The sequence below is a fragment of the Pseudomonas sp. NBRC 111119 genome (assembly GCF_001320125.1).
GTDB classification, from domain to species: Bacteria; Pseudomonadota; Gammaproteobacteria; order Pseudomonadales; family Pseudomonadaceae; genus Aquipseudomonas; species Aquipseudomonas parafulva.
On the sequence record NZ_BCAV01000034.1, the window covers coordinates 1 to 57671 of the forward strand.

At 61.3% G+C, this 57671-nt stretch carries 42 protein-coding genes, 1 tRNA gene and 3 pseudogenes (1 of these 46 running past the window's edge); 33 read left to right on the plus strand and 13 right to left on the minus strand.

The genetic code is table 11. The annotated features are described in order from the left end of the window. Positions 1–340, minus strand: a 340-nt coding sequence (locus APH25_RS14405; protein ID WP_177331183.1) for a prepilin peptidase, incomplete at its 3' end; no start/stop codon positions are given. 2 nt (positions 341–342) lie between these two features. Continuing rightward, on the minus strand, positions 343–1551 hold the full coding sequence (locus tag APH25_RS14410) for a type II secretion system F family protein (protein ID WP_060482385.1): 1209 nt from the start codon (positions 1549–1551) through the stop codon (positions 343–345). Positions 1552–1763: 212 nt separating this feature from the next. Here APH25_RS14410 and APH25_RS14415 point away from each other — a divergent pair, with 212 nt between their 5' ends. From APH25_RS14415 to APH25_RS14465, 12 genes and pseudogenes are all read left to right on the plus strand, one after another. After that, positions 1764–2174: a pilin gene (locus tag APH25_RS14415; RefSeq protein ID WP_060482386.1), complete on the plus strand. Its 411-nt coding sequence runs from the start codon at positions 1764–1766 to the stop codon at positions 2172–2174. A 70-nt stretch (positions 2175–2244) separates the two neighbouring features. Continuing rightward, positions 2245–2320, plus strand: a tRNA-Thr gene (locus APH25_RS14420). Between the two features lie 161 nt (positions 2321–2481). Continuing rightward, positions 2482–3516, plus strand: a pseudogene (locus tag APH25_RS14425) (tyrosine-type recombinase/integrase). A 716-nt stretch (positions 3517–4232) separates the two neighbouring features. Continuing rightward, positions 4233–4769, plus strand: a complete 537-nt coding sequence (locus tag APH25_RS14430) for a sigma-70 family RNA polymerase sigma factor (protein WP_060482387.1) — start codon at positions 4233–4235, stop codon at positions 4767–4769. Further along, positions 4766–5731 carry a FecR domain-containing protein gene (locus APH25_RS14435; RefSeq protein WP_060482388.1) on the plus strand — a complete coding sequence of 322 codons (966 nt, stop codon included), beginning with the start codon at positions 4766–4768 and terminating at the stop codon, positions 5729–5731. The genes APH25_RS14430 and APH25_RS14435 overlap by 4 nt, the downstream gene beginning before the upstream one ends. An 89-nt stretch (positions 5732–5820) precedes the next feature. Then, positions 5821–8259 carry a TonB-dependent receptor gene (locus tag APH25_RS14440; protein WP_060482389.1) on the plus strand — a complete coding sequence of 813 codons (2439 nt, stop codon included), beginning with the start codon at positions 5821–5823 and terminating at the stop codon, positions 8257–8259. A 1159-nt stretch (positions 8260–9418) separates the two neighbouring features. Beyond that, entirely contained in the window at positions 9419–11143 is a 1725-nt protein-coding gene (gene poxB, locus APH25_RS14445) for a ubiquinone-dependent pyruvate dehydrogenase (protein ID WP_060482390.1), read from the plus strand. Between the two features lie 100 nt (positions 11144–11243). Further along, positions 11244–11705: a GFA family protein gene (locus tag APH25_RS24990; protein ID WP_082428309.1), complete on the plus strand. Its 462-nt coding sequence runs from the start codon at positions 11244–11246 to the stop codon at positions 11703–11705. Positions 11706–11929: 224 nt separating this feature from the next. Then, positions 11930–13513, plus strand: coding sequence for a hypothetical protein (locus APH25_RS14450; protein WP_060482391.1), 1584 nt, complete (start codon positions 11930–11932; stop codon positions 13511–13513). Positions 13514–13591: 78 nt separating this feature from the next. Beyond that, the gene (locus tag APH25_RS14455) at positions 13592–14632 is read left to right on the plus strand and encodes a DMT family transporter (protein WP_060482392.1); all 1041 of its coding nucleotides are present in this window, start codon (positions 13592–13594) and stop codon (positions 14630–14632) included. Between the two features lie 394 nt (positions 14633–15026). Beyond that, positions 15027–15551 (plus strand): AAA family ATPase, encoded by a 525-nt coding sequence (locus tag APH25_RS14460; RefSeq protein ID WP_060482393.1) that lies wholly within the window; start codon positions 15027–15029, stop codon positions 15549–15551. Between the two features lie 180 nt (positions 15552–15731). Further along, on the plus strand, positions 15732–16262 hold the full coding sequence (locus tag APH25_RS14465) for a glyoxalase superfamily protein (RefSeq protein ID WP_028631756.1): 531 nt from the start codon (positions 15732–15734) through the stop codon (positions 16260–16262). Between the two features lie 41 nt (positions 16263–16303). Here the strand turns inward: APH25_RS14465 and APH25_RS14470 are convergent, their stop codons facing one another. Then, entirely contained in the window at positions 16304–18232 is a 1929-nt protein-coding gene (locus APH25_RS14470; protein WP_060482394.1) for an ATP-binding protein, read from the minus strand. A gap of 213 nt (positions 18233–18445) precedes the next feature. Between APH25_RS14470 and APH25_RS14475 the strand changes: the two genes are divergently transcribed. The 5 genes and pseudogenes from APH25_RS14475 (at position 18446) to APH25_RS14490 (ending at position 22636) form a co-directional block, all read left to right on the plus strand. Next, positions 18446–20221 carry a sensor domain-containing phosphodiesterase gene (locus tag APH25_RS14475; protein ID WP_060482395.1) on the plus strand — a complete coding sequence of 592 codons (1776 nt, stop codon included), beginning with the start codon at positions 18446–18448 and terminating at the stop codon, positions 20219–20221. A gap of 76 nt (positions 20222–20297) precedes the next feature. Then, positions 20298–21074: pseudogene (locus APH25_RS26280) on the plus strand (PAS domain-containing protein); the annotation flags it as partial. Positions 21075–21176: 102 nt separating this feature from the next. Then, a pseudogene (locus APH25_RS26285) lies at positions 21177–21626 on the plus strand (methyl-accepting chemotaxis protein); the annotation flags it as partial. A gap of 114 nt (positions 21627–21740) precedes the next feature. After that, positions 21741–22223: an ImmA/IrrE family metallo-endopeptidase gene (locus APH25_RS14485; protein WP_060482397.1), complete on the plus strand. Its 483-nt coding sequence runs from the start codon at positions 21741–21743 to the stop codon at positions 22221–22223. Next, a complete protein-coding gene (locus APH25_RS14490) occupies positions 22220–22636 on the plus strand; it encodes a hypothetical protein (RefSeq protein WP_060482398.1) in 417 nt (138 codons plus the stop codon). The genes APH25_RS14485 and APH25_RS14490 overlap by 4 nt, the downstream gene beginning before the upstream one ends. Here the strand turns inward: APH25_RS14490 and APH25_RS14495 are convergent. Together APH25_RS14495 and APH25_RS14500 are read right to left on the minus strand one after the other, a co-directional pair. Beyond that, the gene (locus tag APH25_RS14495; protein WP_060482399.1) at positions 22633–23442 is read right to left on the minus strand and encodes an amino acid ABC transporter permease; all 810 of its coding nucleotides are present in this window, start codon (positions 23440–23442) and stop codon (positions 22633–22635) included. The two genes, APH25_RS14490 and APH25_RS14495, sit on opposite strands and share 4 nt — an antisense overlap. Then, positions 23439–24260, minus strand: coding sequence for an ABC transporter substrate-binding protein (locus APH25_RS14500; RefSeq protein ID WP_060482400.1), 822 nt, complete (start codon positions 24258–24260; stop codon positions 23439–23441). Before APH25_RS14500 ends, APH25_RS14495 begins: the two co-directional genes overlap by 4 nt. Positions 24261–24378: 118 nt before the next feature. Between APH25_RS14500 and APH25_RS14505 the strand changes: the two genes are divergently transcribed. Together APH25_RS14505 and APH25_RS14510 are read left to right on the plus strand one after the other, a co-directional pair. Next, positions 24379–25263 (plus strand): homocysteine S-methyltransferase family protein, encoded by an 885-nt coding sequence (locus APH25_RS14505; RefSeq protein ID WP_177331185.1) that lies wholly within the window; start codon positions 24379–24381, stop codon positions 25261–25263. Between the two features lie 164 nt (positions 25264–25427). Next, positions 25428–27401, plus strand: coding sequence for a choline BCCT transporter BetT (locus tag APH25_RS14510; protein ID WP_060482402.1), 1974 nt, complete (start codon positions 25428–25430; stop codon positions 27399–27401). Positions 27402–27406: 5 nt separating this feature from the next. On the opposite strand, the gene APH25_RS14515 is transcribed toward APH25_RS14510, so the two are convergent. Continuing rightward, positions 27407–28363 carry an arsenic resistance protein gene (locus tag APH25_RS14515; RefSeq protein WP_060482403.1) on the minus strand — a complete coding sequence of 319 codons (957 nt, stop codon included), beginning with the start codon at positions 28361–28363 and terminating at the stop codon, positions 27407–27409. A gap of 132 nt (positions 28364–28495) precedes the next feature. Here APH25_RS14515 and APH25_RS14520 point away from each other — a divergent pair, with 132 nt between their 5' ends. From APH25_RS14520 to APH25_RS14550, 7 genes are all read left to right on the plus strand, one after another. Continuing rightward, positions 28496–29044, plus strand: coding sequence for a fimbrial protein (locus APH25_RS14520; protein WP_082428311.1), 549 nt, complete (start codon positions 28496–28498; stop codon positions 29042–29044). Between the two features lie 59 nt (positions 29045–29103). Beyond that, positions 29104–29877 carry a molecular chaperone gene (locus APH25_RS14525; RefSeq protein WP_371262510.1) on the plus strand — a complete coding sequence of 258 codons (774 nt, stop codon included), beginning with the start codon at positions 29104–29106 and terminating at the stop codon, positions 29875–29877. Further along, positions 29861–32449, plus strand: coding sequence for a fimbria/pilus outer membrane usher protein (locus APH25_RS14530; RefSeq protein WP_060482404.1), 2589 nt, complete (start codon positions 29861–29863; stop codon positions 32447–32449). Before APH25_RS14525 ends, APH25_RS14530 begins: the two co-directional genes overlap by 17 nt. Further along, positions 32446–33795 (plus strand): fimbrial protein, encoded by a 1350-nt coding sequence (locus APH25_RS14535; protein ID WP_060482405.1) that lies wholly within the window; start codon positions 32446–32448, stop codon positions 33793–33795. The genes APH25_RS14530 and APH25_RS14535 overlap by 4 nt, the downstream gene beginning before the upstream one ends. A gap of 19 nt (positions 33796–33814) precedes the next feature. Further along, positions 33815–34498, plus strand: coding sequence for a molecular chaperone (locus APH25_RS14540; RefSeq protein WP_060482420.1), 684 nt, complete (start codon positions 33815–33817; stop codon positions 34496–34498). Positions 34499–34572: 74 nt separating this feature from the next. Next, positions 34573–37470, plus strand: a complete 2898-nt coding sequence (locus APH25_RS14545; RefSeq protein WP_060482406.1) for an ATP-binding protein — start codon at positions 34573–34575, stop codon at positions 37468–37470. A 26-nt stretch (positions 37471–37496) separates the two neighbouring features. Continuing rightward, positions 37497–38144: a response regulator gene (locus APH25_RS14550; protein WP_060482407.1), complete on the plus strand. Its 648-nt coding sequence runs from the start codon at positions 37497–37499 to the stop codon at positions 38142–38144. A gap of 24 nt (positions 38145–38168) precedes the next feature. Here the strand turns inward: APH25_RS14550 and APH25_RS14555 are convergent, their stop codons facing one another. Then, positions 38169–38702 carry a hypothetical protein gene (locus tag APH25_RS14555; protein WP_060482408.1) on the minus strand — a complete coding sequence of 178 codons (534 nt, stop codon included), beginning with the start codon at positions 38700–38702 and terminating at the stop codon, positions 38169–38171. Between the two features lie 235 nt (positions 38703–38937). Here APH25_RS14555 and APH25_RS14560 point away from each other — a divergent pair, with 235 nt between their 5' ends. Both APH25_RS14560 and APH25_RS14565 read left to right on the plus strand, forming a co-directional pair. Further along, the gene (locus APH25_RS14560; RefSeq protein ID WP_218186309.1) at positions 38938–39477 is read left to right on the plus strand and encodes a MarR family winged helix-turn-helix transcriptional regulator; all 540 of its coding nucleotides are present in this window, start codon (positions 38938–38940) and stop codon (positions 39475–39477) included. Beyond that, positions 39474–41759 carry an excinuclease ABC subunit UvrA gene (locus tag APH25_RS14565; protein ID WP_060482410.1) on the plus strand — a complete coding sequence of 762 codons (2286 nt, stop codon included), beginning with the start codon at positions 39474–39476 and terminating at the stop codon, positions 41757–41759. The genes APH25_RS14560 and APH25_RS14565 overlap by 4 nt, the downstream gene beginning before the upstream one ends. Before the next feature lie 56 nt (positions 41760–41815). On the opposite strand, the gene glyA is transcribed toward APH25_RS14565, so the two are convergent. Together glyA and APH25_RS14575 are read right to left on the minus strand one after the other, a co-directional pair. After that, a complete protein-coding gene (gene glyA, locus APH25_RS14570) occupies positions 41816–43069 on the minus strand; it encodes a serine hydroxymethyltransferase (protein WP_028631737.1) in 1254 nt (417 codons plus the stop codon). 201 nt (positions 43070–43270) lie between these two features. Continuing rightward, the gene (locus APH25_RS14575) at positions 43271–47041 is read right to left on the minus strand and encodes a bifunctional diguanylate cyclase/phosphodiesterase (RefSeq protein ID WP_156333172.1); all 3771 of its coding nucleotides are present in this window, start codon (positions 47039–47041) and stop codon (positions 43271–43273) included. A 305-nt stretch (positions 47042–47346) separates the two neighbouring features. Here APH25_RS14575 and APH25_RS24995 point away from each other — a divergent pair, with 305 nt between their 5' ends. The 3 genes from APH25_RS24995 to gdhA all read left to right on the plus strand — a co-directional run bounded on the left by APH25_RS24995 (position 47347) and on the right by gdhA (position 51136). Then, positions 47347–47736 carry a hypothetical protein gene (locus tag APH25_RS24995; protein WP_082428313.1) on the plus strand — a complete coding sequence of 130 codons (390 nt, stop codon included), beginning with the start codon at positions 47347–47349 and terminating at the stop codon, positions 47734–47736. A gap of 184 nt (positions 47737–47920) precedes the next feature. Beyond that, complete coding sequence (ettA, locus tag APH25_RS14585) at positions 47921–49588, plus strand: energy-dependent translational throttle protein EttA (RefSeq protein ID WP_060482421.1); 1668 nt, start codon at positions 47921–47923, stop codon at positions 49586–49588. A gap of 207 nt (positions 49589–49795) precedes the next feature. Further along, positions 49796–51136 carry an NADP-specific glutamate dehydrogenase gene (gdhA, locus tag APH25_RS14590; RefSeq protein ID WP_028631733.1) on the plus strand — a complete coding sequence of 447 codons (1341 nt, stop codon included), beginning with the start codon at positions 49796–49798 and terminating at the stop codon, positions 51134–51136. A gap of 30 nt (positions 51137–51166) precedes the next feature. Here gdhA and APH25_RS14595 read toward each other — a convergent pair whose 3' ends face one another. The 4 genes from APH25_RS14595 to APH25_RS14610 all read right to left on the minus strand — a co-directional run bounded on the left by APH25_RS14595 (position 51167) and on the right by APH25_RS14610 (position 54609). After that, on the minus strand, positions 51167–51667 hold the full coding sequence (locus APH25_RS14595) for a GreA/GreB family elongation factor (RefSeq protein WP_028631732.1): 501 nt from the start codon (positions 51665–51667) through the stop codon (positions 51167–51169). 66 nt (positions 51668–51733) lie between these two features. After that, complete coding sequence (locus APH25_RS14600) at positions 51734–52090, minus strand: hypothetical protein (RefSeq protein ID WP_060482413.1); 357 nt, start codon at positions 52088–52090, stop codon at positions 51734–51736. Positions 52091–52191: 101 nt separating this feature from the next. Then, complete coding sequence (locus APH25_RS14605) at positions 52192–54045, minus strand: DUF4105 domain-containing protein (protein WP_060482414.1); 1854 nt, start codon at positions 54043–54045, stop codon at positions 52192–52194. A gap of 75 nt (positions 54046–54120) precedes the next feature. Next, on the minus strand, positions 54121–54609 hold the full coding sequence (locus APH25_RS14610) for a DUF3015 domain-containing protein (protein WP_028631729.1): 489 nt from the start codon (positions 54607–54609) through the stop codon (positions 54121–54123). A gap of 251 nt (positions 54610–54860) precedes the next feature. Here APH25_RS14610 and APH25_RS14615 point away from each other — a divergent pair, with 251 nt between their 5' ends. Both APH25_RS14615 and APH25_RS14620 read left to right on the plus strand, forming a co-directional pair. After that, complete coding sequence (locus tag APH25_RS14615; RefSeq protein WP_060482415.1) at positions 54861–57299, plus strand: Lon protease family protein; 2439 nt, start codon at positions 54861–54863, stop codon at positions 57297–57299. A gap of 158 nt (positions 57300–57457) precedes the next feature. Then, a protein-coding gene (locus APH25_RS14620; RefSeq protein WP_060482416.1) for a hypothetical protein crosses the window boundary here: on the plus strand, positions 57458–57671 show its 5' portion. Its footprint extends 125 nt past the window's final position; the window shows 214 of its 339 coding nt (coding positions 1–214); the start codon lies at positions 57458–57460; its stop codon lies off the right edge, out of view.

Below are 57671 nucleotides of genomic sequence, written 5' to 3' on the forward strand. Positions count from 1 at the left end.
AGGCCGCTTCAACCAACGGGTACCGCAGGCTGATGCTGGCCTTGCAGGCCCCGCAGCGCCCACCCAAGGCCAGGTAACTGAGCAGCGGAATGTTCTGCCACGCCCGAATACGCTGCCCGCACCCCGGGCAGTGCGAGGCCGGCAGGCACAGGTCGAAACGCTGGTAGAGCGTAACGGGCAGGTTCAACACCGCTTGCGCTTCACGCCGCCACTGCCGCTCCAGCATGATCGGCAGACGGTGCACCAGAACGTTCAGAAAGCTACCCGCCAACAAGCCAAGCAGGGCCACCAGGGAAATGAAGTACGCCGGCTGTACCGCCAGCAAGTTCCACACAGTCATCGTCAGATCAAACTACCCAGCTGGAAAATCGGCAGGTACATGGCCACCACCAGGCCACCGACCAGCACCCCCAGCACCAGCACGATGGCGGGTTCCAGCAGGCTGGTCATCTGGTCCAGCGTCTGGCTGACCTGTTCTTCATAATGGCTGGCGGCCTTGTCCAGCATCTGGTCCAGCGTGCCGCTGGACTCGCCGATAGCCGTCAACTGCACCAGCAACGGCGGGAACAACACCTCCCCAGCCATCGCCCGATGCAGCCCCAGCCCATTGGCCATGCCCTGGCGCAGCTGCAGCACCGCCTGCTCATGCAGCTCACCGCCGCACACTTTGGCCACCGTGCCCAGCGCATCCAGCAGTGGCACGCCCGCCGTGTACGATGTCGCCAGGCTACGCGCAAACCGCGCCAGGGCCGCCTGCCCCAGCAGCGCCCCGAACACCGGCACCTGCAGCACCCTGTGCGCCCACCATAAACGTACCGGCAGATGCCGCCGATACAGCTGCCGTAAACCCACACCCAGCCCCACTGCCACCAACAGCAGCCAGGGTGCATGCCGCCCAAACCCCGCCGCCAGGTCGATCACAAATTGCGTGAACGCAGGCAACGCGGTATTCATGCCTGCGAACAAAGACTCGAACTGCGGAATCACCTCCAGCAACAACACCGCCGACACCCCCAGCCCCGTCAGCAACAGCATCAACGGGTAGATCATCGCCTTACGCACCTTCTTCTGCAGCGCCCGCCGCTGCTCCAGCATGCCGGCAAGCTGTTCCAGTTGCCGGTCGAGCGTGCCCGACTGCTCACCCACCCGCACCAGGTTGCAGTACAGCGCATCGAACCACCCCGGGTGGCGCTGCAGTGCATCCGCCAGCCCAAGCCCCGCGTGCAAATCCTGTTTCAATTTACCCAGCAACTGCGCCTGCCCCGCCTCGCAACCACTGCGGCCCATCACCTCCAGCGCCTGCAACAGCGGCACGCCGGCCTTGAGCAGCGTCGCCAATTGCCGGCTGAAACCCGCCGGGTCCGCCTTCGCCTGCCGCTTGGGCAACCCCAGCGCCAGCCCGCCAGCAGGCCGCAAACTCACCACGTTGATGCCTTGGCGTATAAGCCCCGCCCGCACATAGGCAGGGCTGCGCCCCGCCGTTTGCCCAGTGACCGGCGTGCCGTGGGCATCCGTGCCACGCCAGGTGTAGCGCTGTGTTGTCGCGTTCATAAAAAGGCCTTTTCTGCCCGTGGGACAAGCCTGGAAACAGCTTGCCCCGTCCATGGAAGGGCGCGCGTCCGTGATGCTCACTAGAGTAGATCAGCGATGGCGAAGCCCACGCAGGCAGGGGTGACAAAAGGTGTCTGTTCAGGCCTACTGCGCCGCTGCCGGTTGGGCGCGCCGGCTTTCTAAGTGCATGCGTATCGAAAAGGAAACTGTTCATGAAAGGGCAACGCGGTATCACCCTGATCGAACTGATGATCGTCGTCGCGATCATCGGCATTCTGGCGACCATCGCCTTACCGATGTACACCAACCACCAGGCCCGCTCCAAGGCCGCCGCCGGCCTGCTGGAAATCAGCGCGCTCAAAACCCCGATGGACCTGCGGCTGAACGACGGCCGTGACGTCACCGACGTCGCCAGCCTGGGCGGCCAGCCCACCACTGCACACTGCGCCATCACCGCCAGCGGCAACGCCGCAGACGCCAGCGCCAGCATCGTCTGCACCCTGGTCGATGCCCCGGCCAATGTGCTGGGCAAGGCCCTGACGCTGACCCGTTCTGCCAGTGGTTGGGCGTGCAGTACCGACATCGAAGAAGGACTGGCGCCCAAGGGGTGCAAGGCGCCGTAAGGGCAGGGGAATAAGCCAGCGGAAACAGAGGTTTGCGTAACGGGTGCGGCAGTGGTACGTTGCGCTACACGCCGGTGTAGCTCAGTCGGTAGAGCAGCGCACTCGTAACGCGAAGGTCGCAGGTTCGATTCCTGTCTCCGGCACCAGTTCAGGTTCCAGCGAAGGCTACCAAAATCTCTGGCCCCCCCGTAAAACCCGCCTTCTGGCGGGTTTTTTCGTTATGGCGTTCCGTCTGAGTCCGACAGCTGCCAGCCGATTTAGGGGTAACGTTTGGGATAAAGTCGATTCGATAAAGGGGTTTACCCTTATGGCTCTTACTACTGCTCCCCTGACCGACACTGCATGCCGCTCGGCCAAACCAACTGACCGCCCCTACAAGCTTTGACGGTGATGGTCTTAACCTCCTCGTTTACCCCAATGGCCGCAAAGGCTGGCGCCTCCGGTATGTAAAGCCGGATGGGCGCGAGGGGCTGACCTCGTTTGGCAACTATCCCGTCATCGGTCTCGCAGATGCTCGACAGAAGCGTCTGTAGACTAAGCGGATGCTGGCGGAAAGCATTGATCCGCTCGCGTCCAAGCAGCAGGCCAAGGCCGAAGCGGTTGTCAGAGGACACACATTCGAACGCGTTGCCCTGAACTGGCATAAGGAAATGTCCGTGAAGTGGGCGCCTGGCCATTTCAGGACCGCATCGAGAACTACAAGGGGCGCATGCTCACTCGGCTGACAGTCATGCTGTCACTGCATCTGTTTGTTCGGTCCAGCGAATTGCGCTTCGCACGTTGGAGTGAGTTCGGCCTGAAGCGCGGCATATGGGGGATACCGGATACGCGACCCGGGTTGGACGGCGTTCCGTATTCGACCAGAGGGACGAAGATGGCGGGCGATATCCATGTGGTCCCTCTGTCACCGCAAGCGGTGGCGTTACTCAAACAGATTCATGCGATCAAGGGGTACTTCGATCTGGTGTTTACCAGTGACGCTCGCTCGTGGAAGCCTATGTCTGAGAACACGGTCAACAGCGCTTTGCGGAACATAGGCTACGACACTAAGACCGAACTTTGCGGGCATGGCTTCCGGTCTATGGCGTGCAGTGCCTTGGTCGAATCCGGGCTGTGGTCAGAGACGGCTATTGAGCGGCAGATGAGCCACAGGGAGCGCAACAACGTTCGAGCGGCGTATATCCACAAGGCTGAGTTTCTGGAGGACCGGCGAATGATCATGAGTTGGTGGAGCCGTTACCTGGAAGCGAACCGGCAGGAGCATATCTCGCCGCATGAGTTCCCGAATCAGGCCGGGGCAAACGTTTCTAGCCTAAGAGCAAGGCGTGGCGCAGTCGAGTGAGCGCACGGCTTTGAAGCTTCGGTGATCCGCTTTTCCATGCGGGTCCATCCAAACAGGGCTGCGAAGCCGCCCTGTTTGGATGGACCTCACCTAAAAAATCAAAAGCACCCAATCGGTCACTGGAAACCACCGGATTCCGTACACGCCTAATGCCATTTTAAACCGCAAAATCCCGCGGGCGAGTCGCTTGACCCACTCGGATTGCGGGCGTAGAAAAAACAGTGCAAAGGCTGTCGTTGACAGCACCCCAGGTGACCCGAGCCTTCAAAGTCACGCCGCTCTCGCGGTGGCTCTACCCAAGGGCGATTCTCATCCGGCAGCTCGCCCGGTCACTACCCATGTGATGGATGCTCTTACACATATAGCGATCGTGCGCCAGATAAGCCGTACCTCGCTGCCCTGCAGCAACCTATCCGCTTGGCCGAAATATTGCGCCAACCTGTGCCCGTCTCTTTCTGCTGGAAAAAGACGGGCACTTCTACCAGTGCTGCAGCCCTGATCGCACAAGGCTTTGCGGCATTCCCCCTCGTGACAATCGGCGTGTGACACGATCGGCGCGAAGACTACGACGCGGTGTATGGCGCTAGTCTGACCGGTGAACCCTCTTGAAAAATGCAAGACAAATACCTAGACCGCAACCCTCCGCCCGATTGCCCACGACCATTCATCCAAGCTACCATTGCTAATAATTCCTATTAGCACAATGGCGTCCTCCCATGAATGCCCCTCCCCGTGCTCCAGCCCCGGGTTTCGAACTGGAGGCACTCTACCGTGCCCACCACGGCTGGATCCGCCAGTGGCTACAGCGCAAGCTCGGTAATGCCCATGATGCAGCGGAGCTGGCGCAGGATGTGTTCGTGCGGTTGCTGACCAAACCCCGCGCCTTCAATGACCACGACCATGCCCGTGCGTACTTGGGGCGCATGTCGCGCAATGCCTGTGTGGATTTCTGGCGGCGGCGGCGGGTGGAAGAGGCCTACCTGGAAGTGTTGGCAGCCCAGCCAGAGCACCTGGTGCCTTCGCTGGAGCATCAGGCCGTAATTCTCGAAACGCTGGGGCAATTGCAGGCGATGTTTGAACGCATGCCCAAGCGGGTGGTCGAGGCGTTTTGCATGGCGCAGTTGCAGGGCATGAAGCAACGCGAGATCGCCGAGCAACTGGGCGTGAGCGAGCGTAGCGTGAACACATACCTGGCTCAGGCGATGTACCAGTGCTTGCTGCTGGAAGTGCAGCTGGATGACGCGCTGACATGAGCAGGGCACACCTGGACCATGCCGTGCTGCAAGCGGCTGCCGGATGGTTTGCGCGGCTGTACGCAGCCCAGCATGATCCAGCTGCCAACGCGCAATGGCGTGCCTGGCTGAACGAAGATGCGCGCCACCGCCTGGCCTGGTCCTATGTAGAAAACATCAACCAGCGTTTCGGTACCCTCGACGGCCAAGCAGAGCAGGCGCGGCAGGTATTCGACAGCGTCCGCCGAGGCCAGCAATCGCGCCGTGCCGTGCTTGGCAGCATCTGCGTGGCGGGTGCAGCAGGGCTGTTGGGGTGGGGCGGCTGGCAGCGGGGTTGGGTGGACTCGCCACGGGCGTGGTTTGCCACATACCGCACCGGCTTGGGCGAGGTGCGGTCGCTCACCTTGGCCGATGGCAGCCAGCTGTGGCTGAACGGCGAAACGGCGCTGGATGTGCAGTTTGATGAGGGCGCGCGGCAGATGCGCCTGTATCACGGTGAAGTCCTGATTGAAACCGGCAAGGACCCTCGGCCCCTGGCCGTGGTGACGCGGGCAGGCCGCATGCAACCGCTTGGCACGCGCTTCAGCGTGCGGGATCAGGGCTTGCAAACGACCTTGAGCGTGTTCGAGGGCAGCGTGCAGGCAACCTGTTCAGACAGTGGTTTGCAAACCACACTGGGCGCCGGGCAAATGCTGGTGTTCGATGCGCAGCAGGCCAGCACATCCACGGCTGCACAAGCCCTGCGCGAGGACTGGAGCCGTGGAGTGCTGGTTGCAGAAGACATGCCGTTGGGCCGAGTGATCGACGTTCTGCGCGACTACCGCCATGGTCACCTGGGCATCGATCCTTCGCTGAACAGCTTGCGCGCGGTAGGTACCTTCCCGTTGCTGGACACGGACCGAACCCTGGCAATGCTTGAGCGTGCGTTGCCCATTCGGGTAGTGCGCACCTTGCCTTGGTGGGTCTCCGTCGAGGCGAACTGAAATAAAACAAAATTCTTTTTCTGGTTTTGAGGTGCTCATGCGCTTGGTGGGATGAGGCTATTTCATTCTACTTCCGCAAGGACCCCTTCATGCTGCTTCGCGACTCTGATTCCTCGCGCCATCACCCGCTGGCGCTGGCCATTTTCCTTGCCCTTGGCTGCCACACTGCTGCCGCCCAGGCCGACAGCAACGGCGCAGCGGCACAAGGGGTAATGTATGACATGCCGGCCGGGCCGCTGGCGCGGCAACTGAATCTGCTGGCCAGCCAGGCCGGGTTGTTGATTGGCGGTGATGCCACGCTCACCGCCAACAAGCAGAGCCAGGCGGTGCACGCTACCAGCGTGGAGCAGGCGCTTGCGCAGATACTGGCAGGCAGTGGTGTGCAAGCGGTGCGCACCGGCGAGCGGGAATTCCAGTTGACGCGTCAGGCCGAGGACCCAGCGGGTGTAGTGACCCTGGGCAGCACCACCATCTCCAGTCAGGGCCTGGGCGATGTGACTGAGGGCACCGGGGCTTACGCCACGGGCCGTTCGTCCACCGCCACGAAGCTACCTATGAGCCTGCGCGAGACGCCGCAGTCGGTCACCGTGGTCACCCGCCAGCGCATTGACGACCAGAACATGCAGAACCTCGACGACGTCATGCGCAACGCTACCGGCATCACCATCGTCAAGAACGGCGGCGAGCGTTCGGTGTACCAGGCGCGCGGTCAGTCGGTGGACAACCTGCAGATCGACGGGGTGCCGACCAATATCAGCAACCCTTACTCGATGGATGCCATCTCCAAGCCCAATACCGATATCTACGACCGCGTGGAAATCGTCCGGGGCGCCACCGGCCTGATGGAAGGCGCAGGCAACCCTTCGGCATCGATCAACCTGATCCGCAAGCGCCCAACTTCCGAGCGTCAGGCATTGATCGAGACCTCGGTCGGTTCGTGGGACGACTACAAGACCATGGTCGATCTGTCCTCTCCGCTCAACGAAGCCGGTACCCTGCGCGGCCGCTCGGTGATCTCCTACAACAACGCCAACAGCTACCTGGATACCGCCCAGAAGGAAAACCAGCTGTTCTACGGCATTCTCGAAGCCGACCTGAACGACTCGACCATGGCGACCTTCGGTTTAACCTACCAGAAAGAGCGCAACTCGGGCTACGACTGGTCCGGCCTGCCGACCCAGGAGAACGGCGAGTTCTACCCGATCTCGCGCTCGACCTCGCTGACCGGTGACTGGAACAAGCTGGACAAACGCAACACGACGATCTTCGCCGACCTGCAGCACATCTTCGACAATGGCTGGAAGTCGGTGATCGCGGTCAACCAGATGTGGGCCAAGTCCGACTTCCTAGGCAACTACACCTTCCCGGGCGGTGCCACCGACCTGTTCACCCTCAATCCCCGGCACTTTCGCTACGACGACACCCAGACCAGCATCGACGGCTACCTGACCGGCCCGTTTCAGCTGCTCGGTCGCCAGCACGACCTGATCATCGGCGGCAACTGGCGCAAGGATGACTTCGACTATCACGGTGGTCGCGATGTGTCCTACCGCTACATCGTCGACATGAACAACCTAGGCGCCTTCGACCCGCCCAAGCCTACCGGCCTCAATGTCAACCAGTGGCAGTACAACCGCACCCAGGAACAGAAAGGTATGTATGTGGCCAGCCGCTTCAGCCTGACCGACAGCACCAAGTTTATCCTCGGCAGCCGTATCAGCTGGTTCACCTACGACACCCTGAACGACACCAACGGCATCCGTACCGCTGATGACTACGATCACTTCTCTAAGAGCGGCGAAGTCACGCCGTACGCAGGCCTGGTGCAGGACCTCAACGAGAACTTGACCGCCTACGCCAGCTACACCGAAGTGTTCAAACCGCAGGACGTCGAAGCCGAGGACGGTGGCATTCTCAAGCCGATGACCGGAAGCAACTACGAGATTGGCCTCAAGGGCGAATTCTTCGACAAACGCCTGCAGACCTCGATGGCCATTTTCCAGGCCGACCAGACCGGTCGTGCCGAGCTGGTCACCTCCAACACCTGCGCCGGCGGCTGCTACCGCTCTTCCGAAAAGGTTCGCAACAAGGGTATCGAGCTGGAAATGAACGGCGAGATCCTGCCGGACTGGAACCTGTCCGCCGGCTACACCTACACCCAGTCTAAGTACATCAGCGGCGAACAGAAGGGCGACGACTTCAACGGCGCCTCGCCACGCCATCTGTTCAAACTGGCCACCGACTACCGTCTGCCGGGTGAGCTCAACCACCTGCGAGTGGGCGGCAGCTTCTATGCCCAGAGCAAGATGACCCAGACCGAGGTCGGCGAAGACTACAAGATCCAGCAGGACGCCTACCACTTGACCAACTTGCATGCGATCTACGAGATCAACAAGAACCTCGAAGTGCAGTACAACCTGGATAACGTGTTCAACAAGAAGTATTACCAGACCTTGGGCAACCCCAACTACTGGAACTTCTATGGCGAGCCACGCAATTTTAACGTGGCGCTGCGGGCAAGGTTCTAACTCGCTAATGCGCCGGCAAACTCATTGGCGGCGCTTTGGGAGAGCGGGCTCAGTCGCAAAGCATTCAACGCGGCGGATGGCGCCGGCTTGGCCGGTGTTCGCGGCTGAAGGCGCATCTACGAGGGGCAGCTACAGGTCCAGCCTGTGTGAAAACGCAAGTATGTACGTCAAGTAGCGAAAGAAGTTGAGGCAGCTTGAAATTCGCAGCTGTAAGTGGAGATCGATCCCAGTTGGGCACCAGCCGCGGCCTGTGCTATCTGAGCCGAGGCAGCGGCGAGGATAGCCGCATCCGGGCGCAAAAAACGATTGGACTCATGTCCTGATCGCTTCAATCAGCCCAGCGATGCCAAAGATGCTCATCATTCGTTTGGGATTGTAGGCAGCACGTGAAGGCATCATTTCGATGCTAACTCTCGGTAGGGTTATGGTCAGGCCTCACCTTCAATAAACCGTTTCGTGAACGTCCCCGCCACGATCTCGACGATCAGAAGGTTAGACAATCGCAGTTGTTTTCATAGAGTCTGGGTCGCTAGCTGCCATCTTCGCACGGATTCTGTCGTTCCTCACCTAGCATTTGAGGCGGGGGGGGGGGGCGCTCTTGCTCCCACTAGAGTTCAAAAATCCGGACTCGATTCCACGGAAAGCCATTACTAGCTGATTTATTTATAGATACCCTATGAGATACATCAAAAAATCTACTAAATTCCAACCCCACGGAAACCGGGCGCTCACGGCCAGTAACCGTCCGTCTGTCTCCGTACCAGTTCAGGTTCCAGCGAAGGCTATCAAAATCTCTGCCCCCCCGGAAAACCTGTCTTCTGGGGGGGCTTTTTCGTTATGGCGTTCCGTCTGAGTCCAGATTTAATGGTCTTGTCATTCACACGCATTTGAGATTCGCCTCCTGCGATTTTCCAATACTAGTGACCCTTCCTTTTTCTCGCCACGGGTCGGTGTCCTAGCGTGACTGCTCCATAACCCCATATTCAAGGCGCCATACATGATTCCCATGCTCTGCTCCCGATATCTTTCTGCAGCCCATCCCGCCCCAACACCATCACCCCACATGACGATTCCTTCACAGACCTAACCGAACACCCCCCACCCCACGCCTGTCTCTATTCCCATCGATCACTTCTTCCCGTTCCCACCAGGAGTTCTCATGGCAAAGATCAACATGGCCCAGCAACTGGCTTCAACCCTCGAACAGGCCGGTATCAAACGGATCTGGGGTCTCACCGGCGACAGCCTCAACGGCCTGACCGATGCCCTGCGCAGCATGGACAGCATTGAGTGGATGCATGTGCGCCATGAGGAAGTCGCAGCCTTCGCCGCCGGTGCAGAGGCGGCAGTGACCGGCGAGCTGACGGTATGCGCAGGCAGTTGCGGGCCGGGTAACCTGCACTTGATCAATGGCCTGTTCGACTGCCACCGCAACCGAGTGCCGGTGCTGGCCATCGCCGCGCAAATCCCGTCCTCGGAGATTGGCCTGAACTACTTCCAGGAAACCCACCCGCAGGAGCTGTTCAAGGAATGCAGCCATTTCATCGAGTTGGTCAGCAACCCGGCGCAGATGCCGCAGGTGCTGCACCGGGCAATGCGCTCGGCCATTCTCAATCGCGGTGTAGCAGTGGTGGTGATACCCGGTGATGTATCGCTGCTGGAGGTGGAGGAAAAGCCGGCAGCCTGGCCTGCGTTGCAGCAGCCGCGCATCCTGCCAGCCGAAGCCGACTTGCAGCGCCTGGCCGAGTTGCTGGAAGACAGCCACAAGGTGACCCTGCTGTGCGGCAGTGGCTGCGCGGGGGCTCATGACCAGGTGGTGGCGCTGGCCGATGCGCTTGGTGCGCCGGTGGTCCATGCGCTGCGGGGTAAGGAGCACGTGGAGTGGGACAACCCCTTCGACGTGGGCATGACGGGGTTGATTGGCTTCAGCTCCGGTTACCACGCGATGTTGGGCTGCGACACGCTGGTGATGCTGGGCACCGACTTCCCTTACCGGCAGTTCTACCCGAGCGATGCCAAGATCGTACAGGTTGACCGTGACCCGCAAGCGCTGGGGCGCCGTGCCACCCTGTCGCTTGGCATCGCTGCCGATGTCGGCGAAACGCTCAACGCGCTGCTGCCGCGCCTGACGCGCAAAACAGATCGCCGTTTCCTGGAGGACTCACTGAAAGCCTATGGCAAGGCGCGCCAGGGCCTGGACGACCTGGCCGAGCCATCCAAGGGAGACCGGCCGATCCATCCGCAATACGTCACGCGTCTGCTCAGCGAACTGGCCACCGAAGACGCGATATTTACCGCTGATGTGGGTTCGCCCACTGTCTGGGCAGCGCGTTACCTGAAGATGAATGGGCAGCGTCGCCTGGTCGGCTCGTTCAACCACGGCTCGATGGCCAATGCCATGCCCCAGGCCATGGGCGCGCAGGCAGCCTTCCCGGGTCGCCAGGTCATCTCGATGAGTGGCGACGGTGGTTTCAGCATGTTGATGGGGGACTTCATCTCGCTCTCGCAGCTGAAATTGCCCGTGAAGGTGGTGGTGTTCAACAACGCCTCACTGGGTTTCGTCGCCATGGAAATGAAAGCGGCTGGCTACCTTGACACCGGCACCGACCTGCACAACCCCGATTTTGCCGCCATGTCCAATGCCATGGGCATCCTAGGGATTCGCGTAGAGCGCTCGGAAGACCTGGAAGACGCCCTGCGCCGTGCACTGGCGCACGATGGCCCGGTGCTGGTCGACGTGGTCACCGCTACTCAGGAGTTGGTCATGCCGCCGGCGATCAAGCTGGAGCAGGCCAAGGGCTTCAGCCTGTACATGCTAAAAGCGGTAATGAGCGGGCGTGGTGACGAGGTGTTGGACTTGGCGAAGACCAACCTGCTGCGTTAGCGGCTGCGCGTGGGAGAGATTCACGGTTCAGGCCGATGGGTATACATTCAGAGCCTGTGCCGTGAGTCTTCAAGTTAGTTTCCTAGACTAGAGAAACGCCATGACTAATGAAAAAAGCGATGATCGCCCTGTTTACCAAGCAGCCTGCCATTGCGGGACCGTGCGGTTTTCGCTGCGCCTGACCGACGGCCTGCGAACCACACGCCGGTGTAACTGCTCGCTCTGCCGTATGCGAGGCGCTGTGGCGGTATCGGCCAATCTGGGGGATATCACTGTCACTCAAGGGCAAGAGGCGCTGACCCTTTATCAGTTCAACACTCGTGAAGCCAAGCACTACTTCTGTTCGAAATGCGGCATCTATACCTTTCACCAGCGCCGCTCTTCGCCCGACCAGTACGGGGTCAATGTTGCGTGCATTGAGGGGATGAGCCCGTTTGATTTTGCAGAGGTGCCTGTTAATGAAGGGCGTGTTCATCCCAAGGATCGTGCAGCGGGAAGCTCAACTGTTGCGGGATGGTTGCGGTACGAAAGCAATCCAGATTCTGTTCAGGACAACGGCTAAAAAGGGAGGGCTTTTGGGTAGGAAGTTTTCGAACACGAATCATAACGAACAAGCCGCCGGTGTTTCAGGTTTCCGATTTCGCTGAAAGGCAGGCTGATTATGACTTCGTTGGGTTGAGAGCGATCGCTAGAGTGCGTGTAAACCTAAAGGCTGTGTCGTTCCCCTAATGAAACATGATGGCCTGCCGATATCATTGCAACACCCACGCCCGGCAGGACGCCCCCATGGTTTCGATAACAGCAACCTATCACCTGGACCAACGCGCCACCCTTTCGCATTCATCTCCAGCGATCGCGAGCAAGCAGGCCGCTACCCCAATCGCCGATACGCCATCCTCGCCGAGCAGCCACGTCGCTCTCGGCCAGACCCCTACTGGCAATGATCCAGACATCTATTCCCGCCATAGCCTGCTCTCAGCCCGCACCCGCTATGCCTGGGAAAGTGACAGCCAGAATACGTTATCCACAACCCTGCAAACTGCGTTCGAGTCGTCCAGAACCGCCAGCCGCTTCAAGGGTATCGGCGGCGCGCTCATGCAGCAGCTGGCGCTAAATGGCGGCAACAGCATTTCCCAGTCGCTATTCACCTACACAGATAACGCGCCGCTAACTGCGGATGAACTCAAGCTCCAGCAACAGAACCTGCGCAATCACCCGGACAACGGCGTTACGTTCAACCTCACCACCGCCTCCGGGGCTACTGTAAAGCTGTTGTTGGCCAGCAGCGAAAAGGGCTTGGCTGCCAGCGCCGAAGTTGAAGGTGCTGAACTCACTGCGGATGAGCTGAAGGGGCTAGGCGAACTGGCTGATTCATTCCAGTCCGCTATCGATGGCTTGTATGAAGTACCGCCGCAACTGAAATTGGGCAGCCTGGTAAAGCTTGATCCAGCGGTGTTTACGTCACTGCAAATGACGGCAAAGCTCGAAACCCCGAGCGGCGAGCAGGCATTTGATCTGGCAATCAATGACAAGGCGCGAAGCCTCAGCCTCGAGGGCCCATCCGGCCAGGTAAAACTTAGCCTGGACACACAGGATGCCGAATTACTGGGTAACCGCGCCCAACGCAAAGCAGCAATCGACAATTACCTGAACCAGTTCGACGCTGCGCAAAGCCGTGGGCATGGCGACAGGCACCTGGTGGGCCTGCTCAAGGATGCATTCACCGCGCTCAACAGCATGGATGACAACCGCCAGCCAGTTACTCAGCGGCCATTGCCGCTGACTGACAACGACCGTGCCCTGTTGAGTGGCTTGGCAGACTTCAAAGCATCGATCAGCGAGAACGCACGCAGTTCAAACCCGATGCGGCCAGATGAAGTGGACAGTTTCAGCTTCAACCTGTCGCAGACCACGTCTATCAAAGGGCGGGCCTTGCAGAACTTGTCTGTTGAGCAGCATCAGCAGAGCAAGCTGCAGGCTTCGTTCCATCGCGCCATTGGCCAGCAGGGAGCCCTTAACCTGGATAACGACCGCAAGTCGCAGAACTACACCTATCACCTGATCGATGACCAGGCGAGCAGCAGCACGCGCCTGGCCTACGATGAGGGGATTCTGGTAGAGGCCAGCGCCACTCAGCAGGCAAGCCAGAAAGAGCGAGTGCTTACTTACATTCAGGGCGATCTCAAGGACGATGTGACCACGCCCAAAGCTGTTACTCAGTCGCGCAACTTGCTGAAGGTTTTGAGCGATACATTTGAGCGGAGCCGCCATGCCCAGAACGGGTGGGAAGCCTCGGTGCTTGAAGAAGCGCTTCAGTCCCAGCGGAGCCGCTGGATGCTACAAGTGGAACCCGCGAAGATTGCTCCCTGATAAGGATAGCTAGTGCGTGCGGGCAGGGCATGGGAGGGGTATCGTTCATACCAAGCCCACTGCACTACGGACCGCACCATGACCAACAGCATAGTCTACGCGCTGGGCGCCGCATTACTGTTCGGTGCAAGTACCCCACTGGCCAAGTTCCTGGGGCTGGGCATGTCTCCGGTCCTGCTGGGCGGCCTGCTCTACCTGGGTAGCGGCGTAGGGCTGACCATCACCCGGCTAGTTCGCGACCGTGGCTGGACGCCTACCGGCCTGGCCGCAGCAGAGTGGCCATGGTTTTTGGGCGCAATCGCCTTTGGTGGCGTGCTGGGGCCGGTCGCATTGATGTTTGGCTTGGCCCTCACCTCAGGGACTACGGCGTCGCTGCTGCTCAACCTTGAGGCCGTGCTGACGGCGGTACTGGCCTGGATCGTGTTCAAGGAAAACGCCGACCGCCGGATTGTCGCTGGCATGGTGGCCATTGTCGCGGGGGGCGTGTTGCTGGCCTGGCCGCAGGGCCCCGCTGGCGTCCAGGGCTGGTTGGGGCCATTTGCAGTGGCGATCGCGTGCATGTGCTGGGCTGTGGATAACAACCTGACGCGCAAGATCTCGGCGTCCGACGCGTTGTTCATTGCGGGCACCAAAGGCGTGGTAGCGGGTGTGGTGAACACAGTGCTGGCCATTGCGCTTGGCGCGCATCTACCAGAGCTGGCGCGGCTTGGGCCGATCCTGATCGTGGGCTTTTTGGGCTATGGCTTCAGCCTGGTGCTGTTTGTGCTGGCATTGAGAGGGCTCGGGACTGCACGTACGGGGGCGTACTTCTCGATTGCGCCGTTCCTTGGGGCTGCCATCTCGATTCTGTTTATGGGCGAGGCTGTGACCGGGTTGTTCTGGGTAGCTGCCGCGCTGATGGCGCTCGGCGTCTGGATACACCTGACCGAAAGCCATGCCCATGAACATCAGCACCTGCGCCAGCTACATGATCACCGGCATGTGCATGATGAACATCATCAGCACGACCATGACTTCGAATGGGATGGGGCGGAGCCTCACAGCCATCGGCATGAGCACCTGCCGATGCGCCACAGCCATGCGCACTTTCCGGATATTCATCATCGGCATCAGCATTGATGGGGTGATGAGTTCTTGCACTGCATTCTTGGCTCCTACGCCAAGCGAGCTTTATCCGACCTTTGGGATGTTGCCTCCACAGCCGCGCCCCAATAGAGTCTTCAGTCGCCATCGCAGGCGCTCCTGTGTGCAGGTTGTCACTTTAATGGCGGCTGTGTGTGGGCAGGCCTCGGCCTGGCCGGGTTTCCAAGCTTCCCGGTATTCCTACCCTGAACACAGCTGTCACCCAATCTCGTAGGAAGGATCGTGGCAGTTCCAACCTGAACTTGGGGCCTCATGGATGCTTGTTTCAAGTGCACCTGCGGCAAGCTCATGTGCTGGCGAAGCGTAGCAACGAAGGGTTGCCGTTCCCGCACCGACATCAACAACACCCCTTATTCGAAAAGGAGTTCATGTGCAAAGGGTCATGATCGTCGGCCAACCCGGCGCCGGCAAAAGCACATTGGCCCGCCAACTGGGCGAGCGCACGGGCCTGCCGGTTATCCACATCGATACCATCCATTGGCAACCTGGCTGGGTAGAGCGCAGCCGGGACGAGAAAACCCGCCTGTGCCATGAAGTAGAGGCCGGTGATCGATGGATCTTCGAAGGCGGTCATTCGCAAACCTGGGATACCCGCCTGGCCCGTGCCGACGTTCTCATCTGGGTCGACCGCTCCCTGGCGCTCAGGTGCTGGCGCGTGGTTTTCAGAACCTTGTCGAACCGGGGCCACACGCGCCCAGACTTGCCGGAGAATTGCCCGGAATTACTCGGCAACCTTCCCGAGTTCTTCAAGTACATCTGGTCATCGAGAAACACTGCGCGTGCCAAGATGGAACAGTTGGCGGCCACCGCGCCTGCGGGCTGCCGGGTGGTGCGCCTGCGTTCCAACCGGGAAACCACAGAGTTTCTAGCGTCAGTAGGGCCAGTGCTCACTTAACACCGCCCCGCCTTCCGGCCTAACCTCACACCCTGTACTATCGCTCCCAGGCCAATGCTGCCTGCCGCTCGCTCCGTCCCGGAAAGGTGAAAGCATTTCAACACCTCATTCCTGCACATCCTCTCTTCAGCCGAGGTTTGGCAATGCGAGCACCGGTCTGCTTCGGCTTCAGGAGGCAAGATGTCGACTATTGATACCGCCAAGCGCATGGCCAAGGCACTGCGTGCATCCCTGGCAACCCGGGACCAGAACCTGCCCCATTCCGCGGCGCTGGAAATCGTGGCGCAGCAGTTGGGTTACAAGGACTGGAACACCGCTTCGGCAATGCTCCCCACGGCACCCGACCCTTCAGCAATCCGGTTCGAAACAGCCATCCCCATACTGCGCATGTTCGATGAAGCGAAAGCCCGGGAGTTTTACCTGGAGTTTCTCGGCTTCACAGTCGAGTTCGAACACCGCTTTGAGGCGGACCTGCCATTGTATATGGGTATTCAGCGCGACGGGCTGAAAGTTCATCTGTCTGAGCACCATGGGGATGCCAGCCCAGGGAGCACGCTGTTTGTACCCATGGTGAACATCGAACGCCTGCGCGATGAGTTGGCCGCCAAGCGGTATGGGTATGGGCGGCCGGATATTGTCGAGCAAGGGTGGGGCAAGGTGCTGGAGGTTTACGACCCGTTTGGCAACCGTATTCGGTTTTGCCAGGGGTAGGCCGCGCAGCCTGCGAGTGATCGAGCGATGGCGCCCTGCGATCACGGTTGGGTTGTGGTGTTTGCCTCGGTAAACATGCCTTCCACACAGGCCTTGAACTGCTGCAGGGTAAAGGGCTTGGGCAGTAGACGGGTGCGGTCCTGGCGCTCTGCCAGTTCGGCGGCACCGTCGATCAAGCCGGAAATGAACAGCACCCGCAACCCCGGCACCCGTGCCCGGGCGCCTTCGGCAATGCGGTCACCGGCCAGGCTGCCAGGCAGCACCAGGTCGGTCACCACCAGCTGCAGGTCTGGGCGCTGGTCGATGTGCTGCAAGGCCTCAGCAGGGGCGGTCACCTCGATCACCTCGAAGCCGAGTTCCTTTAAGGACTCGGCAACCAGTTCACGGATCGCTACCTCATCCTCGATCACCATGGCGCACCCACGCTGGCTGGCGGGTTCACCTGCTGATTCGTCTACAGGCGCAGCAACAGCAGCAGGTACCGGGTCACGGTAAATCGGCAGCAGCAAACTGACGGACGTCCCTTCGCCCATCACCGAGTCAATCAGTGCCGTGCCCGACGCCTGGCGGGCGAAGTCCTTGACCATCGACAGCCCCAGCCCGGTACCCGAGCCGAGCGGCTTGGTGGTGAAGAAGGGCTCGAACGCTCGTTCCGCCACGCTGGCTGGCATGCCCATGCCCGTGTCGGTCACACAGATTTCCACGTATTCGCCGGCGGCGAGCTCGGCATGGCCCGCCCCGATCGCCACCTTGCTCACCCGCACCTGCAATCGGCCCCCCTGTGGCATTGCGTCGCGGGCGTTGATGCAGAGGTTCAGCAGGGCGTTCTCCAGCTGATGCGCATCGCAGTAGCACAGCGCCGAGCCCTGCAAGGGCTCGAACTGGAATTCGATGCGCGGGGTAAGCGTTCTGGACAGCAGGTCTTTCATGTCCTCGATCAACAGCACCGCATCCACCGTCGCGCTGGCCAGCGGCTGCCTGCGGGCGAATGCCAGTAGCCGGTGGGTAAGGGTGCTGGCCTTGCGCGTGGCCGTTCTGGCCAGCGCCAGGTAGCGGTCCAGTTCGCCGTGGCGGCCTTGGGCCAGGCGCTGCTCGATCATGTCGTGGCTGCCGCTGATCACGGTCAGCAGGTTGTTGAAGTCATGGGCCAGGCCACCGGTCAGTTGCCCCAGCGACTCCATCTTCTGGCTTTGCTGCAGTTGCGAACTCACCCGCTCGAAGGCCTGTTGGCGCTCGCGGTACTGGGTAACGTCCCGGGCTACGGCGCAATACAGGCCGGCAAGGCTGGTGATGCGCCAGTTCAGCAGCAAAGGCTGGCCGTTGCTGCGCACGCTTTGCGTGTCCAGTTCGGCGATGGCCTTGCCGTTGAGTTCGCGCAATGCATCTGCCAGCTGTGCTGGCGAGATAAAACTGTAGAATGCGCCGGCTTTGAGCTGCTCCTCACTCCAGCCTGTCGCCAGCTGCCACGTCGGGTTCATGGCCAGTAGCTGGCCGCTGTCGGACAGGGTGCAGATCAGGTCCGGGGATACGTTCCAGATACTGTCCCGTTCATCGGTACGGCGTTCCACTTCGTCTTCCAGGGTTCTGTTCAAATGGTCCACGGCGTTGAGGTTGCTGCGCAGCAGCGAGCAGATCGTCGCCATGCCCAGCGTCACCAGGCCAAAACTCAGGCTGTTGGCCCAGGCTGTCCAGTCTGCGGCGAACCCCAGTGGGCCGATGAAAAAGTACTGCGCAGCCAGCACCGCCAGGGTGCACCCCAGTACCGAAGGCCCGGCGCCGAACCAGAAGCCGATCAGCATCAGGCCGGGTATGAAGAACAGGTAGGGGAGGGCGGCAGGCGACATCTGCGCACGGGCGGCGCAACACAAGGCCACTACCAGCACGGCGCCGAGGTAACGGCTGGCAACACTCAGTTGCACCCGTTCCAGGCGCTGCAAAAGGGCGACGATTACACGTTTCAACCAGGTCAAGAATCACTCCGGAATAGTCTGGAATTCATCAGTACGAACCTGCAACACAACAGCAGAGCCTCAGGGACTCATAGGCGAGATAACAGGCACCGTCCAATAGATTTTTTTGGCCGCAGCCCCCTCGGGCTTTCATTGTCCTTAACAATAAACACCAGATAAGCTGGCATTGTGCCTTATAGGCTACGATTCAAAGGTACTTCAACCGGAGTTTTCATGGACAATCTAACGATCCTGCAAGACGAGCGCTTGCGCCTGGTTGAAGTGGACCGCCTTACTTCCGAGCTGGCGGGCGGCTCCGACCCGGTACTCAACAGCATAGTCAACATGCTGTGTGCCTACTTCGACGTGCCCACCGTATTGGTCAGCGTGGTAGACCGCGACTATCAGGTGTTCAAGGCCAAGATTGGCCTGGCGGATGACCGCACCCCCCGGGACGTGTCCATCTGTGCTCACGGGCTTTGGCAGGAGTCGGTGCTGGAAATCTGCGACACCTTGCAGGACGCCCGCACTGTGGATAACCCGCTGGTACAGGCCAGCCCGCATATTCGTTATTACGCAGGTGCCCCCTTGGTGATTCGCCCCGGGGTGAGCCTGGGTGGCCTTTGCATCATCGACCATGAGACCCGGCCGGCCTTGTGCGAGCGGGACCGCAACCTGCTCAGCAACGCCGCCAGGGTTGTGGTCGAGCGCTTGCAGTCGATCCACCAGCAGAACTTCTACGACCCCATGACCGGCCTGCCCAACCGCCGCCGGTTCGAAGCCGACTTCAAGGATGCGGCGGCGCTGACGGGCCAGGTGGCTATCTTCATCGAGCCGATATCGGCCGCCGGCATGGACAGCCTGTTCAAGGCACTGGGTATCGAGTTCTTCACCAATTTCATGCTGGCGGTGAAAGAGGTACTGATGGCGGCGCTGCCGGAAGGTTGCCGCCTGTACCGGCCCAGCACCCTGGGCTTCATGACCGTGGTGGGTGCCTGTGACGCGTCCGTGTTGGGCGCCAGGCTGGGTGAACTGGTGCGTTCCCTGAGCGGCCCGCTGCACAGCGGTAACGTGCCCGTTGTGCCGGACGTGGGCATCAGCGTGCTTGCACTGGGCGTGGATGTAGACCCGTCGCTGGACATTCTGCGGTTGATGGCGAGCATGACGGACGCCGCGCGCAAGGCCGACCAGCGCTGGCTTGCCTACGACCCGGTGGTGGATGCCAGCCTGCGGCGCAACACCGCCATTCTCAACGCCCTGGAAGCGGCACTTGCCGCGCCAGACCAGCTCAGCCTGGTGTACCAGCCGCGCATGGACCTCAACAGCAACCGCTGCGTGGCGGTGGAGGCGCTGTTGCGCTGGGTGCACCCAACCCTGGGCCAGATCAGCCCGGCAGAGTTCATTCCGCTGGCAGAAACCACGGCGTCCATCCGCGGCATTACGCGCTGGGTCATCAGGCAGGTGTGCCACCAGATCGCTGACTGGCGGGCCCACCAGATCACCCTGCAGGTGTCGCTCAACATCTCGGCGCTCGATCTCGGTGACGGGCAATTGTATGACGACCTGAACAAGGCGCTGGCTGAATATGACGTCAGCCCTGCGCAGGTCGAGCTGGAGTTCACCGAAAGCGCATTGGTCACCGACTTCGACACGGTGCATGAGCAGCTTCAGCGTTTCCGCGCCCTGGGCGTCGCGATCGGCATCGATGACTTCGGCAGCGGTTACAGCAACTGGATCTACCTGCGCAAAATCCCCGCCACCAGCGTAAAGCTCGACCGCTCCCTGCTGGTGGAACTGCAACCGGGCGGCAATGACTGGCACATCGTACGTGGCCTGGTCAGCCTGTTGCGAGACCTGCGCCTGACCGTGGTTGCCGAAGGCGTAGAGACCGACCTGCATCACCATGTGTTGCGTGGGTGGGGCTGCGATCAGGGGCAGGGCTATTATTACGCCAGGCCCATGCCGGCAGCGGACCTTGCCGCGTGGTTACAGCAGGGGCGGCAAACCTGAGGCTTGTTCCCAGTGTCCTACCATTACCGGGGCTGTTCAGGCCCGAGAGTTGCTGCCCAACAATGCGAGGTGTTCCATGTTCAATCAACGGCTTAAGGAAGAGGTCGAGGCGCTCAGGCAGGAACTGTCCAGGCTGCGCGCTGCAGAACAGAGCAGGTCCAGCGAGATGCTTGAAATCACCGTGGACCGGGGCATGCAGATCACCGCAGTCAATGAACGCTTTGCACAGTTCATCGGCATCGACGCCTCGCGGCTGGTAGGCAGTTCACTGGGTACGCTGGCGCCCAGCTACGTCAAGGAGCTGCCGTGTTACAGGAACTTCCAGGCGGCGATTGCCAAAGGTACCGGTGTAAGCGACGCCTACCGTTACTTTGCCGCCGATGGCCGCATGGTGTGGATGCGTGCAGCCTGGTGCCCTGTGAAGTCGCCCATAGGTGAAGTCACGCACATGTCTGCCTACGGCATTGACGTCACGGCTGGCATCGACCAGGCCCGCGAGAATGAAGAGCTGATCAAGGCGCTGTCCCGCTCGACGGCGGTGATCGAGTTCAAGCTCGACGGCACCATCCTCACGGCCAATGAGAACTTCCTCAACACCGTGCATTACACCCTGGCGGAAATCGTCGGCAAGCACCACAGCCTGTTCTGCGACCCGGTGTACACCAGGTCTGCCGAGTATCAGCAGTTGTGGGCCAGCCTCAATGACGGCCGCTTCGTTGCCGAGCGGTTCAAGCGGCTCGACAAGCACGGGCGGGAGCTGTGGCTGGAGGCGTCGTACAACCCGGTGCGCGATACCCGTGGGCAGCTGTACAAGATCGTGAAGTTTGCGGTGGATATCACCGAGCAGGTGGAACACGAGCAGCAGGTCAACTCGGCGGCAGACGTTGCCTACGAAATTTCACGGCAAACCGACAGCTCCGCCCAGCGCGGCGCCGAGGCTGTGCGCGATACGGTCGACACCATGAACCGCATCGTCACCCAGGTTACCAGCGTGTCCACGGGCGTCGAGGCGCTGGGGCACCAGTCGCACCTGATCACATCCATCGTTTCCACCATCGGTGGCATTGCCCAGCAAACCAACCTGCTGGCGCTTAACGCCGCAATCGAAGCGGCACGTGCCGGCGACCAGGGCCGTGGGTTCGCGGTGGTGGCGGACGAAGTGCGCAAGCTGGCTGGCCGCACCAGCGCCGCTACCCAGGAAATCGTCGAAGTGGTGCAGAAGAACAACGCCTTGGTGGAAGAGGCGGTGGTCAGCATGGGGGAGAGCCGAAAACAGGCAGAAATTGGCCTGAGCCTGGCCCAGCAGGCTGGCAGCGTGATCAGCGAGATCCAGTCCGGGGCGCAGCAGGTGGTGACGGCGGTGGGGCAGTTTTCTTCGAAGTTGGTGGCGGATGGGCCGCGTTGAGGGTTTGAGGGCAGGCGACACATCGTGTGTCAGTGCGCATTTGACCCAGTCTGCTTGACTTGTGCAGAATCCAGCCTCATTTTCAAAACACCACCACCTGCGACAGGAGGCCGTATGGAGTACCGCACTGCAAACGACGTCCTGCATGCCCACTGGGACGGGCGGTTGCCTGTTAACCCCCTCGCCATTGCTCACGCGATGGGCATCGAGGTCAAACCGTTGAATCCTTTCGACCAAGCCAACTGGCGGCCCAACGAAAGTGGCCATTACTCCTATCGCGACGGCAATCCCCTCATCACCTATAACCTCGGCGACGCGCCGGTTCGCCAGCGCTTCACCATTGCTCACGAAATCGGTCATCACGTTCACGGTGATCTGGATGCCCCTCGTGATACCACCGAGCAATTCAGTGCCAGGGCGCGTGACCCGAGGGAGGTTGCCGCCAACAGGTTTGCTGCCGCCTTGTTAATGCCGGCAGCGTTGGTCAAGCACATGATCCTCGAGCAGCGAGTGACAGACCTCGCCCGGTTGGCCAAAGCTTTTGGGGTGTCCACAGCAGCAATGGAATTCAGGCTGAAGGCCATCGGGTTTCTATGACCAGCACCAGTGACGATCTGTCTCTTGGCGAAGCGGACAATGCAGGGCTTGTCAGTGACTACCTGAGGCGAGAGTCTTGGCGTTTTAGATGGGAGAAGCGCCTGACCACCGTGACGGTGGTACTGGTGATCATTTTCTACGTAGCGCTGCTTGGTTTTGTGTTTCTGGGCAACATTCGCATTAGCTTGGGCAGTTGGTATCTCTTCACTTCGATACGGCCCCACGCCACAGGTGATGTCCCTATCATCGTGGCGCTGTCGACCGTTCCCACCTTGCTTTTGATCGCCCTGCTTCGTTATTTCCATCATCGACCCAAGCCCGAGCAGGATGATGCTCAGGCTCCGCTGCCGATCAGCGTCGAAGCAGCCAGAGAGATCATCAAGGCTACCACCGATGCCATGAAGGGGCCTTAACGCTGATACGCCTTCCCGTAATGCCCCTCCAGCCGCGCCTGCACCAGTTCCAGCACAATCGACAGCACCCAGTAGATCACCGCCGCCGTGGTCAGCATTTCCAGGTAGCGGTAGCTGGAGCGGCCGTAGGACTGGGCAAGGAACATGACTTCCCATACCCCCATCACCGAGATCAGCGACGAATCCTTCAGCATCGAGATGAACTGGTTGGCCGTGGGCGGGATGATCACGCGCATGGCCTGGGGCAGCACGATGCTGCTGAAGATTTGCGGCGGGCGCATGCCGAGGGCCAGTGCGGCCTCACGCTGGCCCCGGGCCACGCCCAGAATGCCGGCGCGGAAGATTTCGCTGAGGTAGGCGCCGTAGTTCAGGGATAGGGCGATGATGCCGGCACTGATGGCGCCTGGCACCAGCCCCACCTGGGGCAGGCCCAGGTAGATGAGCAGGATCTGGATCAGCAGCGGCGTACCGCGGAAGAACGACGTATAGAAGCTGGCCACGCCCACCAGCACCGCGCTGCCCGACAGCCTGGCCAGGGCCGCAGCAAAGCCTAGCAGCACCGACACTACCATCGAGCATAGGCACAGGAACAGCGTCAGTGCCGCCCCTTGCAGAAACCCGTTTGGCCCAAGCGTGAAGCCCGCCAGGTTGGGAAACTTCTCCACAATGATCGAGAACTTCAGGTCAAAGCTGAGAAAGAACCCGATAAACAACGCGAACATCACCAGCCAGGTCAGCAGCAACCGGGTTTTGAAGCCCAGCAGACGGGGGGCCGTGGGTTTGGGGGCGGAAGGGAAGGTACTCATTTGCTGATATCGGCGCCGATCCATTTCTGCGACAGCTTGCTCAGGGTGCCATCCGCTTTCAGCTCGGCGAATACTTGGCGTACCTTGGCATCCCACTCGGCGTCGCCTTTTTCGATGGCTACGGCGTTCGGCTCTTCATAAAGCGGTGCACCGGCCAGCTTGAAGCGCTTGTCCTGGTTCAGGCGCGGTTGTGCGGTTACCAGGTTGGTGAGGATGGCATCCAGGCGCACGCCGGCGCCCAGCCCCAGGTCCTGGAAGGCGACGTTGTCGGTGTCGTAGGGCGCGATCTGCACGAAGTCGAACGGGTATTCGATCTTGCGCCCCTCGTCACCTTCAATCACCAGGTTCTTGTTCAGGTAGCTTTCATAGCTGGAGGCGCTGGTCAGGCCTACCTTGCGCCCGTCCAGGTCCTTGGCGCCGTGAATGCGATCGTCCTTGGCGTTGACCACGATCACCGCAGGCGATGCGTAGTATTCAACCGGGAAGTCGAACACCTCGGCGCGGGCCTTGCTCGGGGTCATGGAGCAGATACAGATGTCGTAGCGGCCGCTCCAGCGCCCTGCGGCGATCACGTCCCAGGACGGGGTTTCGAGGCGCAGTTTCACGCCCAGCTTGGCGGCCACGGCCTTGGCCACATCCACGTCGAAGCCATCCAGCTGGTTCTGGTCGTTCAGGAAGGAAAACGGCGGGTAGCTCTCCATCAGCACATTGACCAGTTCCTTGCGCGATTCGACTCGCTCCAGCGTGGCACCGGCAAAAGCCTGGGAGGCGGTGGCAAGCAGCACGAGGCCCGCGCCGAGCAATGCAGAAAATCGCATGTTCATACCTGAAAAGTTGGCCAAAAAAGGGTTTGGGTATTTAATAGTTATATATGTGGTCAACATAATGAATTTTATTCATAAGCACCTTTAGAGTAGTTATATGAAACAGCGAGCGATGGTGATTCTTGACGGTGGCATGGGCCGTGAACTGCAACGCAGCGGGGCGCCGTTCCGCCAGCCCGAGTGGTCGGCACTGGCCCTGAGCGAAGCGCCGGAGGCCGTGGTGGGTGTGCATGCGGCGTTCATTGCTGCAGGTGCCCAGGTGATCACCAGTAACAGCTACGCGGTGGTGCCTTTCCATATTGGCGAAGCGCGCTTCGCTGAAGAGGGGCGCCAGCTCGCCAATATTGCCGGGCAACTGGCCCGTCACGCCGCCGACAGCGGTGCGCACCCGGTGAAGGTGGCAGGCTCCTTGCCACCGCTGTTCGGCTCCTACCGCCCCGACCTGTTCCAGCCAGCGCGCGTGGCTGAGGTGCTGCTGCCACTGCTGCAAGGCCTGTCACCCCATGTGGACCTGTGGCTGGCAGAAACCCAAAGCGCCATTGCCGAAGTGCGGGCCATTCATCAGCACCTGCCTGCAGACGGCCGCCCGTTCTGGGTGTCGTTCACCTTGCAGGACGAAGACGTGGACGCCGTGCCACGCTTGCGCTCAGGTGAACCGGTAGCCGATGCCATCGAGGCCGTGGTTGCCCTCGGTGCTGCGGCGGTGCTGTTCAACTGCAGCCAGCCCGAAGTGATTGGCGCTGCAATCGATGTGGCCCGCCAGGTGATCGAACAGCACGGGGCCGAGGTGGCAATAGGGGCGTACGCCAACGCCTTCCCGCCGCAGCCGAAGGAGGCCACGGCCAATGATGGCCTGGATGAACTGCGTGAAGACCTCGACCCACCGGGCTACCTGGCCTGGGCCACCGACTGGCGCGAGCGGGGCGCCAGCATGGTAGGTGGCTGCTGCGGGATCGGCCCGGAGCACATTGCCGCGCTCAAACGCGACCTGGGCTGACTTGCTGGCGAATGCCTGGCGGTAAAACACAGCGGTTAAGTTTGGGAAATGCCGGAACTGACGGTAAGGTTTCAGTATCTCTCATTCATCACGCGCCGAGGGTGGTCGTGTCCTGACCACCCATTCTCGGTGCGCAGCGCTGAACGCCAGGAGTAATACTGCCTATGACTGCAGAGCAAAAACGCAGGAGCACCATCAACCCGCCCGTCTTCTTCACCAGTGCCATACTCGTATTGTTGCTGGTGCTGTATGCCACTGTTTTCCAGGAACACGCCCAGCACGTGTTCGAACACGTCCAGCAATGGATCATCACCAACGCCAGCTGGTTCTACATCCTCACCGTGGCGCTGGTACTCATCAGCGTGGTCTTCCTGGCGGTCAGCCGTTACGGCGACATCAAGCTGGGCCCGGACCACAGCGAGCCGGATTACCCCAACAAAAGCTGGTTCGCCATGCTGTTCTCCGCAGGCATGGGCATCGGCCTGATGTTCTTCGGCGTTGCAGAGCCGGTGATGCACTTCATCAACCCGCCGGTGGGTGAGCCCAACACCATCGCGGCAGCGCGCGAAGCGATGAACATCACGTTCTTCCACTGGGGCTTGCATGCCTGGGCCATCTACGCCATCGTGGCGCTGATCCTGGCCTACTTCAGCTTCCGCAATGGGCTGCCGCTGACTCTGCGTTCGGCGCTGTACCCGTTGATTGGCGAGCGTATCTACGGCCCCATCGGGCATGCGGTGGACATTTTTGCCATTCTGGGCACGGTGTTTGGCGTCGCCACTTCGCTAGGCTACGGCGTGCTGCAGATCAACAGCGGCCTGCACCAGCTGTTTGGTTTGCCCATCAGCACCACCATTCAGGTCATTCTGATTGCTGTCACCTGTACCCTTGCCACCCTGTCGGTGGCCAGTGGGCTGGATAAAGGCATCCGTATCCTCTCCGAGCTCAACCTGGGCCTGGCGGTGATCCTGATGCTGTTCGTGCTGATTGTGGGCCCGACCGTGTTCCTGTTGCAGGCCTACGTACAGAACACGGGCGCGTACCTGTCCGACATCGTCAATAAAACCTTCAACCTGTTCGCCTACGAACCCACCGACTGGATCGGTGGCTGGACGTTGCTGTACTGGGGCTGGTGGCTGTCCTGGTCGCCCTTCGTCGGGCTGTTCATCGCGCGTATTTCCCGCGGCCGCACCATTCGCGAGTTCGTCTGCGGCGTGTTGTTCGTACCGGCCGGCTTCACCCTGCTGTGGATGACCGTGTTCGGCGATACCGCCATTCACATGATCCTGCACGGCGGCATCAAGGACCTGGCGACGGTCGTCGACCAGGACAGTTCGCTGGCGCTCTTCGCATTCCTTGAGCACTTCCCGTGGTCAACGGCCGTGTCGATGCTGGCGGTGCTGATGGTGGTGGTGTTCTTCGTGACCTCTGCCGACTCCGGGGCACTGGTGGTCGACATGCTCGCTTCGTCGGGCAAAGGCCATTCGCCCCTGTGGCAACGGGTGTTCTGGTCGGTCACCATGGGCGCCGTAGCCATCGCCCTGTTGCTGGCCAACGGCCTCAAAGCGCTGCAGGCGGCCACTATCGCCAGCGCCTTGCCGTTTGCGGTCATTCTGCTGGTGGCGATGTGGGGGCTGTTCAAGGCGCTTGGCCTGGATGCCACCCGGCGCGGCCTGCGCACCCAGGCCCTGCCAGGCCAGCGCCAGCACCGGCAGAATCACGGCGGCTGGCAGCGGCGCCTGCGCAACATTGCCATGATGCCGCGCCGGGCTCACGTGACCCGCTTCATCAACGATGTGGTGAAACCCGCCTGTGAGGAAGTGGCCCAGGAACTGCGCAAGCAGGGTTACGACGTCACGGTAGATGAGCGCGACGACGGCCGTGTCACCTTGGAGTTGTCCCATGCGGGTGAAGGCCGCTTCAAATACGAAGTTCGCCCGCGCGCGTTCAATACCCCCAGTTTTGTCATCCGCGAGTCGGACGACAACAACGATGCACGCAAGTACTTCCGCGCCGAGGTGTACCTGCGTGAAGGTGGCCAGGACTACGACGTCATGGGCTGGAGCCGTGAGGATGTGATCGGCGATATCCTTGACCAGTACGAGCGCCACCTGCACTACCTGCACGTGGTCAGCTGAGCCCTTTACGTGCGGGTGAGCCTCGGGATCGCCCGCACGTAGATCAGCTCGCACACCAGCTCCACCAGTGTTTGCGTAATCACCGCCGCCGCTGCCAGGGTGCGTAACGGCTCTGGCAACGCCAGTGCCAATGGCAGCACTACCAGTGAATTACGGGTGGATGCACTGAACATCATCGAGCGTTGCTGGGGCACCGGAAGCCGCATCAGCCGTGCGGTCGCCCAGCCGATCAGCGGTGCCAGCACTGCAAAGGCTAGGTACACCGGTACCACGGGTAGCAACTGGCCCACGTCCCTCAGCACCACGCTGATCTGCGGTGCGATCACCACGAACAGCACCAGCGCCATTGCCGGTACTGGCATCCAGGCCCAGGCGTCGTTCCAGGCAGCCACCGCAGTGGACCGTTTGACACTTGTGATGGTCAGCACCGCCAGCCCCAGCGGCAGCACGATCAGTAACAGAAATGCCTGCAGAAACGGCCTGATCGCCAGGTCTACCTGTGCGCTGTCCCCCAGCAATACCGCCAGGTAAACCGGCAGCAGCACCAGTTGCAGCAACAGCAGTATGGGCGTGGCCGCCAGGGTCAACCATGCATCGCCCTTGCCCAGGTGGGTGAACATCACCACGTAGTCGATACAGGGCGTCAGCAGTACCAGCAATGCGCCCACCAGCAGTGCTGGGTAGTGCACCAGGCCACGGGTAATGGCCGCGACCAGCAACGGCACCAGAATGAAATTGGCCAGCAGCAAGGCAGCCATGAAGCGGCGATTACTCAGGCCCTCGCGCAGGCTCAGAAACGGAATCTGCAGGAACATGGCGTACATCAGTACGGCAATAGCGGGGGTGGCCAGTGCTTCCAGATGGCGCGCGGCGGTGCTGGACAGCAAGCCAAACACGGTGGCCGCCAGCACGGCGGCGAAGTAGATCAGGGTCTGGTGGGTTTCGAGTTGGTCTCTGGTCAAGCAGTAGCGCCTCTGGAAGGGTGGCGGTGTTATTGATACGCAGCCGTAGTTTTTAAGACGCGTCTTAAAGCCAGCAAGGTGAGGGGTATTCATTCTGTGTGCTTGTCTCCAAACAAGCACAGGAAGTTTTGAATGAATGTTCGCAACGCCATGTGGGCGATTGCTGCACTCGCGATTACACCCAATATTGCGTCTGCGGCCAGCACTATAAACTTTAATGGCGAGATTACGTCGCAAACCTGTTCGGCGGTGGTCAATGGCGTTGCCGAACCCACGGTACTGCTCAACAGCGTTCCGGTGGGGGCTCTCAACGGGAATGCTGGCAGCGTTGCAGGCGAGACAACGTTCAGCCTGCGGCTCACCGGGTGCGTGGCCCCGGCGGAGAATGATCAGACATTTGCAGTGATCTTTCAGGCCATCAACCCGACTACCGCAGCGGGCAACCTGGTCAATACCGCCACCGGCGGTGCCAGAGGTGTAGCTTTGCAAATACTGGACAGGCCGGGTGGTACGCGGTTGAACCTGGCAGGAAACGCAGTTGTTACAGCCGGCACTATCAGCCTGCCCTCCGGTCAGACCGCCGCCAGTGCCGACTACGCCGTTCGCTACGTGGCCGAAGAACCGACCGTTACGGTCGGGCCTGTCCTCAGCTCCGTGACCTACACCGTGCGCTACGAATGATTAATGCTCGCCTCAAGGGTATGTGGCGGGTCGCCAGGCGCTGGAGTACTCGATGCCCAATGCCCATCTCTTGTCGTGTACTGATGTGCGGTGTGCGCCTGCACAGAGCGGTGCCCCTTGTACTGGCGTTGGTGATGGCGGGTGCCTGGACGGTGCCGGCCAGTGGAAGCGTGGTAGTCAACGGTACACGTGTCATCTATCCAGGTCAGGCTCGGGAGAAGACAGTACGGATAACCAACCAGGATCACTTCAGCAACGTGGTTCAGGCCTGGGTCGACATTGACGATCCTGTTTCGACACCTGAAACGGCAGATGCACCGTTTCTGGTAAACCCGGCGGTCTCGCGGCTGGCGTCTGGCAGTGGCCAGACGCTGCGCATCATCTACACCGGCGCCGGGCTGCCACAAGATCGCGAATCCTTGTTTTACCTCAACATCCTGCAAATTCCGCCCCGCAATACCGCGCATGCCGATCGCGATCAGATGCTGCTGATGCTGCGTAACCGCCTGAAAATGTTCTATCGCCCGGAAAGTGTTGCGGGAAACTCGGGCCAGTTGCCTGAAAAGCTGCAGTTCAGCCTGGCTCAGGTCGGGACCAGTTGGCAGGTACGGGTGCATAACCCCACGGGTTTCTACGCCTCTTTCGGTTCTGCGGTGTTGGAGGTGGGCGACCATCGCCTACCTCTGCAGCCGGCCATGGTCGAGCCGTTCGGAAAGGCTGAGTGGGCGCTACCTGATCCTGGGCTGCTGTCGGATGGGGTAGTGCAACTGCGCGCACAACTGATCAACGACTACGGCGCCCAGGTAGGGATCTTCCATGAACTGTCGCGTTAGGTGCCAGCATGCGCCCGCCGTGCTTGGCGCTGTCATGTTGCTTGCCAACGAGTTTGTCGTCGGTGGCGAGGCTACCTATCGGTTTGACGATAGCCTGTTGCTGGGGTCAGGCCTGGCAGGTGGCAGCCTTGAGCGGTTCAATAACCGCAGCCAGGTCGACCCAGGCACCTACCTGGTCGATCTGTATCTCAATGGCCGCTATGTCAACCGACTCGACGTGGCGTTTCGCAGCCGCAGCGCAGATATAGAACCGTGTTTCAACGAACGGTACCTGCGCGACGGCCTGGGGGTTCGTGGCGAACCTGAAAATGAGACCGATAAGCAGGATGACTGCCCGGCCCTCAGCCAACGCCTGCCCAGTGCGTCCTTCAAGTTTGACAGTGCGCTACTGCGGCTGGACTTGACCATTCCCCAGGCATTGCTGGATCTCAAACCGCGTGGCTACATCAGCCCCGAGGAATGGGAACCGGGCAACAGCATGGCCTTTGCCAATTATGACGCCAACCTGTATCGCTCCCGCTATGCACTGGGTGATGACGGTGACTCAAGTTACGGGTACCTGGGCTTGAACACCGGAATCAACATTGGTCTTTGGCGCTTGCGCCATCAATCCAACTACAGCTATTCGAATTTCGGCGGTAACCGCCTGAGCAACTGGAACAGCGTCCGCACATATGTTCAACGCGCCCTGCCCCAGTGGCGTAGCGAGTTGACCCTGGGCGACAGCTACACCCAGGGCAACCTGTTTGGCAGCATTGGTTACCGTGGTGCGCGGCTGGCGTCCGACGACCGCATGCTGCCCGACTCGCAGCGCCAATATGCGCCACAAGTACGGGGTACCGCGAGCAGCAGTGCACGGGTGGTGATCAGCCAGGACGGTCGGAAGATTCACGAAACTACGGTTGCCCCTGGGCCGTTCGTAATCGATGACCTGTATGGCACCGCCTATAACGGGGACCTTGATGTCCAGGTGATCGAAGCGGACGGCAGCATCACACAATTCACCGTGCCCTATGCTGCGGTACCCGACTCGATACGCCCTGGGCATTCGCGCTACAGCGCAACGCTAGGCGATGTGCGTCAGAGTTACCGCGGCCACGGCACTTTTGCCGAGCTTACTTACCAGCACGGCCTGAGCAACGCATTGTCCGCGAACCTTGGGGGGCGTGTGGCCGAAGGTTATCTGGCAGCGCTGGGGGGTGGTGTGGTGGCAACGCCCTATGGTGCCTTTGGGCTCAACACCACGTTCTCCAGCGCAACAGTGGAGAACAACCAGCGTAGACAGGGCTGGCGGCTGGGTTTGAACTACAGCCGTACGTTTCAGGCCACTGATACTACGGTGACCTTGGCCGGTTACCGTTATTCGACGCAAGGCTATCGGGACCTGGCCGATGCCCTTGGTGCGCGTCGTACTGGCAAGGATGAAGAACCCTGGGACTCAAGCACCTTCAAGCAACGCAATCAACTCACCCTTATGCTCAACCAGAGCCTGGGTGACCATGGCAGCCTGTTTTTGACTGGCTCCAGGAGTGACTACTACGACGGCAAAAGCAGGGACGTGCAACTGCAATTTGGCTATTCCAACACCTGGAGGCAGCTCAGCTACAGCCTGACCTACTCGCGACAGCGCACGATGTGGTTCCGGGAGACGGGTAACGATCGGCTGCTGGTGCAGGAGCCTTGGCTCGCACGCTCCAGAAATCGGAATGACACGCTGACCCTCAGCCTATCGATGCCGTTAGGTTCTTCAGGGCGCGCACCCAGCCTGAGCTCCACGCTTAGCCGTCGCTCGGGCGACACGCGCGGCAGCGCTATCCAGACGGGACTCAACGGCACCTTGGGTGACGGGAGCAGCACCAGTTACGCCATCGCAGCCGGTCGTGACAGCAGTGGGCGAGGGACGGACTGGAACGCCAACTTGCAGAGGCAGACATCCCTCGCCACGTTCAGTGGGGGCTATTCGCAGGGCACAGACTACCGGCAGCTCAATGCAGGCGTGCGCGGTGCGGCAGTGCTGCACCGTGACGGGCTTACTCTTGGCCCTTATGTTGGCGATACCTTTGCCCTGGTTCAGGCCAAGGGGGCAGCAGGTGCAGCCATACGGGGTGGCCAAGGCGCTCGCGTCGATCGCACGGGTCACGCACTGGTGCCCTCGCTTTCACCTTATCGCTACAACGCGGTGGGCCTGGACCCGGAGGGCATCAGCGACCTGGCCGAGTTGGTGGAAACGGAGCGCAAGGTAGCGCCTTACGCAGGCGCAGCCGTGCGTGTGGTGTTCAAAACCCTGGCCGGGCATGCATTGCTGGTCCGCGCCAGCATGGCCGATGGAGCCTCGTTGCCATTGGGGGCCGATGTTGTCGATGAAAACGGCACCGCGATTGGTTTGGTTGGGCAGGGCGGGCAGGTGTATGCACGTGCCGAAGCGGACAAGGGCAAGCTACATGTGCGCTGGGGCGATCGCGTCGAGGATGGCTGCTGGCTCCCCTATGACCTGACGCTTCAAGCCGCTCGCACTGGCCACGGCCTGGTCTTGCTTGACGGGGTGTGTATGCCTACCAAGGAGCAGTCATGAAGCGGGCGATCAGGTTTTTGACAGTGTGTGCCATGATGGTTTCGCCGGTTGCCTTGGCCACTTGCTACAAGGTGACTTCGGTAGGCCGGCCCGACACTACGGCGAACTGGCAGATTCGCCCGGGCGAGGGTATTGCCAGTTCCTGGCTGGGAGCATGCGGTACCTGCAACGGGTCGCTTGGCCTTCCAAGCGTGATCAACGTCAGCGACCCCAGCTTTCAGCCTTACCCGACACTACTGGCGAGCGCTGTGGTGCCATTCACCCAGTATGGCTCAGTGGCCGGTTTCGACCCGGAACACGTCCTGTTTCGCTGTGAGCCGCAAGATGAGGTGTATGAAATGTTCTCGACCAATGGCAACAACCTCTACAGTGGTTGGTACCGGGGCGGGGACAGTGTTGGAAACGCCATTGGCCTGCAACATGCCTACAGCACCGCATGGCCAAATGTGCTGCTTCGCCTTACCCATCTTGATACCGGGCAGTACATTACCTCTGTCTGGAATGAGCGGCGGTTGAGCGGCCTGGATCGGGATTCCAGAGGCTACCAACTGCTCAAGGCCAAGAACCTGAGCGCGGTGCGCGCGGAGTTGTTCAGTGCGCCATTTGATCGCAGGTTCAGCCTCTACAGTCCCACTGAGGCTTCGCAACAATACCGGTATGCACAGCCAGCTGCTTATATCGCCATCAAGGGGCCGGGCATCGGTTTCCCGAGAGTAGGCGAGCCCCACTTTGGTAACTATGGCGGCTGGTTCAGAAACTGGCCGGGTTCACTGGGCCTGTACAACAGGGTAACGCTCAAGCGCTACCCCACCTGCGCCGTGACCAGTGTCACCTCCCATGTGACCTTCGCGCCCATTTCAACGGATGAGCTCAATGCCGGTGCCAGCCGCGAGGTGCCTTTCGAAGTGGCCTTCAAGTGCCAGCAAAATGCAGAATACTCAACGGCCGTCAATGCAACCGCCCTGGGTATAAAGGTTTCGCCGGGTTCACTGGCTGCTTCCGCTGCGCTTGGTTTGATGAACGCAGAGGGTGGCGCGTCGTACTTGCTTTCCGACCGTTATGGCCAGCCTGGGATTGCAGAGGGGGTTGGCATCCGCATATTGCGCTCCGGGGCCCCCATCAACCTGTTGGCCAATGAGGATTCTGCCGGCGGGGTGGCCTCGAACTCGCGTGGCTGGTACCCGGTCGTGGGTGCAGGTTCCAACCTGGCAGGCAGCCTGGATGGCGTTGCCCAGTACAGTGAGATCTTTCACGCCCGGCTCGAGAAACTTCAGGGTCCAAGGCAGCCCGCTGTGACCGGCGGGCGTGTGGAGGCGACGGCGCAAGTGGTGATACGTGTTCAGTAGTGGCGTGCGCGTTGTGCTGATGATCGCGACAATGCTGGCTGGGATGAACGCCGTGGCTGGCGTTACCGCCGAGCGAACACGGGTGGTTTTCCAAGGTGCTCAGCGTGAGGCGTCACTGGCGTTGGTCAACCAGAACACCTACCCGGTCATGGTGCAGGCCTGGGTGGATGACGGGGAGCTGGGGTCAAGCCCCGATACCGTCGCACCCGTCTTGCCACTACCGCCACTGTTCCGCTTGGCGCCAGGGCAGCAACGCAGCTTGCGCCTGCTGTATAGCGGTGAGGCACTGCCGGCGGATCGTGAGTCGATGTACTGGCTCAACCTCTACGAAATCCCTCCCCGGCCCAGTGAGTTGCCTGCGGAAGGCGAAACCCGGCTCACCATTACATTGCGCACCCAGATGAAAGTGATCCTGCGCCCGGAGGGGCTTGCAGGCAGTGCTGGCGATGCCGTCCGGCGTCTGAAGGCCAGCAGCGAACGCCGCGGGTTGATGATGACCAATCCCACCCCCTACTTCATCAGTCTGTCCAGCGTAGAGGCGCGCCAAGGCCAGGTGTCCGTTGTGCTAGGGGCCGATACCTTGGCACCTTTTTCGAGCAAGGTGCTTGTGGGTGACCGGCCTGTGGAAACAGGTGCTGACGTGCACTTTTTTTGGTTGGACGATGACGGCAATGCCCGGCAAGCAACCGTGGTGGTTCACTGACCTTGCCCCATAGCCTTCTGCTCATTGGCTGAACCGGCCTTTTGCTCTCCCCCCATCATGCGACGATCCTGAACATGAAACATGCCAGCCTTCGGATGGACAAGCTTGCCCGAAGCTCCCAGCGCCTGAACAAGACCTTGCTGCTGCTCAGCGGGTTGCTGATGCTGTTGTCCAGCACCTGTTACTGGGCGGTTTCGCGGCTGTTGGAATCGGAGCAGCAGCGCCTGGAACTGCATTTTGCCCGGGTGGTGGAAATCATCAATGAACACGAGGTATTCCTGCGCAACGTAGTCACCAGCAACCGCCAGTCTGCACTCTCTCTTGCCCAGCTGGCGCATCCGGTTGCGGTGGTCGAGTCGCTGCCCATTCCCGGGCGTACGCTGCTAAAGGCGCGGGGGCTAGAGCTGTCGCTGGCGTTCTCGCTTGCCTACAGTAGCGGTTATACCTCTGCAGATGTGCGACGCGCGCTGGCACTGGGTTTTGAGCTCACCGATTATTACGGTGGTTTCTGGGCACGCTCCTTCTATGCCTCCCCGCAGGTATTCGTCCTGGCGCCCGGCAGGGCCAGCCTGGCCATTCCGTACGCAGGTGACCAGCGCCAGCACCTGCCTTTGTTGCCTCAGCACTACATGGCTGCGGTGGACCGCCTGGGGCAACTGATGGCCACCCCGGGCTTGCTCGCCGACCAGCGCGTGCACTGGCTGCGGTCCCCGGCGCCGCTCTACGATGACAACCTGCGAATCGTCGCCATGATTCGTTTCGACGCGGACTACACCCTGCATCCCGCCGGCACTCCCCAGCAGCCGCTGGCCTTGGCGGCAGTGATGGACACGGAACAGATCGATGAATTCGAGCGGGTGTTGCGCCTGTCGGTGTACAACCAGTTCACCTTGATTTCACCCGAAGGCGATGTGCTGATGGGGGAACTCGGCGTGGACGACGCGGCTCCCTTGGGCCTCAGTTTCAATGGCGATGGCCTGCGCTTCAAGATGAAGGCATCAGGGGGCAGGCCCTGGACCGGCCTGTATGCGATCACGTACCAGAACTTCCTGCGTTATGCCAAGTGGCCGTTGCTGGGCCTTGGGCTCACCTTCATTGCCGCGATCATCCTTGGCTTGTGGATCGACCACTGGTTCAAGTCGCGTATTGTCGTACCTGCCCAGCGTGCTCAGGACCGGCTTGCCGAAAACGAGGCGTTCAACCGTATCATCCTGCACAACGCCCCGGTCGGCCTCTGCGTCGTGCGCCGGTATGACCGGCAGTTGCTGCTGGAAAATGAACGCGCGGTGCAGTGGGGCATTGCCTCGGCCGTGACCCAGGTATTGGCGCAACATTACGGCGATCAGGCTCCCGGCGAAATGTGTCTGCTGGTGGAAGGGCATTACCTGCAAGCGGTGGTGGTTGCTTCGCGCTACGACGGCCAGGATGTCTTTCTCTGTGGCTGTAATGATGTCACCCGGCACGTCGATGAAAACCAATTATTGAATCAGGCGCGCCGGCAAGCCACGGCCGCCAATGAAGCAAAAACCGTATTCCTGGCGACCATGAGCCATGAAATACGCACGCCTTTGTACGGCGTGCTGGGCAACCTGGAACTGCTCTCGCTGACTGATCTGGGCGAGCGTCAGCGCCACTACCTGGAAATCATCGAAAGTTCATGTGCGGTGCTGTTCCAGCTGATCAGCAACGTGCTGGATGTCAGCAAGATCGAGTCCGGGCAGATGGCGCTGGAGCGAATACCGTTTGACCCCCACCAGCTGGTCGAGGATGCAGTGGCCAGTTTCACGGCCACGGCCCATAACAAAGGTTTGCAGATCGACTCGGAAATCGACCCGGCCATGCCCGCCCTCGTGGAGGGGGACGCCGGGCGGATACGCCAGGTGCTGAACAACTTGCTGGGCAACGCCATCAAGTTCACCGATTGCGGGCGTGTACGCCTGCGTCTTACGGTCCAGGAACGTGCCGATGACAGTGTGCTGGTGCAATGGCAGGTCACCGATACCGGGAAAGGTATTCCCGAGAAGGCGATTGAACACTTGTTCAAGCCGTTCTACCAGGTTAGTGCCGGTGAAGAGGGCGGTGGTGCAGGACTGGGGCTTTCCATCTGCTCAAGGCTGAGCGAGCTGATGGGGGGGAGCATGCGTGTGGTGAGCGAGCTGGGGCTGGGCAGCAGCCTCTCGCTGATCGTTCGCCTGCCTGTGGTCGAAAGCTCCCGCACCGTGACACCGGCCCAGTTTGTGCCGTCATATACCCAGGTGCCTTCCCTGGACGTGCGCGTACTGGTAGCTGAGGACAACCCGGTCAGCCAGGCCGTCATGGCCGAGCAACTGACGGCGCTGGGTGCTCGCCCCACGGTGGTAAGTGATGGCCAGCAGGCGCTTGAAGCGTGGTCCGCGCAGGCTTTCGACCTGGTGATCACTGACATCAACATGCCCCGCCTCAATGGCTATGCGTTCACACGCGCCCTGCGCGAACAAGGCGTGTCGGTCCCGATCATCGGCATCACCGCCAATGCGCTGCGTGAAGAGGGTGAGCGTTGCCTGGCCGCCGGCATGAATGCCTGGCTGGTGAAGCCTTTGAGCCTCGGGGGGCTGCGCCAGGCGCTGATTTCCCAGTGCCGGCGTGCGGCCGGTCAGGGTGCTGCCGTCCGAGAAGAGGATGAAGACCGTACCGGCTGGATCGAGCTCTCGACCCCCATGCGTCAGCTGCTGGCAGAAACGCTGCTGGCAGATGTGGCGCAGATCGAGCAGGGCTTGGCCCACGGCGATGCCGCCTTGGTGCAGCAACGGTTGCACAGCCTCAGTGGCGCGTTGGCGAGCGTGCATGCCAAGGGCCTGTATGAGGTTTGCCAGCGCTTGGAAGATGCTCTTCAGGAGGCGCCCATGGAAGGCCTGCTGGCCGAACAGATCCGCGCGTTGTGCACGCGTCTCGGCGTAGTTGCGCAGTGTCTGCTGGACGATTTTTCTGGGTGAATCCTGCCCGACAAGGAGTGTTGTACATGCCGCAACTAAACGTGGTCATTGCCGACGACCACCCCATCGTTTTGCTGGGCGTGCGCGAGGTCGTGCAACGCAGTGGTCACTACAACGTCATCGCAGAGGCCGTCAGTTCTTCAGCGCTGATCGACCAACTGCAACACCACCACCCGCACATTCTCATCACCGATTTCAACATGCCGGGCGATGCCGTCTATGGTGACGGCTTCAAACTCGTCGAATACATTCTGAGGCACTTTCCGCTAACCCAGGTGTTGGTGCTGACCATGGTTTCCAGCACCCTGATCCTGGCTCGGCTGCATGAACTTGGGGTGGCTGGGGTGATACAAAAAAACCAGCTTCATGATGAAATCGACAAAGCCCTGGAAGCCTTGAGAAAGCGGCAGCGCTACGTGAGCCTGATGCCGGCGCCGGTCTCGGTGGTGCGCGCAAGCATCGAAGTGCAAGCGCGCTTTCATCGGCTCTCTGCCAAAGAGCTGGAAGTACTGCGTCTGTTCGTTGCGGGCATGACGGTGGGCGATATCGCGCGTCAGCTGTCGCGTAGCAACAAGACGGTCAGCGCCCAGAAAGTGTCGGCCATGCGCAAGTTGCAGGTTGAAAGTGATCAGGATCTGCTGACGTATTGCCTCGAGGCCAACCCGTTCCAGTGAGCCATGCAGCAACAGGCTGGCCTCTCAATTTGCCTTGAGCCAGTCGACATCGCGTTGCTCAAACGACAGTGTCAGTGCACATGGCCCCGCGCCTGCGTGGCAAACCGCGTAATGGCCCACCGGGTAGAGGTGGTTAAGCCCCAAGGGGGCAGAGATGTTCGTCAGGTAGACATCGAGTTCATCGGTGTCGGTGGCACTCACAACCAGCGGGGCACCGGTGTGTACTTCGGTCACTGTCCAGGTTGACGGATCCTGTCGGCCAATGGGTCCAACCGTCACCACCCCATCCGTCTTGGCGAAAACCCCATGGCCAAAATGCTGGCCACTTCGAACGTAGAGGCGATAACCCTCGTCACTATGGCGGAAGTACAGCAACAACGGGGCAGGCGCAGCCACCCGGTCGAAGGTGATAAGCCCCAAGTCCTGGCCGTGCTGCCAGTCCTCATCCGAGCAATTGAGCATGCCAAGCACCGATGCGCCGTCCAGGGCATGAGCAGGATTGGTCAGTGGGCTCTCCAGCACCACCTCACCGCGGGTCATGCTGTCGAAAGTATTCACTGGGCAACCCTTTACTTGGAGGGTTGCAATAAAGGAACGGGCTTTGTGTGTCATCAGGGGGTGCCTCCAATGTGTTCAACGGTGCACAAGGCTATGGCTAACCCTATGAATGGCCTATTTGGAAGCTGTTCCGGCATTTCAGTCCACGGGCTGGCTGTTAATCGCCGTTGGCACTGGATGTTTGCAGAAATACCCATTGGGACTTTTATAGTGCTTTACGAAATTCGATTGCCATTTGGAAATCATTTTGGCATTTTACTGCCGTTTATCTCTCAATAAAATTTCTTTTGGGAAACTTGATGAGGTCCTAATGTCGCTCGTGCATGCTGACGAATCCCCCGGTGCCCTGGAAAACGCCCTGTCGCATCTTCAATGCGTCCTGGTGGCGCGCCGCACCCGCTACACGCCTGAGGCGGTGAGCTGGCCACAGTACGACATCCTCGAGCTTCTGCGCTTGCAAGGCCCAGCGACGCCCTCGCTGCTGGGTGACAAGCTTGGCGCGGGGCGACCAGGCATTTCCAAATCCTTGCGCGTACTCAAAGACCTTGGCCTGGTGGAGCAGATTCAGGGCAATGGGGATCGGCGCGAGATGGTCACCGCGCTTACACTGGCGGGGCGCGACTTCCTTGTTCGTGCTGCGACGGGCAGACGTGAAGCGGCGCGCATTGCCGCAGCGGTGCTCACGCCCGGTGAACAGGCCATGTTCACTGAACTCTGCGACAAGGTCAGTTTTGCGCTGGCCAACCATGATGCCGACCAGGGAGGCAATACATGAACCCTGTACGCACGCCCTGTCTCGACATTGAAATCTTCGGCGCGCGTAACAACAACCTGCACGACGTCACGCTGAAGGTCCCCAAGCGCTGCATCACGGTATTCACCGGCGTATCCGGGTCCGGCAAGTCTTCGTTGGTATTCGACACGATTGCGGCAGAATCCCAGCGCCAGTTCAATGAAAGCCAAAGTGCTTTCGTCCGCCACCGGCTGCAGCACTATGGGCAGCCGCAGGCCGATGCGTTGCGTAATTTGCCGGCGTCGATCGTGGTTGATCAGAAGCCGTTAGGCGGCAGCTCCCGTTCGACGGTTGGTACAGCCACCGATATACAGCCACTGCTGCGGCTGCTTTTTTCCCGCATCGGGCGCCCCTTTGTGGGCTATTCCAATGTGTTCTCGTTCAACCATCCGCACGGGATGTGCCTGACCTGCCAAGGGCTGGGAAGGGTGGACGAACTGGATCTGGACCTGTTGTTCGACCGCAGCAAGTCACTCAACCAAGGCGCAATTCAGTTTCCGACGTTTGCTCGCGGCACTTTCCGCTGGAAGCGTTATGTGTACTCAGGCCTTTTCGACTGCGACAAACCGCTGGCCGATTACAGCCAGGATGAGTGGCGGACGCTGCTGTATGCCGACGACCTTGCCGTAACCAGCCCTGAACCCGGCTGGCCGTCGTCCGCGCGGTATCAGGGCGTTGTGCCACGTTTCAAACGTGCTTATCTGGACCATGAGCCCGCGCGGCTGACCCAGGCCGAGCGCAAAGGGCTTGCCCGGGTCATCACGCGCCAGCGGTGCCCGGCTTGCGATGGGACACGGCTCAACCCAGGCATCCTGTCGTGCCGTATCAACGGCAACTCCATCGCGGACTGTTCCGCCCTGGAAGTTTCTGATCTGCTGGCGTTCATCCGCACAATCCAAGAAGAAACAGTTATGACGGTGCTGTCGGCCATTGTCGAGCGACTGGAGCAGATGCGCGCCATCGGGTTGGGCTACCTCAGCCTGGGCCGCGAGACCACCAGCCTGTCGGGTGGGGAGTCACAGCGCGTGAAGATGGTCCGCCACCTTGGCAGTAGCCTTACCGACATCGCCTACATATTCGACGAGCCCAGCGTAGGGCTGCATCCGCGTGACGTTGACCAGCTCAATGGCTTGCTGCGTAGCCTGCGCGACAAGGGCAATACGGTGCTGGTGGTAGAGCACGACCCTGATGTGATTGCCATTGCCGACCATGTCGTGGACATGGGACCACGCGCCGGGAAAGACGGCGGGCAGTTGGTGTATCAGGGGGATGTGGCTGGTTTGCGACAGGCCGATACGCTCACAGGGCGCTACCTGCGACGGCCAGTTGCCCCGCTCGCAGAGCGAGAGAGGTGTACCGCGACGCCGCCCATCACCTTGCAAGGCCTGTTCCTGCACAACCTGCACGATGTCAGTGTCTGCATTCCCACTGGCGTGCTGACGGTGGTGACCGGCGTGGCCGGGTCCGGCAAGAGCACACTGGTCAACTGCCTGCTCCCTCGCCATTGCCCACACGCTATCCTGGTCGATCAGAAAAGCCTGGGGGGGACGCGGCGTTCGTCAGTTGCGAGCTACATCGGCGTACTTGACGAGATTCGTGCGGGTTTTGCGCAAGACAGCGGTCAGCCGGCCAGCCTGTTCAGTAGCAACGGCCAAGGTGCCTGCCCTGGCTGCAAGGGCCTTGGGACCGTGCAAACCGACCTGGCTTTCATGGACAGCGTCGAAACGCCTTGCGACGCGTGCAGCGCTACGGGGTTCAACCAGGCGGCGCGCTCAGTCACCTGGATGGGCTGCAACATTTCCCAGGTCCTCGCGTTATCTGTTGATACCGCCAAGGAGCATTTCAAGTGCTGTGAAAACATCAGCGAGCCATTAAGCAGGCTCTCAAGAGCAGGGCTTGGCTATCTCTGTCTTGGGCAACGGTTGAGCACCTTGTCCGGCGGCGAGCGCCAGCGCGTGAAACTGGCCAGCAAGCTGGTGGATGAAGGGAGTTTGTACGTCCTGGACGAACCGACTTCCGGCTTGCACATGTCCGATGTGGACCAGCTGCTTGGGATTCTGGACGACCTGACGCAGAGGGGGGCTACCGTGGTCGTGGTTGAACACAATCTGGACGTGATCGCCCATGCAGACTGGTTGATCGAGATGGGCCCTGGCGCCGGCAAGCAAGGTGGGAACATTATCTTCGAGGGTGTACCGGCCGCTATGATCCGCTCTGCGGAGTCAGTGACCGGGCCGTTTCTGCGTCGCCACTTGGCCGCCTAGCAGCAGGCACAAAAAAGCCCGGTATCAAACCGGGCTTCTTCAACTCAACGCTGCGATCAGTTGCCGTAAACCGGCAGCTTCTTGCAGATGGCCTTGACCTTCTCGCGAACGGCGTCGATCACCGCTTCGTTGTTCAGGTCAGCCAGGATGTCGCAGATCCAGCCGGCCAGTTCACGGCATTCGGCTTCCTTGAAACCACGGGTGGTAACGGCCGGGGTGCCGAAACGCAGGCCCGAGGTGACGAACGGAGAACGTGGGTCGTTCGGTACCGAGTTCTTGTTGACGGTGATGAAGGCTTTGCCCAGGGCGGCGTCTGCATCCTTGCCCGAGATGTCCTGTTTGATCAGCGACAGCAGGAACAGGTGGTTCTTGGTACCGCCAGACACCACGTCGAAGCCGCGCTCGATGAACACGCTGGCCATGGCCTGGGCGTTCTTCACCACTTGCTCCTGGTAGGCCTTGAACTCAGGCTGCAGGGCTTCCTTGAAGCAGATGGCCTTGGCGGCGATGACGTGCTCCAGCGGGCCACCCTGGGCGCCCGGGAATACGGCAGAGTTGAGCTTCTTCTCGATCTCTTCGTTCTTGCGCGCGAGGATCAGGCCGCCGCGCGGGCCGCGCAGGGTTTTGTGGGTGGTGGTGGTGACCACGTCTGCGAACGGCACCGGGTTCGGGTAAACACCCGCAGCCACCAGGCCGGCCACGTGGGCCATGTCGACGAACAGGTAGGCACCGACCTTGTCGGCGATAGCACGGAAGCGGGCGAAGTCCAGCACCTGCGAGTAGGCCGAGAAGCCGGCAACGATCATTTTCGGCTTGTGCTCGACCGCCAGGCGCTCGACTTCGTCGTAGTCGATCAGGCCGTTGCCGTCGATGCCGTACTGGATGGCGTTGTACAGCTTGCCCGAGGAGCTCACGGAAGCACCATGGGTGAGGTGGCCGCCGTGGGCCAGGCTCATGCCCAGAATGGTGTCACCGGCCGACAGCAGCGCCAGGTAGACCGCGGCGTTGGCCTGGGAACCTGCGTGTGGCTGAACGTTGGCGTAGTCGGCGCCGAACAGCTGCTTGGCGCGGTCGATGGCCAGTTGCTCGACCACGTCGACGTACTCGCAACCGCCGTAGTAGCGCTTGCCTGGGTAGCCTTCGGCGTACTTGTTGGTCAGCACCGAGCCCTGGGCTTCCATGACAGCCGGGCTGGTGTAGTTTTCCGAGGCGATCAGCTCGATATGCTCTTCCTGGCGCAGTTCTTCTTGCTGCATGGCTTCGAAGAGCTCGGCGTCGTACTTGGCAATGGTCAAATCACGGCTGAACATGGCGGTCCTCAAGGATCGGGGTGAATTGGGGGGGCATTCTAACCGATTGCTCCGCAGCTGGCATATGAAGTGGCATCAAGTCGCGGACCAAAGGGCCTCATGTTGCAGGCCGCGCCGTTTGTGGGCTGGAGGTGGGCGAGAGTTGACCTGAAAGTCCGGTTTCAATAGGCGTAGAGCACCGCGTGCCGCGCTCTGGAAACGTCAGTCGAACATGAACAGCGTTTCGTTGGCGAACTGGGCTTCGAACTGGTGGGCTGGCATGGGCCGCCCGAACAGGTAACCCTGCACTTCGTCGCAACCGTGCTCACGCAGAAACTCCAGCTGCTCATGGGTTTCGACACCTTCGGCGATCACTGCCAGGTTCAGGCTGTGGGCCATGGCGATGATGGCCCTGGCGATCTGCGCATCCTGCTCGCCAGCTGGCAGGCCATCGACGAAGGTGCGGTCGATCTTGAGCACGTCGATGGGGAACTGCTTGAGGTAGTTGAGCGACGAGTAACCGGTACCAAAGTCATCCACCGCAATGCTCAGCCCCAGGTTTTTCAGGCCGGCGAGAATCTGCAGCGCCTCAGTCACCTCCCGCATCAGGATGCTCTCGGTCAACTCCAGCTCCAGGCACGCCGGTGGCAGGCCGGTTTCATCCAGGATGTTGGCGATGCGGGTGCCCAGCTGGCCGTCGGAGAACTGCCGCGCCGAGATGTTCACCGACACCTTGGGCACCCGCACCTTGGCCTTGTGCCAGGCCTTGAGCTGACGGCTGGCTTCGCGCAGCACCCAATCGCCCACGTCCACCACCAGGCCCAGTTCCTCGATCACCGGGATGAAGTCGCCCGGCGGCACCAGGCCTCGGGTTGGGTGCCGCCAGCGCAGCAGCGCCTCGGCGCCGGTCAGGCGCTTGCCGTCGCCGCTGAACTGCGGCTGGTAGTAAAGAATGAACTCGTTCTGCTCCAGCGCGTGGCGCAGGTCGCTCTCCAGCTCCAGGCGCTCCAGGGCGCTGGCGTTCATCTCGGCCTGGTAGAACTGGAAGTTGTTCTTGCCCCGCTCCTTGGCGTGGTACATGGCTGTGTCGGCGTTCTTCATCAGCTGGCTGAGCTCGCTGCCATCTTGCGGGCTGAGGGCGATGCCGATACTGGCGGTAACGAAGAACTCGCGGTTTTCCAGCACGAACGGACGCACCAGGCTGCCAAGGATGTTCTCCGCCACATGGATGGCGCGGTTCAGGGCCAGCTGGCGGGTGGCCCGTGGCTGCAGCAGCAAGGTGAACTCGTCGCCACCCATGCGCGCCACGGTATCGTCGTCGTCCACGCAGGCCAGCAGGCGCTGGGCCATGTCCTTGAGCATGCGGTCGCCGGCGGCGTGGCCCAGGGAGTCGTTGATCGGCTTGAAGCGGTCCAGGTCGAGGAACATCAGCACCACCCACGCCTTCTGCCGCTCGGCTTGCTGCAGGGCGTTGTACAGGCGGTCCTGGAACAGCGTGCGGTTGGGCAGGTGGGTGAGGGCGTCGTAGTAGGCCAGGCGGTGAATGCGCTGTTCGCTGGCCTTGCGCTCGCTGATGTCGGTGAAGAAGCATACGTAGCTGGCCAGGTCGCCTTCGTCATCCAGCACGGCGGTGATACCCACCCAGGCCGGGTAGTGATCGCCATCGCGGCGCTTGAGCCACACTTCGCCTTCCCAGCTGCCGCGCTGGTTCAGCTGCTTGAGGATGTAGCCCAGGTGCGCCTGCTGCTGCTCGTTCATCACCAGCATGCCCGGCAGTTGGTCCAGCACCTCGCTGACCGCATAGCCGCTGACGCGGCTGAACGCTTCGTTGGCCTGCACGATGTAGCCAGCCGGGTCGGTGATCAGGATCGCCGACGTGGAGTGCTCGAATACCGTGGCGGCCATGCGCAGGTCTTTTTCGGCGCGGCGTTGCTGGCTGATGTCGCGGCCCACACCCAGCACCCCTTCAAAGCGCTGGTCGTCGTCCCACACCAGCACCAGGCGCAGTTCGATCGGGATCTTGCGGCCGTCGGCGCGCAGGCAGTCGAACAGGAACAGTTGCATCGGCAGATGGTTGCGCAACTCGGCCAGTTGGGCCGGGTCGTCCATGGCCTTGCTGACGCGCTCCATCAGGCCGTAAATGCCGGTGAGCTGGGCCGGGTTGGCGATGATCGACTGCCAGCCGTTGGCGAAAATCCAGTCGGTCTGGTAGCCCAGCACGCTTTGCACCGAAGGGCTCACATAGTCCAGCTTGAGCTGGCTGTCCGTGGAGAAGATCACATCGCTGATGCTCTCGGCCAGCATGCGGTAGCGTTGCTCGCTGTCGCGCAGCGACTGGCTGGCTTCGATCTGCACGGTCACATCCTTGCCAACCCCGATGATGCGTGTCACCTGGCCGTCTGCGTCGCGGGCCAGCACCTGCTCACGGATGTCATAGCAGCGCCAGTTGCCATCGCGGTGGCGGAAGCGCAACTGGCAGTGCAGTGGCTGGTCGTGCCCGGTATCACGTTGTTGCTGGCGCAAGGCCTTGTAGTGTTCGGCATCTTCAGGGTGCAGCAGCAGCTCCCAGAAGCGGTCGCCCATCTGGGCCAGCTCGGTGCGATCGTAACCCAGTGTCTGGCCCAGGTGACGGTTGCTGAAGATCATCCGCTGGCTGTGCACATCCTGCACGTACAGCTGGTCTGGCACGGTGCGGACCACGTCCGACCAGAAGCTTTCGCGCTCCAGCAGTGACAGTTCCACCTTCTTGCGGCTGGTGATGTCGCTGATGCTCAGGATCACGGCCTGGTAGTCCCGGCGCTGCTGCGGCAGGCGTGCCATCAGCCACAGGTGCAACTCGCCACCGAGTGGGGAGGGCAGGCGCACTTCCAGCTCCAGCAAGGCGCGCTGCTCGATCAAGGCATCGATCAGTTGCATGCCGACGCTGTCGCGGCCATTGCCGCTTTCGTCGAACAGGCGCTGCCAGGCCCCTTCATGGCTGTCGATGTTCAGCAACTGGCGGGCCACCTGGTTGACCTCGGTGATCTTCAGTTGCTGCAGCAGTGCGCGGCGCAGGTTTGGCTCCAGGGCCAGGCTTTGCTTGAGCGCTGCGCGGTTACGCACGTGGTACCGGTCCAGTTGCCCGGGCAGGCTGGACAGGTCCAGCACGCACAGCGCTACGCCAGTGCCTTCGAAAATTTCCTGGTAGCGCCGGCGGTCTTCCTGCAATGCGCGCTGGCGGCGGCGCATGTTGATCAGGGCCAGCAGCGGCAGCAGGGCGCAGATCAGCACCAGCACGCACTTGCCGATCAGCGCGGGCAGCAGCTTCTGCCGCGCCAGATGCGCGTCGAATTGCCCGCGCAACTGCCAGGTGCTGTTGTCGATGAACGCCAGCATCACGCTCTGCAACGGCGCCTGGCTGCTGTGTGAGGACAGATGGCGTTGCAGTACATCGCCGCTGCGGCTGTTTTCCAGCAGCCATTGCGGGTGGCTGGCGCCGTTCAGGCGGTCGGTAAGGGTGCTGTAGTAGCCAGGTGACAGGCGCAGCAGCCAGTAGCCGCGGTCCTGCTCGGGCGCCTGGCGCAGCAGCAGGTAGAGCGTGCGGTTGTCGGCGGCGTTGGTGAAAAAGTAGGGGCGGCCTTGGTTGAGCTTGAGCAATTCGTCGATCAAGGCGCGGTCGCCCGCACCCGGCAGGCTGTCGACACGCGAACGGCCCGCGTTGTCCAGCCACGCCACGCTCTGCAATGCGGGGATCCGTTCGCGCAGCACGCCGACCAGCGCACTGACCGCAGCCGGGGCCGGCGCTTTGACGTAGGGCTGCATCACATTGATGGCCTGCTGCGCCTTGAACGCCATGTTCAGGCTCAGGTGGTCGGCCAGTTCCGTGGTGGCATCCAGGCTCTTCTTGCGCAGCTCGGCCTGGGTGTTGTTGAACTGGGCGAACAGCTGCCACAGCAACAGGCCCAGCAGCAGCAAGGCCAGCAACGCCAACGCACCCTTGATCGACCCGCGCATGCTGGTAGCGGGCGCCTGGGGCGCGGAACGCGATGAAGGCGGTAGCGTGTGATTGGTCAAGCGTCGATCCTGCGATTGGGCTGGCGATGGCAGGTAGGGTCATGCGCGGCGGCTGCCGGTGCCTGGCTGCCATACCGCGGTGGCGCACTATAAGCCGGACACTCGAAACCGGCTAGCATGCCTAGCATTGTGGCAAAGTGCCAGCGCTGTTCACCGTGTGCCGTGGGCCCTGGTTCGGCAAGCCCCTGCAACCTGTGCGAGAATGCCGCCCGCTTCACATGACAACGCATCGGAGATGTTCGGTTTTGGTTACTCACTTTTCCACCAATGGCCTCGATTCCGCCTGTGGGCGCAGCAGTCAGACCCTTGTCAGCACTGCCGTGACCGAGGACGTATCCTGCAAGACTTGCCAGCGCTCGCTGGTAAAACCCGCCGCCGCTACCAAGGCCAAGGCGCCATCGCTGGCCGAGTTGCGTACCAGCGCCAGGGCAGCTGCGCAACCGGCACCTGTAGCTGTGGCCAAGCCAGGCGCCAAGCCGGTCGCCACGCCTTCCGCCACGTCGGCACCTGTGGCCTCTGTACAGCCAGCGCGCAGCGGTGGTTTCAGCGTCAAGTCGGCCTGGGCTTCGCGCCTTGCCGAGCAAGGTGAGCGTTGCCGCTTGCCACGCGGCAAGGCCAGGCAGCGCCACGTCTGACCCCGCGCTGGCCGCAACATCTGCAGGCCAGCGCCCCTTTTCTCGACCATTAGCCACGCCTATGCAACGCGGCGCGTTGGCGTAGAATGGTCCACTTTGTTCAACGACACCCGACCGTGACTCCCCTGGCCATCGCCGGGGCGCTCGTCGATGTCCTTACTTATCTGAATGAGAGGGCTTGGTTTTGGCTCAATACGTCTACACCATGCATCGGCTGAGCAAGGTCGTGCCGCCGAAGCGGGAAATTCTCAAGAACATTTCCCTGTCGTTCTTCCCGGGCGCCAAGATCGGTGTACTCGGCCTGAACGGCGCGGGTAAATCGACACTGCTGCGCATCATGGCGGGTGTCGACAAGGAGTTCGACGGCGAAGCCCGCCCGATGCCCGACATCAACGTGGGCTACCTGCCGCAGGAGCCGCAACTGGACCCCACCAAGTCGGTGCGCGAAGTAGTGGAAGAAGCGGTCAGCGTAATCAAGGACGCACAGGCCCGCCTGGACGAGGTCTACGCGGCCTACGCCGAGCCCGATGCCGACTTCGACAAGCTGGCCGCCGAACAGGCCAAGCTCGAAGCCATCCTGCAGGCTGCCGACGGCCATAACCTGGAGCGCCAGCTGGACGTGGCGGCCGACGCCCTGCGCCTGCCGGCCTGGGATGCGCGCATCGAACACCTGTCCGGCGGTGAAAAGCGCCGTGTAGCCCTGTGCCGCCTGCTGCTGTCGGCCCCCGACATGCTGCTGCTGGACGAACCGACCAACCACCTGGACGCCGATTCCGTCGCCTGGCTGGAGCGCTTCCTGCACGACTTCCCGGGCACCGTGGTAGCCATTACCCACGACCGGTACTTCCTCGACAACGTTGCCGGCTGGATCCTGGAACTGGACCGTGGTGCGGGTATCCCGTACGAAGGCAACTACTCTGGCTGGCTGGAAGCCAAGTCCGATCGCCTGGCGCAAGAGTCCAAGCAGCAGAGCGCCCACGAGAAGGCCATGAAGGAAGAACTGGAATGGGTGCGCAAAGGCGCCAAGGCCCGCCAGTCCAAGTCCAAGGCGCGCCTGCAGCGGTTCGAAGAAATGCAGTCGCAGGAATTCCAGAAACGCAGCGAAACCAACGAGATCTACATCCCGGCTGGCCCGCGTCTGGGTGACAAGGTCATCGAGTTCAAGAACGTCACCAAGGGCTATGGTGACCGCGTACTCATCGACAACCTGTCGTTTGCCATGCCCAAGGGCGCCATTGTGGGCGTGATCGGCGGTAACGGTGCCGGTAAGTCGACCCTGTTCCGCATGCTGATGGGCAAGGAACAACCGGACTCGGGCAGCATCGAGATTGGCGAAACCGTGCAGCTGGCCTGCGTGGACCAGAGCCGCGAAGACCTGGACGGTGGCAAAACGGTGTTCCAGCAGATTTCCGACGGCTCCGACCAGATCCGCATCGGCAACTACGAGATCCCGTCGCGTACCTATGTTGGCCGCTTCAACTTCAAGGGCGGTGACCAGCAGAAGTTCGTCAAGGACCTGTCCGGTGGTGAGCGTGGGCGCCTGCACCTGGCCCTCACCCTGAAAGAGGGCGGCAACGTGCTGCTGCTCGACGAACCGTCCAACGACCTCGACGTTGAAACCCTGCGTTCGCTGGAAGAAGCCTTGCTGGACTTCCCTGGCGCCGCCATCGTGATTTCCCACGACCGTTGGTTCCTGGACCGTGTAGCCACGCACATCCTGGCTTACGAAGACGATTCCAACGTGGTGTTCTTCGAAGGCAACTACACCGAGTACGAAGCCGACCGCAAGAAGCGCCTGGGTGATGCTGCTGCCCAGCCTCACCGTGTGCGCCACAAGAAGCTGGCCCAGTAAGCCGCTTTCAGCTGCACAACGATGGGGCCTTCAAGGCCCCATTTTTGTGCCTGTAATCGGCAAATAGCGTTTTATTTTGTATACATTTATATAAAACGCACCAAATAATTTCATTAAAACGACATCGCGCCCTGTTGCAGGGCGATTGCTTCTTGGTACATTCCAGAGAAAACCAATAAGTCCAATCCTCTTGGTGAGATGTCTACCATGATCGAATCCGTCGACGATTTCCTCGCACGCCTGCAGCAGCGTGACCCCGGCCAACCGGAATTCCACCAGGCCGTGGAAGAGGTGCTGCGCACCCTCTGGCCGTTTCTTGAAGCCAACCCCCATTACCTGCAGGCGGGCATTCTCGAGCGCATGGTGGAGCCTGAGCGCGCGGTGTTGTTCCGGGTTTCCTGGGTGGATGACCAAGGCAAGGTGCAGGTCAACCGCGGCTACCGCATCCAGATGAGCAGCGCCATCGGCCCGTACAAGGGCGGCCTGCGCTTCCACCGGTCGGTGAACCTCAGCGTGCTGAAGTTTCTGGCGTTCGAGCAGGTATTCAAGAACTCCCTGACCTCCCTGCCCATGGGCGGTGGCAAGGGTGGTTCGGACTTCGACCCCAAGGGCAAGAGCGACGCTGAAGTGATGCGCTTCTGCCAGGCGTTCATGAGTGAGCTGTATCGCCACATCGGCGCTGATTGCGATGTGCCGGCTGGCGATATTGGTGTGGGTGCCCGCGAGATTGGCTTTATGTTCGGCCAGTACAAACGCCTGGCCAACCACTTCACGTCGGTGCTCACCGGCAAGGGCATGACCTATGGCGGCAGCCTGATCCGCCCGGAGGCAACTGGCTACGGCTGCGTGTATTTCGCCGAAGAAATGCTCAAACGCCAGAACCAGCGCATTGATGGCCGTCGTGTGGCCATTTCGGGCTCAGGCAACGTTGCCCAATACGCGGCGCGCAAGGTCATGGACTTGGGCGGCAAGGTTATTTCGCTGTCTGACTCCGAAGGCACGCTGTACGCCGAAGCGGGCCTCACCGATGCCCAGTGGGATGCGCTGATGGAGCTGAAAAACGTCAAGCGTGGGCGCATCAGCGAATTGGCCGCGCAGTTTGGCCTGGAATTCCGCAAGGGCCAAACCCCGTGGAGCCTGGTGTGCGATATCGCGTTGCCCTGCGCCACCCAGAACGAGCTGGACGTGGACGATGCCAAGGCGCTGCTGGGCAATGGCTGCATCTGTGTAGCCGAAGGCGCCAACATGCCTACCACGCTTGCGGCTGTGGATATCTTCCTGGAGGCAGGCATTCTGTATGCCCCTGGCAAGGCCTCCAACGCCGGCGGCGTGGCCGTGTCGGGCCTGGAAATGTCACAGAACGCCATGCGCCTTCTGTGGACGGCCGGTGAAGTGGACAACAAGCTGCACGGCATCATGCAGTCGATTCACCATGCGTGCGTGCATTACGGCGAAGAGGCCGGCGGCCGCGTCAACTACGTCAAGGGTGCAAATATCGCAGGCTTCGTGAAAGTGGCGGATGCGATGCTGGCCCAAGGCGTAGTCTGACCCGCCCGCTATCAGGGCCGCGTCGCGGCCCTAGTCTGCTTCACCGTCGATCCGCACAACCTCGATCACCCGGTCACCCGCCGGTCGGTGCCAGGCCACCTCGTCCCCAGGCTCAGCACCGAGCAGCGCCCGCCCCAGGGGCGAGCCCCAGTTGATCAGCCCGCGCCCGGCGTCGGCCTGGTCTTCCCCCACCAACTGCACTGTCTGCTCCAGCCCATCCTCATCAGCAAACGTGACGCGGCTGCCGATGGCGACCTTGCTGGATGACTGGGCAGGGGGCATCACCTGGGCGCTCTGCACGCGCAGGGTGAAGTAACGCAGGTCACGCTCCGTGTCGGCCAACCGCTGCTTGTCTCCGCGCTCACCCTGCGCCGCCAGCTCACTGCGCAAGGTGTTGAGGCTGGCCACGCGGGCCTGCAACTGGCGCAGGCCACTGGCGGTTACATAGTTGGGTTGTTCACTCACATGCCGCTCTACCGGTTGATCGGCCTGGGCGGCGGCTTGGTCTTCGTTGACGAATGCTCGGCTCATGGTGGCCTCCTTGTGCAGAGGACCATCATGGCAGGCTGAGGGTTTCAACGAATGCCCAGTAGCGACTCAGTCGGGGCGCCAGGCCCGGGCTGCGCCGCGGTCCTTTTCCTGCTGCCAGTCGCGGTCGCGCTGGTCCCAGAAGCGCTGGTGGTATTGCTGCTGCTCGGCGCTGTCCTGCGTGGCCTTGCACTGGCGGAAACCATCGTCCCAGCCGGTTTCATACTGCGGCTCATGCAGGTAGCGCGGCACGTTCTTGCGAAAGTCGCCCACCATCACACCGGCGGCCTGCCGACCACTGCTGCACCCATCCTGAAAGCCGTCGGCATAGGCGGGGGGGTAGCCGCGCCCGACCATCTGATCGTGGGTGCTTTCGCACCCCGCCACCAGCAACGCAACGCACAAGCCCAACCCGTACCGCCACATGGCCACCCACCCTCCAGCTGTTGATAACCAGTCTAGAGGGCAGTTTGTCGCGGTGCTGTCAAAACAGTGTCAAAGAGTCGCGGGTTCTACAGCGAGACTCACTAGTAGTGATACCACTTTACTTCGAGCATCACCTCGTTCTGTGCCGTGGCCAGGTGGCTGAACCCGCGTGAGGCACTTAGACGCAGCCCCAGGTTCTGGCTGATCTCCCACTGCTGGTTCAGGCTAAGGCTGCGGCGTACTTCGCCGTTGGTGAAGTAGTCCCCCTTGGCTTCGAGCGTCATGTTGCCCAGCCCGTTGCGCCACAACAGCCCGCCGTTGAACCCCGCCGCCGGTGCAATGAACTGGGCAAAATCGTTGTGGTGCTCCACCCGCACTGTGCCCAAGGCAAAGCCCAGCAAACCGTCGGCCAGTTGCCAGGTGCCGCCGGCGCCGCCGTTCACGTGGCTGACCAGCACCTCGTCGTCATGCTTGCCCGGTACCCGCTCCAGGCCACCGGCCACCTGCCATGACCAGGGTTTCAGCAGCTCGTTGCGCGGTGTCAGCGAGCGGATGGTGGCGAGGTCCAGGCGTTGCACCTGCCAGTCATTGCCTTCGTACTGGCGCACCTTCAACTGCAGGATCTCGATCTGGGCGCCGAGCGGGAAGCCATAGGCGTTGTCGTTGAGGTCGTGGTAGGCCATGCGCAGGCCGTACTCGGCGAAGGCGCGGTCTTCCCGGGTGCCTACCCCAAGCTGCCAGGTACGCGAATCGTGGCCGTCTTCGGGGAGCCCCGGGCGCTCAATCTGCAAGGGTGGCGGCGGGTTGGTATTGATCGCGCGCAGCAGCTCGAAGCTGCGCTTGGCTTGGCCGGGGTCGCGCTCCTGGCCGTTGGCCCGGTAGCGCTCCAGGCGATAGGCGGCGTCCTGCACCAGTGCCTGACGCTCCCGGGGCAGTGCCTTGAATTCGGGGCTTTGCAGTTGCGCAGTGTCGGCACTCACGGCCAGCACCTGGCGTTTTTCGTCATGATCCAACGGTGCTGCCCGCGCCAACAGTTCACGTTCGCGCGAAGGGCGGTAGATTTCGCTGGCCACCAGGCCGGACTGCTTTACCGCCTTGACCGTGTCGGTAGGGATGGCCGTAAGCGGGAACTGCGAGGTCAGGTCCAGGCCTGGGCGCGCCACCTGCAGCAATTCCAGCAGGCGGTAGGAGCAGTTCTCGTCGAAGAAGAAGTAGTCGAACTGAATCTGCTTCAGTTCCCACACATGTTCCACCATGCGCCCGGTTTCTTCCGGGGTCAGGTCCAGCTGGTACTCCCACAGGTCGCGGTTTTCCAGGCTGCGGTATTCGGAGAGCTTTTCCTGGTAGGGCATCAGTGCGAACAGGCCAGGGTAGCCGCCCGCCAGGCCTTTCCAGGCATACAGGATGCTGTTGTCGCTGCCTTCGATGTAGGCACCGAAGTTGATCGCGTAACTGAGCAGCGTGGTGTCGTCGCTGCGGGTGGTGGACTGGTCGATGCGCAGCAGGGTATGGCCGAACATGGACGATGGGCTGTTCAGGTAAGCCGCCGGGAAGATCAGCGCCGCGCTGTGTGGGTCGATCGACTGGTACCAGGTCTTGAATGCCTGGCAGTCCGGCTGTGGCAGGCCTTGCAGGCCGAGTTGCTCACGCAGCCAGCGGGTGCGGGCCGGGAACACGCATTGAGCATGCTTGTCGCCGAGGCTTGCCGGTGCGTACAGGGCCTCTACGGTGGCCTTGAGTTCGCGGTCCGGGTGGTGTGCGCCGTCCTGCGCCAGGAAAAACGCATCGTCGTCCACATAGCTGCGCCAGCCACCCAGCTTGCCCGTTTCATAATGACCAAGGGCTATCCAGTAGGGGGTGTTTGCCAATTGCTGAAGGCGAGCCTGGTCGATGTGCGGGGCGGCATGAACAGGGGCGCAGGCTAACAGCGCCAGGGAAGCGAGGCGTTTGAACATAGGGGGCAACTACTTCCAGACGATGCCGAAGAGAAGGCGAAACCCGCCCCGGGGCCGGGGCGGGAAAAGCGGCAATTACGCCTCGGTAGCGTACTTGGCCAGGCGTGGGTCGTTCTTCAGAACGGCCAGGGTGTTGCTGTGTACGGTTTCAGCGTTGACGTCGGCGCTGCTGAAGATCTGGTTGAAGTGGTCGTGGGTGACCGATGCGAAATAGCCGCGGTCTTCCGGTGCCACGCCCAGTACCACGGCGTAGGTGGTCAGCGCTTCACCCTGGCCCATGGCCATGTCTTCGGAAAGCTCATTCATCATGCCGTTCATGGCGAACCAGGACTTGCCGCCGTAGGTCAGCGAAGCCTTGGTGGAGCAGCCGTTGGTGCCGGAGGTCATGCCGAAGGTGGCGTTACCGGAAGTGCCGTTGGTGGTGGAAGCCAGGAAGTGCGCAGGGGTGCCGCGCTGGCCTTCGAACAGCATGTTGCCCCAGCCGCAGTTCGGCCCGCCTGGTGCATCGGCCATTGCGTTGAGCGAGGCCACGGTGAACAGAGTACCCAGAAGAATCCGTTTCATAGCTTTATTCTCTATTTGACTTAAACCAAGGGTCAGGTTTCTGGCAACTCGATTGCCAGGTCGGGAAAGCATTTCACCCACCCGCGCAGCTTGGAGTTTAGGCGCGATCTAAAGGTTGCGTCACTGATTGCGAAAAATTTGCCTGCACAAGACACCGTCGCACCTGCGACATAAAGTTTTTATAGCCTTGCAACCCTCGCGCAGGCGGCGCCAGAATGCTGCCATCTGCCCCGCCGAAGTAAGGAAACCCAATGCCCGATCCTGTCGCTGCGCGCCTGCGTCTTGCGCCTGAAGCCCTGACCCGGCGTTTCTCCCCCGAGCAGTTTGCCTTTGCCAATACCGACGATCTGGAGCCGTTTCGCGGAGTCCTGGGCCAGGAACGTGCTGTCGAGGCCCTGCAGTTCGGCGTGGCCATGCCGCGCCCTGGTTACAACGTGTACGTCATGGGCGAGCCCGGTACCGGGCGTTTCTCGTTCGTCAAACGCTACCTCAAGGCCGAGGGCAAGCGTCAGCAGACGCCGGCCGACTGGGTGTACGTCAACCACTTCGACGATAACCGTGAGCCCCGCGCCCTTGAGCTGCCTTCGGGCACGGCCGGTGAATTCATCGCCGACATGGGCGGGTTGATCGACAACCTGCTGGCAACCTTCCCGGCAGTGTTCGAACACCCCTCCTACCAGCAGAAAAAAGGCGCCATCGACCGCGCCTTCAACCAGCGCTATGACCGCGCCCTGGATGTGATCGAGCGGGCATCGCTGGAAAAGGACGTGGCCCTGTACCGCGACGCCAGCAACGTCGCGTTTACCCCGATGGCCGACGGCAAGGCGCTGGACGAAGCTGAATTCGCCCAGTTGCCGGAAGAGGTGCGCGAGCAGTTCCACGAAGACATCGCCCTGCTCGAGGAGCAGCTGAACGAGGAGCTCGCCAGCTTGCCGCAGTGGAAGCGCGAGTCCAACAACCAGCTGCGCCAGCTCAATGAAGAAACCATTACCCTGGCGCTGCAGCCACTGCTGGCGCCATTGTCGGAGAAGTACGCCGAAAACGCGGCCGTGTGCGCTTACTTGCAGTCAGTGCAGTTGAATCTACTGCGCACGATAGTCGAGCAACTGGTCGATGACAGCAAGACCGACGCCGTGGCGCGCAAGCTACTCGAGGAGCAGTACGCGCCGAGCCTGATGGTTGGCCATCATGTCGATGGCGGCGCGCCGGTGGTGTTCGAACCGCACCCCACCTACGACAACCTGTTTGGCCGCATCGAATACAGCACCGACCAGGGCGCGCTGTACACCTCCTACCGCCAGCTGCGCCCCGGCGCGTTGCACCGTGCCAATGGCGGCTTCCTGATTCTTGAAGCCGAGAAGATGTTCGGCGAGCCGTTTGTATGGGATGCCCTCAAGCGTGCCTTGCAGTCGCGCAAACTGAAGATGGAATCGCCGTTGGGCGAGCTGGGCCGTGTCGCCACCGTCAGCCTGACCCCGCAGATGATCCCGCTGAACGTGAAGCTGATCATCATCGGCTCGCGCCAGTTGTATTACGCGCTGCAAGACCACGACCCGGACTTCCAGGAGATGTTCCGGGTGCTGGTGGACTTCGACGAAGACATGCCCATGGTCGACGAAAACCTGGAACAGTTCGCCCAGCTGTTGCGCACCCGCACCAACGAGGAGGGCATGGCCCCGCTGACCAGTGACGCCGTGGCCCGGCTGGCTACCTACAGCGCCCGGCTGGCGGAAAACCAGTCGCGCCTTTCTGCCCGTATCGGCGACCTGTTCCAGCTGGTGAGCGAAGCGGATTTCATCCGCCAGCTGGCCAGTGACGAGATGACCGATGCCGGCCACATCGAGCGTGCGCTCAAGGCCAAGGCCACGCGTACCGGGCGTGTTTCGCAGCGGGTGCTGGACGACATGCTGGCCGGCATCATCCTGATCGACACCCAGGGCGCAGCCATCGGCAAGTGCAACGGGCTGACCGTGCTGGAGGTCGGCGACTCGGCCTTCGGCATGCCGGCGCGTATCTCCGCCACCGTTTACCCGGGCGGCAGCGGTATCGTCGACATCGAGCGTGAGGTCAACCTGGGCCAGCCGATCCACTCCAAGGGGGTGATGATCCTCACCGGGTACCTGGGTAGCCGTTATGCCCAGGAGTTCCCACTGGCCATCTCTGCCAGCATTGCCCTGGAACAGTCCTACGGTTATGTGGACGGCGACAGCGCCTCGCTGGGCGAGGCTTGCACGCTGATTTCCGCCCTGTCGCGCACGCCGCTCAAACAATGCTTTGCCATCACCGGTTCCATCAACCAGTTTGGTGAGGTGCAGGCAGTGGGTGGGGTGAACGAGAAGATCGAAGGCTTCTTCCGCCTGTGCGAGGCACGTGGCCTGACCGGCGAGCAGGGTGTGATCATCCCGCGCGCCAACGTTGCCACCCTGATGCTCGACGAGCGCGTGCTGCAGGCAGTGGAGAACGGCGTGTTCCACGTGTATGCGGTGAGCCAGGCAGACGAGGCCCTTAGCCTGCTGGTGGGCGAGGAAGCCGGGGCGCCCGACGACAAAGGCCAGTTCACCGAAGGCAGTGTCAACGCGCGTGTGGTCGAACGGCTGCGGGAGATCGCCGAGATGATCAGCGAGGAAGACATCGAGAAGGCAGAAAAAGAACGCCTCGAAGAGGTGATCGCCCAAGCCAAGCCGGCTTGAGTCAATAAACCGGCGCTGACGGCCATGTGCTACCGTTCGGCGCCGGTTTTCCATCTTTTCTCGCTGTTCCTCTATGCTGGAACTTAGGGACAGTATCAAGGTTCAGGATGGAAACGGCCTGGTGTTCAGGCCGATCTCGGCTCTAGGGGGACGCGGCCATGCGCAACCTCAGCCTCACTCGCCAGTGCCTGGGCCTGGTGACTCGAATTGAATGCAGCATTCGCCCGCTGGCCGGCGATACCGGCATGTGGACGTTGCTGTTCGCTGCGGGGATGGCGGGCGAGCAACCGTCGGCCATCAAGGCCCAAGGGCCGTTTCACGGGCCTGTGGTGGCAGAATCGGTGTTGAATGCCATTGTCGACAGCCTGACCC

Bases quoted from the DNA above. Each gene is read 5' to 3' on its own strand.
- APH25_RS14410 (WP_060482385.1), bottom strand. From the start codon at position 1,551: ATGAACGCGACAACACAGCGCTACACCTGGCGTGGCACGGATGCCCAC.
- APH25_RS14415 (WP_060482386.1), top strand. From the start codon at position 1,764: ATGAAAGGGCAACGCGGTATCACCCTGATCGAACTGATGATCGTCGTC.
- APH25_RS14430 (WP_060482387.1), top strand. From the start codon at position 4,233: ATGAATGCCCCTCCCCGTGCTCCAGCCCCGGGTTTCGAACTGGAGGCA.
- APH25_RS14435 (WP_060482388.1), top strand. From the start codon at position 4,766: ATGAGCAGGGCACACCTGGACCATGCCGTGCTGCAAGCGGCTGCCGGA.
- APH25_RS14440 (WP_060482389.1), top strand. From the start codon at position 5,821: ATGCTGCTTCGCGACTCTGATTCCTCGCGCCATCACCCGCTGGCGCTG.
- poxB (WP_060482390.1), top strand. From the start codon at position 9,419: ATGGCAAAGATCAACATGGCCCAGCAACTGGCTTCAACCCTCGAACAG.
- APH25_RS24990 (WP_082428309.1), top strand. From the start codon at position 11,244: ATGACTAATGAAAAAAGCGATGATCGCCCTGTTTACCAAGCAGCCTGC.
- APH25_RS14450 (WP_060482391.1), top strand. From the start codon at position 11,930: ATGGTTTCGATAACAGCAACCTATCACCTGGACCAACGCGCCACCCTT.
- APH25_RS14455 (WP_060482392.1), top strand. From the start codon at position 13,592: ATGACCAACAGCATAGTCTACGCGCTGGGCGCCGCATTACTGTTCGGT.
- APH25_RS14465 (WP_028631756.1), top strand. From the start codon at position 15,732: ATGTCGACTATTGATACCGCCAAGCGCATGGCCAAGGCACTGCGTGCA.
- APH25_RS14475 (WP_060482395.1), top strand. From the start codon at position 18,446: ATGGACAATCTAACGATCCTGCAAGACGAGCGCTTGCGCCTGGTTGAA.
- APH25_RS14485 (WP_060482397.1), top strand. From the start codon at position 21,741: ATGGAGTACCGCACTGCAAACGACGTCCTGCATGCCCACTGGGACGGG.
- APH25_RS14490 (WP_060482398.1), top strand. From the start codon at position 22,220: ATGACCAGCACCAGTGACGATCTGTCTCTTGGCGAAGCGGACAATGCA.
- APH25_RS14495 (WP_060482399.1), bottom strand. From the start codon at position 23,442: ATGAGTACCTTCCCTTCCGCCCCCAAACCCACGGCCCCCCGTCTGCTG.
- APH25_RS14500 (WP_060482400.1), bottom strand. From the start codon at position 24,260: ATGCGATTTTCTGCATTGCTCGGCGCGGGCCTCGTGCTGCTTGCCACC.
- APH25_RS14505 (WP_177331185.1), top strand. From the start codon at position 24,379: ATGGTGATTCTTGACGGTGGCATGGGCCGTGAACTGCAACGCAGCGGG.
- APH25_RS14510 (WP_060482402.1), top strand. From the start codon at position 25,428: ATGACTGCAGAGCAAAAACGCAGGAGCACCATCAACCCGCCCGTCTTC.
- APH25_RS14520 (WP_082428311.1), top strand. From the start codon at position 28,496: ATGAATGTTCGCAACGCCATGTGGGCGATTGCTGCACTCGCGATTACA.
- APH25_RS14525 (WP_371262510.1), top strand. From the start codon at position 29,104: ATGCCCATCTCTTGTCGTGTACTGATGTGCGGTGTGCGCCTGCACAGA.
- APH25_RS14530 (WP_060482404.1), top strand. From the start codon at position 29,861: ATGAACTGTCGCGTTAGGTGCCAGCATGCGCCCGCCGTGCTTGGCGCT.
- APH25_RS14535 (WP_060482405.1), top strand. From the start codon at position 32,446: ATGAAGCGGGCGATCAGGTTTTTGACAGTGTGTGCCATGATGGTTTCG.
- APH25_RS14540 (WP_060482420.1), top strand. From the start codon at position 33,815: ATGATCGCGACAATGCTGGCTGGGATGAACGCCGTGGCTGGCGTTACC.
- APH25_RS14545 (WP_060482406.1), top strand. From the start codon at position 34,573: ATGAAACATGCCAGCCTTCGGATGGACAAGCTTGCCCGAAGCTCCCAG.
- APH25_RS14550 (WP_060482407.1), top strand. From the start codon at position 37,497: ATGCCGCAACTAAACGTGGTCATTGCCGACGACCACCCCATCGTTTTG.
- APH25_RS14565 (WP_060482410.1), top strand. From the start codon at position 39,474: ATGAACCCTGTACGCACGCCCTGTCTCGACATTGAAATCTTCGGCGCG.
- glyA (WP_028631737.1), bottom strand. From the start codon at position 43,069: ATGTTCAGCCGTGATTTGACCATTGCCAAGTACGACGCCGAGCTCTTC.
- APH25_RS14575 (WP_156333172.1), bottom strand. From the start codon at position 47,041: ATGCGCGGGTCGATCAAGGGTGCGTTGGCGTTGCTGGCCTTGCTGCTG.
- gdhA (WP_028631733.1), top strand. From the start codon at position 49,796: ATGATCGAATCCGTCGACGATTTCCTCGCACGCCTGCAGCAGCGTGAC.
- APH25_RS14595 (WP_028631732.1), bottom strand. From the start codon at position 51,667: ATGAGCCGAGCATTCGTCAACGAAGACCAAGCCGCCGCCCAGGCCGAT.
- APH25_RS14600 (WP_060482413.1), bottom strand. From the start codon at position 52,090: ATGTGGCGGTACGGGTTGGGCTTGTGCGTTGCGTTGCTGGTGGCGGGG.
- APH25_RS14605 (WP_060482414.1), bottom strand. From the start codon at position 54,045: ATGTTCAAACGCCTCGCTTCCCTGGCGCTGTTAGCCTGCGCCCCTGTT.
- APH25_RS14610 (WP_028631729.1), bottom strand. From the start codon at position 54,609: ATGAAACGGATTCTTCTGGGTACTCTGTTCACCGTGGCCTCGCTCAAC.
- APH25_RS14615 (WP_060482415.1), top strand. From the start codon at position 54,861: ATGCCCGATCCTGTCGCTGCGCGCCTGCGTCTTGCGCCTGAAGCCCTG.